Source organism: Paraburkholderia sp. 31.1 (assembly GCF_014397645.1).
GTDB lineage: Bacteria > Pseudomonadota > Gammaproteobacteria > Burkholderiales > Burkholderiaceae > Paraburkholderia > Paraburkholderia tuberum.
Genome location: NZ_VZQN01000044.1, coordinates 1 through 56,418 on the forward strand (window position 1 = coordinate 1; position 56,418 = coordinate 56,418).

Here is a 56,418-nt window from a genome sequence, read left to right on the forward strand (position 1 = left end):
GTGCCGTCCAGGTCCCTGGCCACCGTGATGGTCTTGCTGGTCGCGTCCTGCTGCACCAGGCCGACGCTGCCGCCGTCCAGTTGCTGCGTCAGGTTCGTGACCGAGCCTTCCACGTTGGTCACGCGGCTGTCGATGCTGGTGATCGCCGTCGTGTTGGCCGCAACGTTCGTCGCGTTGTCGGCGATGTTCGTCGTGTTGGCCGCAATGCTGGCCGTGTTGGCCGTCACGTTCTGGTTGGTCGCGTACAGCTGCGAACCGTTCACCGCTTCGGTGCTGGTGTCGCTCAGCGCACCGGCCTTCACGCCGCTCAGCGTGCGCGCGCCCTCAGTGCCACCGAAATCCACCGTCGTGCCGTCCAGATCCCTGGCCACCGTGATGTTCCGGGTCGCTGCGTCGTGCTGCACCAGACCGATCGTGCCGTCGTTCAGGTTGTTGGTGACGTTCGTGATGTCGCCACTCATCTTCGTGATGTCGGCTTTGTTGATCGCGATGTCCTTGCTGTTGTCGAGCGCGATGTTGTGGATCATCACTAGGCCATCGTTGAGGTTATCGATGAACCAGGCGTTGCGGCGCACGCTTTCGTCGATGTTGGCAAACGCGTCACCCACGTTGTTGACCGTCGTACCGCCCACGCTGTAGCTCGGCGCGCTGATCGTGCCATCCGACTTGATCGCCGCCCCACCGCCTAGCGCATTCACCACTCCGCCGAGCTGGCTCAGATTGACGGCATCCGTACTTTGGGTACCTGCAGCCAGGTTCACGATCTGGCGTTGGCCGGTGGACGTGCCTACCGACACCGTATTCGCCCGGTCGGCCACCGAATTCACGCCCAAAGCTACGCTATTGGTGGCGGTGACCGTGCTCCCGAAACCGAGCGCCACAGAATCTGAGGCACTCACGGTTGAAGCCGAGCCGAAAGCTGCCGAGCGATCACCGTTGACAACGGCCATTTCGCCGAGTGCAATCGTGCCACCCCCGTTCGCCTCGGCTGAATCGCCGATGGCAATGGCCGAGCTACCGTCATAATTAACGTCGCCTTTAGCGTTTGCACCAGCACCAATCGCTATCGATCCAGGAGTGCTGGCAGAAGCAGCGACGGTGGTGCTGGTCGAATTGTCAATAGCAATGTTGCCATAGACGCCAATAGGGTTCGCAACTTTAGCAGCAGCATTCCCACTGTAGCCGGCAATCACACCCAAGGCTACGCCGATGCTACCCATCACGCAGCGTGACTTGCTGCGCTTGCCGCGACGTGCAGTGTGCTCGGATGCAGCCACCCACGACCCAAGGGCTTCACTCCAGATGCTGACATAGGACTTGTTCATGACATGATTCCTTTTAAAGTTTGAAAAAGAATTGAGGTATGCGAACTAATGCCAAATCGCCGTTGCCATTTCTTGCTGTTCGATATCAGCTGCAAAAACGGGGGCGATGACGATCCAGAAAGCTCATGGCCGCAGTAAGAATCGGCCAGATTTCTGCCGAGTCAATCTAGGGCAGGCCTTTGCTAAATCTCTGTAACTGGGTTCAGTCTATATTTTTGAGATTGGATAAAAATAGGACCGGTCCGAATCGGCGCGGGCCGGTATTTGAGCGCTGCAGCGCTTGAGATGGCGGCACTGCCCGCTAACGCGGAGAGCATGGCAAGGTCAGAAATCTTGACGGGACGGCAGATAGTGGATTTTTGGGATTGGATAAAAATAGGACAGGTCCGAATCGGCGCGGGCCGGTATTTGAGCGCTGCAGCGCTTGAGATGGCGGCACTGCCTGCTAACGCGGAGAGCGTGGCAAGGTCAGAAATCTTGACGGGACGGCAGATGGTGGAAAGGGTGCCTATGTGTTTCATCAACTATCAACAGTTCAGCGATGCCCGTCGCCAATGCTTGCGCTGACGAGTGCAACCGCGCGCCGAACGGGTTTCAGTCGAGCTTCACGTAACAGGCGACGACCAGAAGTGAAGGCGGGGACAGGCGCAAACCGCAACGCCGCCCGCCACAGGCGGCTCAATCGACATCAAACACGCAACGAGTCGGAATCGCCGTATGATGCGGAAATCATTCCTTGCGTCCCTGATTCAGGTCCGCCATGCCATCACAGAGCACAGATTCCAGCAGGCATGGACGCGTGGTTCACACGCTCAACGGCGACTCACGCGTTGATGAGCCGAGCAGGCTGAACCGCTATCAGCGGACGCTCGTCATGGGCGCGGGCGTCGCGGTCTCGTTTGTCCTGGTGCTGTTGACCGGCGTTGTGCTGAAATCGACGGTCACGGACTACGTCGAGGATCGCTATACCGATTTCGCTCTCCGGCAGACTCACGCCGCAGAGACCCAACTGTGGTCAAGCGGTTAGTTGAGGACAGGAGTGCGACATGGTTTCCGCCAGCCACCGATCCCTTTAGCGAACAGCCCGCCATCCGGCTGGTCATGCCGGCCTTCGCTTGAGCGCGAAGTGCTGACGGATCGGACCGATGCTCGATAAGAAAGCCTGCGTGCGTTCAGGATCGCACCCGCTGATGCGTGGCCATTGACGTTCTTGCGTGCCGCCAGCGCGCATTCTTCGAGAAGACGAATGGAAACCCCAGGCCGTGGCCGTGGACGATCGGTCGAAGTCGATTTCTTTCGCGGAATCGTGCTGATCGTCATCGTGCTCGATCACATTCCCGGCAGCACGCTATCGCATCTGATGCTGCACGCGTACGCGTTGTGCGATTCGGCCGAGGTGTTCGTGTTTCTCGGCGGCTATGCATCGGCCGCGGCGTATACGGCGGTGCTTGCGCATCGCGGCGAACACGCGGCGCAGTTGCGCTTCCTCAAACGCTGCGGGGAGATCTATTGCGCGTATCTGTTGACGGCGATGCTGACGCTCGTGTCCGGCGCGATTCTCGCGCTGCTCGATCTGAATCGGCCGATGGTAGAAATGACCGGCTGGCCGCCGTTCGCGTTGCAGCCATGGCGTCAAGCATTCGATATCGCGCTGTTGCGCCGGCAACCGTATCTGTCCAGCGTGCTGCCGATGTACGTGCTGTTCGCGCTATGCGTGCCCGTGATGGTGCCGCTCGCGCGCCGCTCTGCATCGCTCGCGCTCGCGGTGAGCGTCGCGGTGTGGGCCGTCGCGCGGCCGCTCGCCGCGTTATTCAGCATTGACGCCGTCGCCGACTGGGCTTTTAATCCGTTTGCGTGGCAACTGATGTTCGTGCTCGGTATGCTGTGCCGCGTGCAGCCGATCAGCGAACGTTTTCATGCGAGCTATACCGCGCAGTGGCTCACGCGCGTCGCGGTGGTCGCGGTGCTTGGCTTCGCGATGGTCAAACTTTTCGTGCTGACGCAGCCTTTGCCCGGCACGCACAAGCAGAATCTTTCAGTGGAACGTGTGATCAATTTCATCGTCATCGCGTGGCTCGCAGCCCAGTTCGTGCGGATGGGCAGTATCGCGTGGCTAGCGAGGCGGCTGCCCGCCGTCGTGACGGTGGGGCGCACCGGACTCGTGTGCTTCGTGACCGGCACGCTGGTGTCGTTGATCATCGACACGGCGACACCGCACACGTTTCACGGTTTTCGCGCGGTGCTGGTCGGGCTCGGCGGCGACCTCGCGGCGATCGGCGCGCTGCTGATGATCGCGCGCGGCTGGAGCGGCTGGAAAGGGCAGCAGTCGGGCGCACAGGCGAATGGCGCGGGTTGCGAATGACACGACGCGAGCGCGTCGTGCGCATCACGACCACGATGCGCACGACGCGCAAGCTCGTTGGACTCGCAACCGTGATGAGCGTCGTCGTGCTCGCGTGGCTCGCGATGCATCGCACGGCCGCGCAGGCCAAAGAGACACCGTTCGCGATGCACTGCGCGGAGTTCGCGGGCGCGGTGCTGTCGCCCGAATTGATCGAGATCCCGACGGCCGGCGCGCTGATCGAAAGCGCGGCGATGATCGGCGCGACCGCGCCGGGCAATCAGCAAGGCGGCGAGTATTGCCGCATCACGGGGCGCATCAAGGCGCTGAATCGGACAACGCCCGACATCCGCTTCGATCTGAATCTGCCGAGTCGCTGGAATGGCCGTGCGTTGCAGATCGGCGGCGGCGGGTACAACGGCGTGGTTGTCAGCGGCACCGGCGTGATGCCGTTCTCGCCGGATCGCGCGCCGCTCGCGCAAGGCTACGCGACGTTCGGTGACGACTCGGGGCATGTCGGCGATTCGTCGCTCGCGGAGTTTGGTCTCGTCGATGAAGCGGTGACGAACTTCGGCTACGCGCATCTGAAGAAAACCCATGACGTCGCGCTCGCGTTGATCGCGCACGCGTACGGCAGGCCGCCGCAGCGCATGTATTTTGCCGGCGGCTCGACGGGGGGCCGCGAAGGCTACACGGTGATGCAGCGCTTCCCCGACGACTACGACGGCGTGATCGCCAATGCGCCCGCGCTGAATTTTTCCGGCGTGCGGCTGATCGGCGTGAAGCTCGGCCAGGCCGAGTACGGTACGCCGGGCGGCTTCGTGCCGCCGGCGCTGCTCGAACGCGTCTATCAACGCACGCTCGAGGTATGCGACCGGCTCGACGGCATGGCGGACGGCATCGTCAGCGACGTCGAAGCATGTCGCGCGCACGAAGCGCAAATTGTCGATTCGCTGCGTTGCGCGCTGCGCCCTTCATCTGACGATGCGTGTCTGACCGACGCACAACTGGCCACCATGCTGGCGATGCGCGACGGGCTGTCGCTGCCGTATCGGCTCGCGTGGGAGGTGAGCGGCTATCGCGGCTACAACGTGTTCCAGGGCACGCAACTGACCGGCGCGCTCGGGCTCGCGCATCAGCCGCGGCGTCAGCCGGTACCGACTTTCTATGCGAACGGCTATCTGTTCGCGCAAGGCGACGGCTATCTGCGCTACTTCGTCGCGCGCGACGCGGACTTCGATTCGTTGACGTTCGATCCGCAACGCCCCGGCAAATATCGCGCGCAACTGATCGCGCTGTCGGGCACGATCGGCGCGATGAACCCCGACCTGTCGCGTTACATCGCGCACGGCGGCAAGCTGATCACGCTGCAGGGTCTCGCCGACGAAGTGATCAGCCCGAACCAGACGATCGCATATCACGACGCGCTAGTCGCGCGTTTCGGCAAGGGCGAGGTGGATCGCTTCATGCGGCTGTACATGGTGCCGGGGTTTCAGCATGGCAACGGCGTGTTCATTCCATCGGTCGATCTGCTCGGCGCGCTCGACGCGTGGGTCACGCGCGGCGTCGCGCCCGAAACGCTGATGGCCACAGATCTCGCCGCGGCGACGAATGGACGCTCGCGGCCGCTGTGCCGCTATCCCGGGTTTCCGCGCTATCTCGGCCGAGGCAATGTAAATCTGGCGAGTAGTTTTGTCTGTGCGCAGCCTTGAGGTCTGAGTCGTCGCAGCGCCTGTTTGACCGGCGAGCCGCGCAACAAAGCGTGCGGACCGAGCCGGGGCCCACGCCCGACGAGCCGACAGCCCGAGCGCCACCGCCTTTTCGCGCACGTAGCGCCGCAACCGCACGATCTGTTCGTCCGCTCGCGTGCGCTGCACGCTTTCGCACTTTCCATTACATTGCGGATGCGGCGCGTTCCTTCGCGCCGTTTCCTGTCATTCAACAGCGGTGTCGGCCATCATCGAGTCCATGCAGCCAATCGTTTCGGTCACGAATCTGTCGAAAACCTATGCCAGCGGTTTTCAGGCACTGAAGAACATCAATCTGGCGATCCACCGTGGAGAAATCTTCGCGCTGCTCGGGCCGAACGGCGCGGGCAAGACCACGCTGATCAGCATCGTCTGCGGCATCGTCAACGCGAGCGAAGGCGGCGTGACGGTGGACGGCCATGACATCGGCTCCAACTATCGCGCGGCCCGCTCGCTGATCGGCCTCGTGCCGCAGGAGTTGACCACGGACGCGTTCGAAACCGTCTGGGCCACCGTGTCGTTCAGCCGCGGCCTGTTCGGCAAGCCGAAGAACCCCGCTTACATCGAGAAAGTGCTGCGCGACCTGTCGCTCTGGGAGAAGCGCGACAACAAGATCATCACGCTGTCGGGCGGCATGAAGCGGCGCGTGTTGATCGCGAAGGCGCTGTCGCACGAGCCGCGCGTGCTGTTTCTCGACGAGCCGACCGCCGGCGTCGACGTCGAGCTGCGGCGCGACATGTGGAAGCTCGTGCGCTCGCTCGCGGCGAGCGGCGTGACGATCATCCTGACCACGCATTACATCGACGAAGCCGAGGAGATGGCCGACCGCATCGGCGTGATCAACGCGGGCGAAATCATGCTGGTCGAAGAGAAGACCGAGCTGATGCGCAAGCTCGGCACGAAGCAGTTGACGCTGCAACTGGAGAGCCCCCTCGACACGGTGCCGGCTTCGCTCGCCGGCTACGGGCTCGCGGTCGCGAACGGCGGCAACGAACTGACCTACACCTATGAAGGCGAGGGCGGGCGCACCGACATCATCGCGCTGCTGAAATCGCTCGACGACGCCGGTATCCGCTTCAAGGACCTGCACACCACGCAGAGTTCGCTCGAAGACATTTTCGTCAGTCTGCTGCGGGGGAACCCATGAACATCTACGCAATGCGCGCGATCTACAAGTTCGAAATGGCGCGCACGTGGCGCACGCTGATGCAAAGCATCATCGCGCCGGTGATTTCCACGTCGCTGTACTTCGTCGTGTTCGGCTCGGCGATCGGCTCGCGTATCAAGGAAGTGGAGGGCATCAGCTACGGCGCGTTCATCGTGCCGGGTCTGATCATGTTGTCGCTGCTGTCGCAAAGCATCGCGAACGCGTCGTTCGGGATTTACTTCCCGCGTTTCACGGGCACGATCTACGAGCTGCTGTCGGCGCCCGTATCGTATCTGGAGATCGTCGTCAGCTATGTGGGCGCGGCGGCCACCAAGTCGATCCTGCTCGGGCTCATCATTCTCGCGACCGCCGCGCTGTTCGTGCCGTTGCAGATCATGCATCCATTCTGGATGGTGCTGTTTCTCGTGCTGACGGCCGTCACGTTCAGTCTGCTCGGCTTCATCATCGGCATCTGGGCGGACAGCTTCGAGAAGCTGCAACTGGTGCCGCTCCTGATCGTCACGCCGCTCACGTTTCTCGGCGGCGCCTTCTATTCGGTGGACATGCTGCCGCCGTTCTGGCACGCCGTCACGCTGTTCAATCCGATCGTTTATCTGGTCAGCGGATTTCGCTGGAGCTTCTACGAGCTGGGCGACGTCGGCGTCGGCCTGAGTCTCGGCATGACACTGCTGTTCCTCGCGGTGTTCCTCGTGATCGTCGGCTGGATCTTCAGGACCGGCTATCGCTTGAAAAGCTGATAAGACCGCGCGATTAGCAGAGGGCGCGACAGCGAAAAGCCGTCGCGCCCTCTTCATCGATACGCGCAGACGCCGACTACAACTACAACAGATACGCCTGCGCGACATTGATCAACTGCACGCGGTTGCGCACGTTGAACAGCTGCCGCAAGCGCCGCAGATGATAGTCGACGTTATGCGGCGACAGCCCGAGGAAATACGCGATTTCCTTGTCGCGCTGCCCCTGCACGACCGCCTTCAGCACCGCGTGCTGCAGCTTGCTCAGCGCGACGCGCTGCTGCTGCGCGGGCGCGATGCCGATCACGCTTTTCGCGTGCATCCAGATGAACTCATGAATCGAGTGCGCGAACATCAGCGTTTCCGCGACGATCGATTCGGTCATCCAGCGCGGGTTGCCGATCTCCGAATTGAAGCACAGGCTCGCGCTCAGCTCCGGCTCCGGCAGCGGCATCTGCGTGAGAATGCCGCTCTTGCGGCCGGTCGCCTCCAGCATGTCGATCAGCGCGCCGAGCCGCTCGCTGCGCAGCTGCGCGCGCGGCAGATCGGCGCGCAGGTCGGCGGTATTCCACAGAAACGGCATGCCGGTCGGCGACGCGAGCGCGACGCGCGGATCGAGCTCGAAATAGCGCTCGCGGAAATAGCGCGTGAGCCAAGCCTGCGACTCGTAGCTCGTCAACACGAACATCGTCTTGTGATGCGAAGACGTGCGCGTTGCGGTATAGCTGAACGAGTCGAAGCCCAATTGCCTGATGCGCCGACGCACGAACTCCATGCGGTCCTGCGCGCTGCCGAACCGTCCGAGCGGACCGATCAGCGGCGCGGCCCGCCGCGCCGCGGGCGACGGCGTGCCGATTTCTTCCTCGGTGAACAGAGTCAGAAAGCCACTGCGACCCGCACCATTCGCGGCGCGGGGAGACATCTTCACTGCTTCAGCCGCGTGGGCTGATTGCGCGGCGTGCCGCGCGCCGGCCGGGTAAGCCGGTTGGGCGGATGCCGCTCTCGGGTGTGCTGCCGACGCGTGCCCGGCTTCGCCTTGCGGCGAGCCGGTCAGCCATTGCGGCAGCGTATCGCATTCATGTTCCATGAAACGGTAGCTCCGGCGTTCTAAACGCGTGAAAGACGACAACCTCAATGATTAGCGATTTCGTGGAATGTCGGTAGCCGGTTCCTTGCTATCATTTTTGTGATCTTGCGCTGACAGTGGACCGGCAATACGGGTACGGCGGCGTTTCTCCTTCCATACGGCACCTCCTTCGAGGGGATGTGATGGCACGAATTCCGAAGCTCACGACGACGCTCGCCTACGACCGCTACATGGCCGGCCAGCGACTCGTGTCGAGCGTGGATCGCGAGTGGCGGCATCTGGTGCTGCGCTCGTATCTCGAGCCGGTGCGGCAAGACCTGCTCGAAGCGCCCGGTTTGCGCGACTTCACGCTGATGACGCTCGCGAGCGGCGCCGAGCATCTCGAACGCAACCTCGGCGGAGCTTGGGAAAGCGCCGATATGCGCGTGAACGACCTGTGGTTCGTGCCGCCCACGCCGATCTCATGGCGCTGGCATTCGATCAGCGACGAGCCGTTGTCTACGTTGCACGTGCACATCGAGCGCGATTTGATCGACAGCGTCGCGCAACAGATGGGGCTCGACGCGTCGCGTCAACTGTCGCTCGGCGATGCGATGCGCTTCAACGATCCGCTGATCGCCGCGATGCTTGCCGCGCTGCATCGCGCCGCCCGCGATCCGGCCGATTCGCGTCTGTATGTCGATACGCTGGCTCACGCGCTCGCCGCGCACCTGCTGCAGCACTATTCGAGCGGCAACGACGCGCGGCGCGGCGGCGCGACGCGGCCCGAACGCCTGGTGCCGCGCCGGATTCGCCGAGTGACCGAGTACATCCGCACCAATCTCGCCGAAGATCTGGCGATCGCCGAACTGGCCGAGCAGGCCGGCCTAAGCAGTTTTCATTTTGCCCGGGTGTTTCGCCGCGAGACCGGGGAGACGCCGCATCAGTTCGTGACGCGCTTGCGGCTCGAGGAAGCGGCGAGGCTGCTGCGCGCCACGGATCGAACCGTGCTGCAAATCGCGCTCGAAGTTGGCTTCGAGAATGCCAGTCATTTCTCCGTGCAGTTCAAGCGTGGCTATGGTGCGACGCCGCTTGCCTACCGGCTGCGCGCTTGAGGTGCACGCCGGCTGATGCTTGCCAGCGCACGCCGTAACGGCTCGCTTTTCTACAGTCGGAATCACGCACTTGCGCAGTGTGCTTTGCATTGCGCGGCTTGCAAACTACGAACTTTCGTGGCGGCGTGCGGTGCAAACTGGCATGGCACGTGGCGCAAGGCTTCGCGGTTCGGCCGGCCGCCCGCGACCAGGCGTGGTCTAACTGGACTGACCGCGGCGCCGACAACTGTATCTGTCGAAACCTTGCATCGGACGACAGAATCGAACCGCTTTTGAACCCCACATACCGGATAACGCGCCATGACCCGACTCAAGATGACCGCCTGCGGCCACGCCTTCATCGCCGAAACCCATCCCGATGCGCCGCAGACCGTGGCCGCGTTCCTGAAGCTGCTGCCGTACCGGCAGAAGCTGATCCATGTGCGCTGGAGCGGTGAGGGCTGCTGGGTGCCGCTCGGCGAATTCAAGCTCGAGAACGACGGCGTCGCGGTCGGCTTCGAGAATCACACGAGCCATCCATCGGTCGGCGACATCCTGTTCTATCCGGGCGGCTATAGCGAGACCGAGATCATCCTCGCATATGGTTCATGCTGCTTCGCGAGCAAGATGGGGCAACTCGCGGGCAATCATTTTCTGACGATCGTCGAAGGCAAGGAAAAACTGCGCGAGCTCGGCACGAAGGTGCTGTGGGAAGGCGCGCAGGAGGTAGTGTTCGAGAGGCTTTGAGCGAGCCGCATTTCCTTGCTGGGCACACGCGATGCTTGTTGGAAGAGCCGCGTGCGGTCAGGTACCGATCCGGCACCGACCACGCACGTGAGGCACTCGACACCGCTGGCCCGCCCGGCGAGGAGGAGCAAATGCGAGGCATAAATGACAAGGTCCGCGCTGTAGTTTTTGCCATGTCGATCGTGCTGCTCTCGGCTTGCGGCGGGGGCGGTAACGGCAGCGGCGGGTCGAGTAGCGGTGGCAGCACGGCGGCCGAGCCGGCTGGCGGCGTCATGCTGCAGGTCGTGACGTTCGGCGACAGCCTGTCGGACGTCGGGACTTATGCGCCGCTCGCGAGCGCGGTGGGAGGCGGGCGTTTCACGACCAACCCCGGCCAGGTGTGGGCCCAGGAGGTCGCGCAATACTACGGCGATACGCTCAGCGCCGCGTTCACGATCGATTTCACGCATAAGCTGAGTGCGCAGAGCGGCCTCGGTTACGCGGAAGGGGGCTCGACGGTGGCGACGCCGGCGAACCAGTACGACTATCTGAGCGACGTCATCGGCAACATCGAAATGCCTGTCAATCAGCAACTGTCGAGTTATCTGAGCGCTCACGGCAGCTTCAACGCCAATCAGCTCGTGCTCGTGTGGGTGGGCGCGAACGATGTGCTCCGCGCCGGCAACCTGCCCGCCGCGGCGCCGATCGTGCAGGCGGCGGCCACGACGCTCGCCCAGCTCGTCGGGCAGATCGTGCAGAACGGCGGCGCGCATGTGGTGGTGATCAATCTGCCGAACATCGGGCTGTCGCCGAAGGGGCTCGCTTCGGCCGATGGTGGCGCGAACCTCACGCAGTTGTCGCAGCTTTTCAACGCTACGTTGAACGCCGCGTTGCAAACCGATGGGCTGCAGTCGAAGGTGATCGAGGTCGATTCGTACACGTGGACGAATCAGGTCATCGGAAGCTTTCAGGCGAACGGTTTTACCGTGTCGAATACGGGGCAGGCCTGCGATCCAAAGAAAACGCCCGATGACACCGCGCTGCTATGTTCGCCGGCAACCTACGTGAGCGCCAATGCGGATCAGACTTACATGTTCGCGGATGATTTGCATCCGACGACGCATATGCATGCGTTGTTTGCGCAGTTCGTCGAGCAGCAGATCGCGCATAGTGGGTTGGGGCGGTGAGGGGAGACTACGGCGGGGCGCGCTATCGGCACCCCGCCCCTCAACCAGGCCGGGGTGCGCACCCCATCAGGTGGTCATCACTTGAACAACTTCATCGCCTGCGTCAGCGTATTGATCACCCCCCAGGCAAGCGGAATCATCACATACACCCAGAACACCGCGAGCATCACCTTGTTGGTCGGATGTACGGTTTGAACGGTCGACATACGGATCTCCTCACGCGCCCTTGGCGACTTGTGCATCGGTCATGTGGTGCTTCTCATCCACACGCTTGACCAGCAGGTTGCAGATAAAGCCGATCACGAGCAGCACGGCCATGATGTGCACGGTCATCGTGTACGCGTCCGCTTTGGCGACACCGTTCGCGACTTCATATGCGCGGATGTAATTGACGAGCACCGGACCCGCTACACCCGCCGCCGCCCACGCGGTCAGGAGCCGTCCATGAATGCCGCCGACGAACGCCGTACCGAACATGTCGGCGAGATAGGCCGGCACCGTCGCGAAGCCGCCGCCGTACATGGACAGGATGATGCAGTACGTCAGCACGAACAGCGCGATCTGTCCGTTCGCGGCAAAGCTGGGCACGAAGTAGTAGAGCACCGCGCCGAGCACGAAGAAGATGGCGTAGGTGTTCTTGCGACCGATCCAGTCCGATGCCGACGACCACACGAAACGTCCACCCATGTTGAACAGCGACAGCAATCCGACGAAGCCGGCCGCAGCCGACGCCGTCACGGTGTTCTTGAAGCTCTCCTGGATCATCACCGAGGCCTGGCCGAGAACGCCGATCCCGGCCGTCACGTTCAGGAACAGCACGAACCAGATCAGATAGAACTGCGGTGTTTTCAACGCCTGATCGATATGCACGTGGTTGCGCGAGATCAGCCGGTGCTGCGTGACTTCGGGCGGCGTCCAGCCGGCCGGCTTCCAGTCGGCGGGCGGCACGCGGATCGCGAGCGCGCCGACCGTCATCGAGATGAAGTAGACGATGCCGAGCACGACGAAGGTCTCAGCGACGCCCACGCTCGTTGCGCTATGAAAGTGGTTCATCAGCGCGACCGACAACGGCGCCGCGATCATCGCGCCGCCACCGAAGCCCATGATCGCCATGCCGGTCGCCATGCCGCGGCGGTCCGGGAACCAGCGGATCAGCGTCGACACCGGCGACACATAACCGAGCCCCAGCCCGATCCCGCCGATCACGCCGTAACCGAGATATAGCAGCACGATCTGATGCAGATAGACGCCGAGCGCGGACACCAGGAACCCGCCGCCGAAACAGCATGCTGCCGTGAACATGGTGCGGCGCGGACCGACGTGTTCGAGCCATTTGCCCGCGAATGCCGCCGACAAACCGAGGAACACGATCGCGAGCGAAAAGATCCAGCCGAGCGCGGTCAGCGACCAGTCATCGGGCGCGGACTGGGTGATGCCGATCACTTTGGTCAGCGGTCCGTTGAATACCGAGAACGCATAGGCCTGACCGATGCACAGATGCACGGCGAGCGCCGCGGGGGGCACCATCCAGCGCGAAAAGCCGGGCTGTGCGACGGTGGCCTGTTTGGAAAAAAATGGGGCTGAGCCTCGTTGGCCGCCCGGCTCGCTGATGCTACTCATAAGTGGGTCTCCTTACAGTTGTTCTGTTTATCGGCGCTTCGTGCATATACCTTGAGGCGGCGGAGTGTAACTTGCGCACGCCGTCGCGTCATCGCTATATGTCCTTTCATTTCATATGGCCTGGATCCACGTACCCAAAATCGTGCCTGGCTCGACAATAGGACGTGGACGATGGCTTCGCAATATGAAGCGCGCGGACATAAGGTGTGAACCTGGTGAACCGCGGTATTCTTCACGCGATCGTGCAAATCGTGGGACGCTCCGAGCGGGTTGCGTCGTACTTCTGACTAGAGCCACTATGCAAAGTCAGCAATAAACGAGACGCGCACGACGCGCCGCACAAAAAGAAACGGCCGGCGCGGCTTCTTCGCCGCGCCGGCTCGTCGTGTATCGACGGCGAGTTCCGCCGGTGTCAATCGATCTTGCGCCCGGTCTTCATGCGTGCTGCAACGAGTACCGAGATCAGACAGCCGATCGCCAGATACGCGGCCACCGGATGCCACGAGCCGCCCGCGAAGCTGACCAGCGCGACCGCGATGAACGGCGTGAATCCGCCGCCGACCACGCTCGCCACCTGATAGCCGACACCCGCGCCGCTATAGCGGTACTCGGTGCCGAACAGCTCGGTGAACATCGGCTGCTGGACGCTGACGACCATGTCGTGCGCGATGTTGGCAAGCATCACCGCGAACACGACGATCCATACTGTCGAACGCGCTTCGAGCGCGAGGAAGAACGGCACCGCGCTGAACACGCCGACCAGCGCGCCGATCATATAGATGCGACGGCGGCCGAAGCGATCCGCGAGCCAGGCGAAGCACGGGATCGTCACGCAGCTGAGCGCGCCGACGACGAAGCCGATCGTCAGGAAAAACTCGCGCGGCATGTGCAGGTTCGTGGTCGAGTAGCTCAGTGCGAACGCGGTCACGATGTACATCGTGAACAGCTCGGCGAGCCGCAGCGCGATGATCAGCAGGAAGGCTTTCGGATGGCGCAGCAGCGCTTCGACGATCGGCAGGCGCACACGGCGCTCGCCATGCTGGCCGACTTTCTCGACGAACTCCTGAGATTCCTCCATGCTCGAGCGGATCCAGAGCGCGATCAGCACCAGTACGACGCTGAACAGAAACGGCAGACGCCAGCCCCAGCTGAGGAACGCGGCGTTGTCCATCGAGCGGCTGATCAGCGCGACGAGTCCCGTCGACAGCACGAGCCCGACGCCGTAGCCGACCTGCACGCCGCTGCTGTAGAAGGCCTTCTTTTTCTCGGGCGCGCTTTCGACGGCCATCAACGCCGCGCCGCCCCATTCGCCGCCGACCGCAAAGCCCTGGATTGCGCGCAGCGTGACGAGCAGCACCGGCGCCAACCAGCCGATCGTCGAGAACGCCGGCAGCAGACCGATCGCGGCCGTCGACAGACCCATCATCATCACGGTGAGCACGAGCATGCGCTTGCGTCCGAGCCGGTCGCCGTAATGGCCGAACACGAAGCCGCCGAGCGGCCGGAACAGAAAGCCGACGCCGAAGGTCGCGAACGCGGCAAGCGTGCCCATCGCCGGGCCGACGTTCGGGAAGAACTCGGCGTTGAACACGAGCGCGGCGACGATGCCGTACAACAGGAAGTCGTACCAGTCGACCACGGCGCCGATAAAGCTGCCGAGCGCGGCCTTGCGAGCCTGACTGCGCGCATTGCGGTGATTGGCCACTGTGGCCTGCGGGTGGGTGGTGCTCATCGAGTCTCCTTCAATGTGATATGTGCTTTAATCGATCGCGCCGGCCGGGCAAGGCTTTCGACGCGATCGATCCGCGCAGGGAATGTCCGGAAGGTTAATGACGCGACCCGGAATTCACAATCCGTGTGATGGAGAAAATGCGCGATCATCGCTCGCGGCTGCGCGAATAGCGCGCGTTTTGCGTGTTTACACCGAGCGCCACGCAGAACCGTCGCGGGGAATGATGTGGGCGAACCCACGCAGCGCGCGGCGTGCTAACGTGAAAGTAATCTTAAAAACAACAGTCATTGATATACTACATACCGAATATTGAAAAATGCGGCGTTGCAGCATATGATTGAGGAATCAATCTTCTCAATCATCCGGAGTTACACGTGGAATTCGTGCCTCTTGCGCTGTTCGCCATGGCCGTCGTTGGGTTGGGCTGTGCCGCCACCGTTCTGCTGACCGACTGGATTCCCGAATCGGTCGCTGCACCTGCATCGCAACATGGCCGCTTCGTGGGTCTGGGCGAGCAGCGCAGCAAAACGGCGGCGCCGAATCGCGCGCGTGTTCAAGCAGAGGCGATGAATGTCGTCAGAACTTCCAACTGAAACAGTGGCCACCCCGTTGACCCTGTCGTTGCAGCCAATCGGCGCGAGTGCGAGCTTGCGCGATCAGGCCTATGCGATGCTGCGTCAGGCAATCGCCGACGCGGATATCTACCAGAATCGCGAAGAAATCCGTCTCGACGAGCGCGTGCTCAGCGAATCGCTCGGCGTGAGCCGCACGCCGGTGCGCGAAGCGATGACGTTGCTCGAGCAGGAAGGCTTCCTGCGCATGGTGCCGCGGCGTGGCATCTACATCGTGCGCAAGAGCAAACGCGAAATCGTCGAGATGATCCAGATGTGGGCCGCGCTCGAAAGCATGGCCGCGCGGCTCGCCACGCTGCATGCGACCGACGAGGAAATCGGCCGCTTGCGCCATATGTTCGACAATTTCCGCGACACGACGCCGGCCGAGCATATCGCCGAGCATATCGCCGAGTATTCGGACGCGAACATCGCGTTTCATCAGGCGATCGTCGAGCTGTCGAAGTCGCAGATCATTCTCGACACGATCAAGAACATCTTCATCCATGTGCGCGCGATCCGGCGCATGACCATCTCGCAGAGCGACCGGGCCGCGCGCTCTATCGTCGATCATCTGCGCATCATCGAGGCGCTCGAAAAGCGCGATACCGAACTCGCCGAGCGGCTCACGCGCCAGCATTCGCTCGATCTCGCGGCGTTCGTCGAAGCCAATTGCGATTTCCTCGATTGATGGCGGCGTAGACGCTGTCTGGCTGCTGATTGCGAAAAGCCCGCGTGTGCAAGCACCGCGGGCTTTTTTGCGTGCGCGCACTTCGAGCGAATGCGCAGGTCGCGCGGCGGCGAACGGCAAACAAAACGAGGTCGCCGCCGCGCTGCGGGATAAACCTTGCTTGACGCTCATGAAAATATGGTATGTGATATATCAACAATGACCGGTTAACGCACGACCTGGTGTTTTCCCTTGAAATGACTGCCGCAGAGCCTTGTAGATTCGGCGCAAAGCTGCGGCAGACAAGCTCGAACAGCACAAACTTCGCGCCGTCTATGTCTCGAAATTGGCCTTGAAGGAATGTGATATATCACATACGGTATCTTCGAAGCCGTGAGACGTCGGTGCAACCGGACGTATATCGAAGCGGACGCGTCCGTCGATAACCGTTGCACATCCGATTGATGAGGAGATGACTATGTCTGCAGTTGTTTCATCCCTGAGTCCGGCCACGGCCACCACGACCGCCGACGACACGCTCAAGCAGAAGACCCGCGACGCGGGCGTCGTGTCGGGCGGCCATCTGGTCGCAAAGGCGCTGAAAAACGAGGGGGTCGACACGATCTTCACGCTGTGCGGCGGCCACATCATCGATATCTACGACGGCTGCGTCGACGAAGGCATCCGCATCATCGACGTGCGCCACGAGCAGGTCGCCGCGCACGCGGCCGACGGCTACGCGCGCCAGACCGGCAAGCTCGGCTGCGTGGTGACGACCGCCGGCCCCGGCTGCACGAACGCGGTAACCGGCATCGCGACCGCGTTCCGCTCGGAAAGCCCGATCCTGCACATCGGCGGGCAGGGCGCGCTGACGCAGCACAAGATGGGCTCGCTGCAGGACCTGCCGCACGTCGACATCATGGCGCCGATCACGAAGTTCGCCGCGAGCGTGTCGAGCACCGAGCGCGTCGCGGACATGATCTCGATGGCCGCGCGCGAATGCTTCAACGGCGCGCCCGGTCCCGCCTACCTGGAAATTCCGCGCGACGTGCTCGACCGCGAAGTCGAGGCGTCGCGCGCGATTGTGCCGCGGCCGGGCCGCTATCGCGCGTCGACGAAATCGATCGGTGACCCGCGCGACATCGAGAAACTGGCGGACATTCTCGTCGACGCGCAACGCCCCGCGATCCTGTACGGCCAGCAGGTGTGGACCGCGCGCGGTCACGAGGAAGCGATCGCGCTGCTGCGCGGCATCGAGATTCCCGGCTATTTCAATGGCGCGAGCCGTGGGCTGCTGCCGCCGGGCGATCCGCATCATTTCGATCGCACGCGTTCGCAGGCGTTTGCGAATGCCGACGTGCTGATCGTGGTCGGCACGCCGTTCGATTTCCGCATGGGTTACGGCCGACGCATCAGCAAGGAATTGACGCTGGTGCAGATCGATATGGACTATCGAACCGTCGGCAAGAATCGCGATATTGATCTGGGTTTGGTCGGCGATCCGGGCGCGATCCTCGCCGCGGTGCTGCAGGCCGCGAGCGGTCGTATCAAGGACGACAAACGTCAGGCGCGCCGCAAATGGATGGCGCAGTTGCGCGACGCCGAAGCGAGCGCAACCGAAAAACTGATGCCGCTATTCCGCTCGAACAGCACGCCGATTCATCCGTATCGCGTCGCGTACGAACTCAACGAGTTCCTGTCCGACGACACCGTCTATATCGGCGACGGCGGCGACGTCGTGACGATCTCCGCGCAAGCGGTGCGCCCGCGCCGCCCCGGCCAGTGGATGGACCCCGGCGCGCTCGGCTCGCTCGGCGTCGGCACCGGCTTCGCGCTCGCGGCGAAGCTCGCGCACCCGCACAAGGAAGTGCTCTGCTATTACGGCGACGGCTCGTTCGGCATGACCGCGTTCGACATGGAAACCGCGAACCGCTTCGGCGCACCGTATCTCGCGGTGATCGGCAACAACTCGGCGATGAACCAGATCCGCTACGGCCAGCTTGCCAAATACGGCGAAGAACGCGGCAACGTCGGCAATCTGCTCGGCGACGTGCCGTTCAGCAAATTCGCCGAAATGCTCGGCGGCTATGGCGAGGAAGTGCGCGATCCCGCGCAGATCGCGAGCGCGCTACAGCGTGCGCGCGAAGCGATTCATCGCACCGGCCGCTCGGCGGTGGTCAACATCTGGGTCGACCCGCGCGAGTACGCACCGGGCACGAAGAACCAGACCATGTACAAATAACCCTCATCGTTCAGGAGATACGACATGGCCAAGGCACTCGACGGTGTGCGCATCCTCGATTTCACGCATGTGCAATCGGGGCCGACCTGCACGCAATTGCTCGCATGGTTCGGCGCGGACGTGATCAAGGTGGAACGGGCAGGCGCGGGCGACATCACGCGCGAGCAGCTGCGCGATATTCCCGACGTGGATAGCCTGTACTTCACGATGCTCAATCACAACAAGCGCTCGGTCACGATCGACACCAAGCATCCGGAAGGCAAGCAGGTGCTCGAAGCGCTGATCCAGAAATGCGACGTACTGGTCGAAAACTTCGCACCGGGCGCGCTCGACCGGATGGGCTTTACGTGGGAGCGGATTCAGGAATTGAATCCGCGCATGATCGTCGCCTCGGTGAAGGGCTTCGGTCCCGGTCCTTACGAGGACTGCAAAGTCTATGAGAACGTCGCGCAATGCGCGGGCGGCGCTGCGTCGACCACCGGCTTCGACGACGGCCCGCCGGTCGTGACCGGCGCGCAGATCGGCGACAGCGGCACGGGGCTGCATCTCGCGCTCGGCATCGTCACTGCGCTCTATCAACGAACGCATACCGGACGCGGCCAGCGCGTGCTCGCGGCCATGCAGGACGGCGTGCTCAATCTGTGCCGCGTCAAACTGCGAGACCAGCAGCGGCTCGACCGTACCGGCGTGATGAAGGAGTATCCGCAATATCCGAACGGCACGTTCGGCGAAGCGGTGCCGCGCGCGGGCAATGCGTCGGGCGGCGGCCAGCCGGGCTGGATTCTGAAATGCAAAGGGTGGGAGACCGACCCCAACGCCTATATCTACTTCATCACGCAGGCGCCCGTGTGGGCGAAGATCTGCAACGTGATCGGCAAGGAGGAGTGGGCCACGGACCCCGACTACGCGACGGCGCCCGCGCGCCTGCCGCGCTTGAAGGAGATCTTCGCCGAAATCGAACGCTGGACGATGACGAAGACCAAGTTCGAGGCGATGCAGATCCTGAACGAATACGACATTCCGTGCGGCCCGATCCTGTCGATGAAGGAAATTGCCGCGGAGCCGTCGCTGCGCAAAACCGGCACGATCGTCGAAGTCGATCATCCGAAGCGCGGCAAGTATCTGACAGTAGGCAATCCCATCAAGCTGTCCGACAGCCCGACCGACGTCAAACGCTCGCCGCTGCTTGGCGAACATACCGATGAAGTGATGGCCGAACTCGGTTATTCGGCCGAGCAGATCACGGCGCTGCGCACGGCGGGCGCAATCTAGGAGCGAGGCATGCAGACGTGGATGCGGTTCATGTCGGGCGACGGCGGCATCGTGTTCGGCCGTGTCGAAGGCGCCTATCTGCACGAGTACGAAAGTCTCGCGCAGCCGGTGCCGACCGGCGCCGTACTGTCGCTGCGCGCATTGACGCCGTTGGCGCCGTGCGCGCCCGGCAAGATCGTCGCGCTGTGGAATAACTATCACGCGCTCGCGGCGAAGCTCGACAAACCCGTGCCCACGCATCCGCTGTTTCTGCTGAAGCCGGCGGCGTCGGTGATCGGCGCGGGCGAGCCGATCCGCCGGCCGCGTCACTACGCGGGCAAGATCGTCTACGAAGGCGAACTCGGCATCGTGATCGGCCAGCGTTGCCGCGACGTGGATGCGCAACAGGCGGAGGCGGCGATCTTCGGCTACACGCTCGTCAACGACGTCACCGCCGCCGATCTGCTTAACGAGAATCCGCATTTTCCGCAGTGGTGTCGCGCGAAGAGCTTCGATACCTTCTGTTGCCTGGGTCCGGCCATCGTCTCCGGTTTCGACTGGCGGGCGGCGCGCCTCCTGACCACGCTCGACGGCGCCGAGCGTCAGAACTATCCGCTCGCCGATATGGTCTTTTCGCCGGCCGAGCAGGTGAGTCTGATATCGCAGGATCTGACGCTCGAACCCGGCGACGTGATTGCGTGCGGCACCTCGGTGGGCGTGGGGTCGATCAAGGACGGTGCAACGGTCTCGATCACGATCGATGGGATAGGCACGCTGACCAATACCTTGAGCGCGGCGCAGCGCGACGAGCCACGGCGATCGGGCGATACCGCGAACGTCGGTTGACGAGGGCCGGACCTCGCGGCTCTTGCCTTTTCATCGCATCACGGAGGATCACGCATGCCGCAAGCCTGTGGGAGTGCCGTGTGGATGGACCTGTTGCTGCTGCTCGCCGTGACTGTCGCCGCAGCGTTGATTGCGGTGCTGATGGTGGCGTTGGCCGCGCTCTCGCGACGACAGTTCGGCCGACGTTCGGCGCAGCGGCATTCATGCGTGCGCGAACGCGATCTGACACGCAGGCCCCGGATGCTTGCATTGCTTGGCAGCGGCATCGGTTTGGCGGTCGCGTCGACAGGCTTTACGCGCTACCTGTTGGCAGCGGCGCGCGAGAACAGCGAACGCATCGAACTGTTTGCAGCCGTGTTGATCGGCGCGCTGCTCTTTGCGATCTCGGCGATTGCGTTCTGCAAGCTGCGCGGCGCATTGCAACTCGAGGCGGTCGCGCGGCCGGGACATCACGTCGTCAATCTGTTTGCGCTGTTTTTATGCGGATGGCTCGGTTACGGCTTCGTCACTGAACAGGCACAGCCATTCGGACTCGCGGCATTGCTCGCGACGGGCGCGCTGGCGTTGGCAATGGGCGTGCATCTGATGCTGAGCCGCGAGTACTCGGCCGATCCCGCTCACGCGGCGAATCGCGTCAGTTGCGCAGCGCGCATGTATGCCTTCGCCGCGCGTAGCGATGGCCTGGCGATCGGCAAGCCGGGCCTGCTCGCGAACATCGAGTGGCATGGCGGGGAAGAGCAGACGTGGGCGCTTCGCGATGTCACGCCGGCGATGATGCGCGTGAGCGCCTCTGCAGATAGTCGGGATGGGCGTGATGGTAGACGCGGCAACGGCCGCCAGCGCGACTGTGCACGCCAATGCGCGCACGAGCGGCCGATTCATTTCACTACACGTCGCTGATCAATGATGCATGCGCCGCCAGGAGACCTGATTGCCAATAACGAAGACGGCGGGACGATGATCCCGCCGCCCGAGTCTTTTTCGATGCTTCTAGTCGCCCACGGTCGCGGCGAATTCGCTGTAGTACTGCGTCTTCCTATGCAGAATCAGCTGCGCGAGAAAGTCGGCATCGTACGCCCGATGCAGGTGGCTGTGATAGCGCTCGATATAAGCGGTGATTCGCGCCAACTCGCCATTGAACTCTTTCAGCATGTCGAGCGTCGCACGGTCCCAGCGAAACCGCAGCCCAAGCTCGCTGAACGCGGCATTGTAGGCGCTCAGGTGCGCATCGTCGGGTTGGTCTTCGTGATCCGCCGTCGCTGTGCGAGCGTTGCGTGTACTGATACGGGATTCAACCGGAGCGTGGTTCATGATCGGCCTCCTCGGCTCGCAAGTGAAAGAACTCGCTTGCAGCATAGAAGTCGCGATCGATTTGCAATAGTTAAAGTTTTATTGGCTTTCCATAGCCTACGGCTTATGCACGCTCAGTTCCTTCACGCGGGTGATCTTTTCGATCAGATTGGCGCCTTCCTCCATCAGGAAGCGTTTGAAGGCGACGGCAACCGGTGGCAGACGCTTGTTCTTCCGATGCACGACATACCAATTGAGCATGACCGGAAAGGTTTCGACGTCGAGCACGACCAGATGACCCAGTTGCAATTCGAGGCTGATCGTATGGGCGGACAGAAACGCGATGCCCATGCCGGCGATGACCGCCTGCTTGATCGTCTCGGTGCTCTTGATCTCCATCGCAATCTTCAGATTGGACAGCCGGCCGGCAAAACCTTCTTCCATCGAATTCCACGTGTCCGAGCCGCGTTCGCGCACGATGAACGCTTCGTTCGCGAGTTGACTGAAGCGGATATTGCGCTTGTGCGCAAGCGGATGAGTGGGCGCCGCGACGATCACGTACGGGTGCGGCGCGAACGGTTCATTGGTCGCGTCGGTTTCGTGCGGCGGACGCACCATGACCGCGAGGTCGGTCTGATTGGTCGCCAGTTGATGAAGCAGTTCTTCGCGGTTGTGTACCGCGAGATTGAGATCCACACCCGAATAGCGACGCGTGAATTCGGCGAGAAGGCGCGGAAAGAAATAGTCGCCCGCGCTAATCACCGCAACATTCAGTTTGCCGCCGGAGACGCCCTTCAACTGGCTCATCGCTTCGTCGACTTCATGGAACTGCTGCATGATCGCGCGGCTGTAGTGGAGCATTTCCGTGCCGGCCGGCGTCAGATAGATCTTCTTGCCGAGTTGCTCGAACAGAGGCAGCCCCGCATGTTCCTCGAGTTGCCGGACCTGGGTGGAAACGGCCGGCTGAGTCAGATGCAATTCCTCTGCGGCGCGGGAAAAACTCAGGTGGCGCGCTACCGTTTCAAAGACCTTCAGTTGCCGCAGAGTTGCATTGCGCATCGTCATGGTCGATGTATAAGGAAACGTGAATCAACATAATAACAAACTTTAATTATGAGTAATTCAGCAATGACCCTAGCATGAAACTTATAACAAGCCGAATAGCTGCTGTAATACGCGGGTTAACGCATAGATATGTGGTGTGGCGGACCCAATAGCGGGGAATAACCTGTAATGCTTACCGGCTGAAGCGTGGTTCTGGTCGGAATAAAGCAAGAATTTTATAGAAGACGAGTTCGGGGATCTGCGGAAATACAAAAGCGTCAATTGAGATTTTTCCCGGATAGCGAAGTTCTCGGGCCATAACGATAAGGCGGGACACATCCAGCGCGGCGCGTAAGCCGGCTGCACTAAATAAATAGTGGAGACAAGGCTCATGAACGATATCACCCAGCAATCGACGACCCGTATGTCCTGGCGTAACCGATGGTGGCAACTCGTCATCGGCATGGTATGCATGGCGCTGGTGGCGAATCTGCAATATGCGTGGACGTTATTCGTGGCCCCTATGCATGCGCGGCATCACTGGAGCGAGGCGTCGATCCAGCTCGCGTTCTCGATCTTCATTCTGACCGAGACGTGGCTCGTGCCGTTCGAGGGCTGGCTCGTCGATCGATTCGGGCCGCGCCCGGTGGTGGCAGCCGGCGCGGTATGCGCGGGTTTGTCGTGGATTCTCAATTCGCATGCGACCACGCTCGGCATGTTGTATTTCGCGGCGGTGATTGGCGGGATAGGGGCGGGCGGTGTGTATGGAACATGCGTCGGCAACGCGCTCAAATGGTTTCCCGACCGGCGCGGTCTCGCCGCGGGTTTGACGGCCGCGGGCTTTGGCGCAGGCGCGGCGCTGACGGTGATTCCGATTGCGAACATGATTACGCGCCGCGGCTATGAAGAGACGTTCCTGTTCTTCGGCATCGTGCAAGGCGTCAGTATTCTGTTGCTCGCGATGCTCCTGACGCGGCCGATCTTGCGTCAGCCAGGGGTACGCAAGAGCCGCTTCGCGGTGTCGAAGGTCGATTTCACCTCGCGCCAGATGATCAGAACGCCAGTGTTCTGGGTGATCTACGCGTCGTTCGTCGCGGTCGCGGCGGGCGGCTTGATGGCGACCGCGCAGATCGGCCCGATCGCGAAAGACTGGGGCATAGCGCGCATTCCGATGACGGTCTTCGGCGCGACGTTGCCGCTGCTGACTCTCACGCTGTCGATCGACAATATCTTCAACGGCTTGACGCGTCCGCTGTGCGGCTTCATCTCCGACAAGATCGGCCGTGAAAACACGATGTTCGTGATCTTCGTCGGCGAGGGGCTCGCGTTGCTCGGCATGATGCAGTTCGGCAGCAATCCGTATGCGTTCATGGTCTTTGCCGCGCTGATCTTCCTGTTCTGGGGCGAGATCTTCTCGATCTTCCCGGCGACTTGCGCCGATACGTTCGGCAGCAAGTACGCGGCCGCCAATGCCGGCACGTTGTACACCGCGAAGGGCACGGCCTCGTTGCTGGTGCCGATCGCGTCGATACTCGCGGCGACGGGCGGCTGGAGCCTTGTCTTCGTCTTTGCCGCCGTCATCACGATCGCAGCCGGCATTTCCGCGAAGTTCATCCTCAAGCCGATGCGCGCGCGTTGGATCGAATCGCACAACGAACCACCTCAGGGCGCGCTGGCCGTCGCGGGTCATGGCAATGGCAATGCGTCGCGAATGAGTCACTGGCCCGAACAGTCTGGCGAATAACGTGAGCGTCGCGCGCTTGGAACCGATGCCATGAATGTTTCGCTGCAGCAACTCAAGGTATTCGTCGCGGTCGCGCGCGAGCGCAGTTTCACGCGCGCGGCGCGCGAGTTCGATCTGACGCAGTCGGCCGTGAGCCGTTGCGTGCGTGAACTGGAAGACGCGGTCGAATTGAAGCTGTTCGATCGCACGACACGCCAGGTCGAACTGACGAATGCGGGTGCGAGTCTCGAGAGAAGAATTGGCAGGCTGCTCGACGAAATCGAGTTGACGCTGCTCGAAGAGCGCGCTGCTTATGACGGACACACGGGCGTCGTCTTATTCGCGAGTAATCCGGTGTTGTCATCGGGCTGGGTGCCGCAGGCTTTGGCGCAGTGCGCGTCGGTTTTTCCCGAGCTGGTCGTATCGGTCAAGGATCAACCTCAAAGCAGCGTACTGGCCAGTGTCGAGCAGGGCGAGGTGGATTTCGGCGCGGTCTGTGTGACTGTACCTGTCGATAGTCCTCTACTGCACGCGCAGGTACTTTTCACTACGCCACTGCATGCGGTGCTTCCATCCGCGCATCCGCTAGCGCGGCAAGACAGCATCGGATGGCACGCGTTGCGCGAATGTCCGCTGATAACGCTGAATGCCGATACTGGCGTGCGCGCCGCGCTCGCACCGGTACTCGCCGCGAACGGATCGAAGCGCCGGCCGTTGCAGGAACTCGGACACGTCGCGACGGTAGCGCGCATGGTCGAATTGGGACTGGGTGTCGGCGTATTGCCTGTCGATGCGCATTGGCCTTCGCCGGGCGCTTCGTTGGTGAGTCGTCCGCTGGTCCCCGAAACGGCATTGACGACGGTACTCGTGCACCGCAGAAATCGCTCGCTTCGTCCCAATGCGGCTGCTGCGTGGGCGCAGTTCGTTGCGTCGACGACTGATCATTCGCCGATCGCGAACGAAGCGCCTGCCGCAGCCGCGACGCAAAGCTTCAACTGGCGGTCCGTGCGGCAAAGCCTGTTGCCGGAACCTTAGACAGGGGCCGACCAACAAGCTTGCGCGACGCGCGGCATTCGATCGATGCGCCGTCAGTCAACCACATAACGTCCTACTCAAGGAGCTTCATGATGGAAATCCAGACCGATCTCAGGCACCATGATCTGCTGATCGACGGCAAGCGCATGCCGCCAGGCAGCGGGGAATATTCCGTCGACATCAACCCCGCGACCGAGGAGCCGATCGCACGGGTGGCGCAAGGCAGCGCCGCCGACGTCGATGCCGCGGTGCGCGCCGCGCGCGGCGCATTGAAAGTATGGAATTCGATTCGGGCCGCCGAACGCGGGCGCATTCTGCAACGTCTCGCGGGCCTGATGCGCGAGAACATGGAAGAACTCGCCGCGCTCGAAAGTCTCGACGGCGGCAAGCCGATTGGCGCGGTGATGCGTCAGGACGTGCCCGCCGCGATCGATACCGTCGAATACTACGCAGGCTGGTGCGACAAGATCAACGGCCAGGTGGTGCCGACGCGTCCCGATGCATTGACCTATACGTTGCGCGAACCTGTCGGCGTGGTCGCCGCAATCGTGCCGTGGAATTTTCCGCTGATGATCGGCATGTGGAAGATCGCGCCCGCGCTCGCATGCGGTTGCACGCTGATCGTCAAGCCCGCCGAGATCACGCCGCTCACCGCGTTGCGCATCGGCGAACTGGCGCTCGAAGCGGGCGTGCCGCCGGGCGTGCTCAACATCGTCACCGGCAAAGGCAGCGTGGTGGGCGACGCGATGGTCTCGCATCCCGGTATCGACAAGGTCACGTTCACCGGTTCGCCTTCGGTCGGACGAGGCATCCTGCAGGGCGCGGCGGGCAACTTCAAACGCGTGACGCTGGAACTCGGCGGCAAGTCGGCCAACGTGATTTTTGCCGACGCGAATCTCGACAATGCGGTGCGAGCCGCGGCGTCGGGTGTGTTCTTCAATACGGGGCAAGTGTGCTCCGCCGGGTCGCGGATACTCGCGCATCGCGACGTGTATGACGAAGTGGTCGAGCGTCTGGCCACGCGCGCGAAGTCGATCAAGGTCGGCGACCCGTCGCTGCGCGAAACGTCGATGGGACCGCTGATTTCGGCCGCGCAGATGAAGACCGTATTGAGCTATGTCGACACGGGACGCTCGGAAGGGGCATCGCTCGTGACGGGTGGCGCGCGCGTCGGCGATCGCGGCTTTTTCGTCGAGCCAACCGTGTTCGCGAATGTCGAGCACGAAATGCGTATTTCGCAGGAAGAAATCTTCGGGCCCGTGGCGAGCGTGATCCGTTTCAACGACGAAGCGGACGCGATCCGAATCGCCAATGGCACGTCGTACAGTCTCGCGGCAGGCGTGTGGAGCGCTGACTTGAGCCGCGTGCATCGCGTGGCGCGCGACCTGAAGGCGGGCACGGTGTGGATCAACACCTACGGCTATACGGACGTGCGTTTGCCGTGGGGCGGTGCTCGCGATTCGGGCTTCGGTCGCGAGCATGGCGATGTCGCGATCGAGAACTTCACGGAACCGAAGGCGGTGTGGGTGGCGATCGATCAATAGCGGCAAATGCGAAAAAGGATCGGATGCATGGCATCCGATCCTTCAGGTCGTGTTGCAAGACGAAAAGGAATTGACGAGTACTCGGTCAATTGCCCTGTAAAGCCATCTTCTCGCGCAATTTGATCAGTGCGAGCACGACGTCGATAGTGGGTGTCGGTTCGGCAACGAGTCGCCCCATTTCCTGCACGACGGTCAATAAGGGATCGATTTCCATCGGCCTGCGGTGCTCGAGATCGACGAGCGTTGATGTCTTGTGCGCACCGACCGCACCCGCGCCATCAATACGCCTTTCCACATCGACGCGAAAGTGCACGCCGAACTGATCCGCGATTCGCTTCGCTTCGAGCATCATCGTGCGTGAGACCGCGCGCGTGCCTGGGTCACTCGTGAGCACATCGAGCGTTGCATGCGTCAATGCGCTAATCGGGTTGAAGCACAGATTACCCCATAGCTTGAGCCAGATTTCGTCGCGAATGTTGTCGCGAATCGGCGCTTCGAAGCCGGCCGCCTGCATGATCTCGTGCAATTGCTCAATGCGCGGGGTGCGCTCGCCACTGGGTTCGCCGATGGGAAACTTCTTGCCGTACACGTGTTTGATCACCCCCGGTTCGACGATCTCCGCCGCCGGATAGAGTACGCAGCCAATCGCGCGCTCGGGTCCGAGCTTGGTCCATTGCGAACCGTCGGGGTCGACGCTCGTCAGCCGAGTGCCGGCAAAGCGCCCGCCGTGCTGATAGAAGTACCAATATGGAATGCCGTTCACGCCGGTAACGATCGCCGTGTGCTCGCCGAGTAGCGGTTGCATGGAATCGACCACGCCAGGCAGCGAATGCGCCTTCAGCGTCACGATGACGAAGTCCTGGACGCCGAGTTCGCGTGGATCGGACGTGCAGCGCACCGGCGCGCTGAACGTTTCGCCATCCATGATGAGGCGCGCGCCGTGTTCACGCATCGCGGCCAGATGCGGGCCGCGCGCAATGAAGCTGACGTCCGCGCCGGCGCGTGCCAATTGCACGCCCATTAAACCGCCAATCGCTCCCGCTCCGAAGATGCAGATCTTCATGATGTCGCTCCGTGACGATAAAAAAGCCGTTCGCCCAATGCCGCATTGCAGTCATTCGCGGCCGGTCACGGTTCGAGCATAAGGTGGCGCGACGAATGCTGATAGTTAAAGTTTCTCCGTCGATGTATTAGTTATTCGTTATGACAAGACCGCGACGTGAATGCTGCTTCGACTGTCGGCCTCGATACCTCAGCCGCGCCGAACCAGCAGAAAACTCACGCCGATTGCCGCGAGAAATCCGCCGCAGCAGCGATTGAACCAGCGGCGGATCTGCGCGCGCATCAGCCATTTGCCGAGATACATGCCGGCCCACGAATACAATGCAATCGCCACCCATTCGAGTACCAGAAAGCTCGCGCCGAGCGCGGCGAATTGCGGGAGTATCGGCTGCGCGACGTCGACGAATTGCGGCAGGAACGCGGTAAAAACCAGAATCGCCTTCGGATTGCCCGCCGCCACGAAAAACTCGTGCCGTGCGATGCGCGTGAGCGCGGCCTCCTGGGGTTGAGACGTATCGATTGCGGGTGCGTCGCTGCGCCACAACTGGATCGCGAGCCAGATCAGATAAGCGGCGCCCGCGAGTTTGATCGCCAGAAAGATCCACTCGGACGCATGCAGCACGACCGCGAGACCGGTCGCGGCGAGTGCGAGCATCATCGCGAAGGCGAGCAGCCGGCCGCTGCCGCCAACGAACGCTTTCATGAAGCCATGACGCGCGGCCACGTTGATCGCAAGCAGGTTATTGGGCCCGGGTGCGAGGTTGATGGCGAAGCAGGCGGGTAAAAAGAATAGCCAGGCGGTAAGGGACATGACGGCTTGCATTCCGAACGGGAGATCACGATGCATCGCGCGCGATGCGTTGCCGGGATTGTAGCGAAACCGCGCCGTGCCTCGGCTGGCCGCGTGCTCAGTTCACCGCCTTGATAAAGCCTGGATCGCCAATCAATGTATCGACGCTGAGCTTGACCGTGTCTTCGATCGCGATCGTGTTGTTGGTGAATTTCGGCGACTTCTGCTTCACGGTGCGCGTGGTCGTGTACATGACTTTTTGGGTCGCCGCATCGATGACCACGTAGTGCATCTTCAGCGTCCACAGCGCCGGCGAGCGCCTATCGTCCACCGTGAAGGTTTCGATGCTGCCGCTGAGCACGCGTTTGTTGTCGTCGATACGAAAACCGGCCACTCGCAGACTATTCGCGACGCCATTGCGCACCGCGAGGCTGACGTCGTCCTTCAGCACGAGCCCGGTCATCCCGGTATTTTCGATGCGGTTCGGCGAGATATGACCGTCGCGCGCGGGCAGATACGCGAAGTCGCGTGCAGGGGCGACGCTGAGCGAGCCGGTGCCGTGGGTCTTCGTGTGCGTTGCGCTGGCGCTGCTGTTCAGGCCGAACCATGACCACGAGCACGCGGACAGCAGCGTGGGCAGCAGGATGGCGCCGCAGCCCTTGAGCACGACGGATCTCAACGGCGAACGCGCAGCAGCCATGCGGGAGAAAGCGGCGGTCGAAGTCAGAGGAGTTGCCCTTTTCAGTGGAGTCATCCCGGTGAAGAACAGCATGGTAGCAGCGAACTGGACCATCGAACCTTCAAACGGATGTTTTCGGAATTGCCCGCGTCAGGCCCGGACCTGAGCCGTTCAGAAAAAGCCCGCCTTTCCTTGCGTGATATCGATCAGCGTTGCCTTGGCGTCGTCGAGTGCGTTGGCGGGCACGCGCATCGTCATCTTCACCAGCATGCCGTAGGCGCTGTCCACGAGCGCATAGCCTTCGGCGTCCATCCATCGACGGACTTTGGCTTCGTCGGCATAACTCACTTCGACGCCCAGCAACACCTGAGCAATCCTCTCGACGCGCGGCGCGTCGAGCAGCGCGGACGCGATCGCATCGGTGTACGCGCGCACCAGACCACCCGCGCCGAGCTTCACACCGCCGTAATAGCGCACGACGGCCGCAAGCACGCCATCCAGATCGTGATGCCGCAGTACTTCGAGAATCGGCCGACCGGCGGTGCCGGACGGTTCGCCGTCGTCGGACATGCCGGACTGGCCGCCCGCCAGCAGCGCCCAGCACACATGCGTCGCGGCAGGATGTTCGTCGCGCAGACGCTGCAATTCGGCCATCGCGGCATCGCGATCGGCGACCGGGATCGCATGCGCGATGAAGCGGCTCTTGCGAATCTCGAGTTCCGCGCTCAGTGGCGCGGGCAGGGTATAGGTGGGCAAGGCGGAAACGTCGGTGGATGAAAAGAAGCACACGGTAGGCGGCGCGATGTCCGTCATGGTAACGGATCGTCGGTGCCAGCGAGGCGCAAGGGCAGCTTCGCGGGTTCGTCTACAATGGTCCGCTGAGCGCGCGCCCGTCATTTAGACCCCGCGCGTCGCAAGGAGACGACATGCTTGACCTATCCACGTTGGGGACGTTCGTTGCCGTCGTGCTAGGGCTCTTTCTGATTCCAGGGCCGGCCGTGCTGCTAGTTTTGACTCGCACCATGCACGGCGGACGTAAAGCCGGCATTCTGACCGGTCTCGGTATCGCAACTGGCGATTTCGTGCATACGCTGGGCGCCGCGGTTGGCCTCTCCGCGCTGCTGATGACGTCCGCGCTGGCCTTCAATGCGGTGAAATTCGTCGGTGCAGCGTATCTCGTCTATCTGGGCATTCGCGCGTTGCGCGAAAAGCAGGCGAGTGCGCACCTGCCGGTCGTCGCGCCGGTGTCGGGTTCGAAGGCGTTCTTGCAGGCGATTCCCGCCGAAGTGCTGAACCCGAAGACCGCGCTGTTTTTCCTTGCATTTCTGCCGCAATTCGTGCGCCCCGAACATGGCTCGACGTTTCTGCAGTTCGCGACACTCGGGCTGATTTTCGTTGCCATGAGCGCGCTTTATACGACGCTGATCGTCCTGACGATGCGGCCGCTGGGCAAACTCGTGAAGCGTTTGACGTGGTTGACGCGCTGGCAGAACAAGCTCATCGGTGTGCTGTTCATTTCGCTCGGCCTGCGCGTGGCAGTGCAAACACGCTGAGTCCGGAAGCGCGAGTTCAGGACGACGCCAGCAGGATCAGCGACCCAACGACGCGACTGTTAAGCATTGCAAGGCCACGATGCCATGGCACGCGCGATTCAGGAGACAGCGATGAATGAAGACGCAACTTCGACGGCGCGCGCGATCGAGTTCTGGTTCGACTTCGGCAGCAACTACAGCTATCTGAGCATGATGCGGATCGAAGCGTTGGCGGCCGCGCGCAACGTGACGATCGTCTGGCGGCCGTTTCTGCTCGGTCCGGTATTTCACCAGCTCGGTTTCGACAACTCGCCCTTCGTACTGCAGAAAGAAAAAGGCGCGTACGTGTGGAAAGACATGGAGCGTCAATGCCGCAAATACGGCATTGCGCTCACGCGCCCCAGCACGTTTCCGCGCGCGGCGCTTCTCGCGATGCGTGTCGCGCTGCTGGGTGCGAACGAGCCGTGGATCGGTGCCTGGTGCCGCAAGATCATGCAGTTGAATTTCGTCGACGACCGCGACATCGGTTCAATCGATGTCGTCAGTCACGCGCTCGACTCGCTTGGCTTACCGGCGCAGAGCGTGATCGACGCCGCGCAAAGCGACGCGAACAAGCTCCGCTTGCGCGAGCAGACCGAACGGGCCATCAACAAGGGGATTTTCGGTGCGCCGACGTTTTTTGTCGGCGGGGAGATGTTCTGGGGCAATGACAGGCTGGAGGACGCGTTGGACCATTGCGACGCGATCGCGGCGCGTCATTGAACGTCAGCGGGAGCGCTTAATCAGCCTGCTGGCAGAAGCGCCGACCCGGCACGTGAGAGACCACGGCCTGGGCGATTTCGAGCGGAGTACTTTCGGCGGGAACGACGCGACGGCTCGGCTCGGGCGCGTGCTTCATCGTCCATTCGACGAGCCGGTATGAACGGCCCCAGGGCGGTTGCAGCGGATCGGAGACCTTGCAGGAGTGAATCTGGCGAGTCCATTCATGGCCGGGCATCGCACGCAGGTGTTCGACTACCATCTCTTCAACCATGATTTACCTCCTTCTTGTGCGCGTAACCGTTTTCGGTCGCGCTTCTGGCACCCCTCAAGAAAAAGCGCCGCCGATGTTCTGGCGGCTCAACAGGGGATGTGCCACATACTTGCAGGGAACAATTAAGCGAAACTTAAGAACCGCAATCATTACGCAAACGGATCTCATTGCGTGTAAGCGAGTGCAAGTGAATGCAAGCGAGAGCTGACAACAGTGGGCATGAACGCTGGCAGGCCGGCCGACACGTCGCGAGCCTGCCCTCAAGACCCCGGCGGATCGGCCGTTATCAGTAGAGTTGGGGCGTCGACCCCGCTTCGCCTTCAGGGCCGCCTTACTGATACCGTGACGAATCTCGCCCAAACGCCGCTTGCCGAGCGCCTTCGCTCGCTCGTCGACACCGTGCAGCACAACGAGCGCACGTTGCGCCGCTTCCAGAACGTCGAGTTGCGGTTGATCGGCGCGCAGGATTTCGCATCGTTTCTCGATACGTTGTTCAGCCATCTGCCGAGGGAGTTCTCGCTCGCGAACGTGGTGCTGTGGCTCGACGAGCGCGCGCCAATGCTGCTCGAACTGCTCGAGCCGGGCAACCTGCGCGCGCTCGATCATGCGCAGCTGAAGACGTCGCGCGAGGGCGGTCTCGTCGCGCAATCCTTGTGCGAAGACGATCGGCCGTGGCTCGGCCGCCCTGGCGAACTCGACGACGACACGCGCCGCGCGTTCTTCGGTGCCGCGCCAGCTCACGTGCCGGCCAGCGCGATCCTGCTGCCGCTCGCCGCGGGCACGAGCGTCAGCGGCTATCTATGCCTCGGCAGCGACGACCCCGCGCGCTTCGGCGCGGGCATGGCCACCGACATTCTCGAGCGCTTCGCGAGCATCGTCACCGCGAGTCTCGACAACGTCGCGCATCGGGAGCGGCTCAGGCAGCTCGGCATGACCGATTCGCTGACTGGCCTCGCGAATCGCCGCTATTTCGACGAACGGCTGCGCGAGGAGTTGATGCGCGCGGCCCGTTATCGCGTGCCGGTCGCGTGTCTTTTCATCGATATCGACGGTTTCAAGCGCATCAACGATAGCCACGGCCATCAGAGCGGCGACCGCGCGCTCGCGGCGGTGGCCGCCTGCGTGCGACAGCAGGTGCGGCTTGGCGACACCGTCGCGCGCTATGGCGGCGAGGAGTTCGCCGCGCTGCTGCAAGGCGATCGCAGCGACGCGTTGACCGTCGCGGAACGCGTGCGGCGTGCGGTCGAGAAGCTCGACGTGCGCGACGAGCACGGCGAGCTCATTGCATTGACCGTGTCGATCGGCGTGGCCGGGCGCGTGGTCGCCGGCAGCCCGGCCGAGGCGATGTCGCTCGGTCAGGCGATGATGGACGAGGCCGATCGCGCGATGTATCAGGCCAAGCGCAACGGCCGCAATCGTATCGAGGCGCAGGTCGATGCGCTCGATGAGCAGGGCTGATCGACCGTAACTAACACTAACTACGCGTCACACTCCTGCCGCATCCGGCGGCACCCCGAGCAGCTGCAACGCGCCGCCCATCACGCCGCTGAACACCGGTCCAGCGACCGTGCCGCCATAGAACGCCTTGCCAGCCGGATCGTCGATCATCACGGCGACGATCAGGCGCGGATCGCTCATCGGCGCCATGCCGACAAACAGCGCGCGGTAGCGGTTCTTCGCGTAGCCCGCGCCGATCTGCTTGCGCGCGGTGCCGGTCTTGCCGCCGATGCGATAACCCGCCACGGTCGCGGCGCGTCCGGTGCCGCCGTTGCCCGTGGCCATTTCGAGCATGTTGCGGATCGCGCGCGCGGTGCCGGGCGTCGTGACCGATTCGCCGCGGTCGGCGAACGACGCGGGGCTGTCCGCGTCGAGCGGCTCGCGCAGCAGGCTCACACGCCTCAGCGCGCCGTCGCCCGCATAGGCGGTGTAGACCTGCGCGATTTGCAGCAGCGATACCGACAGCCCGTAGCCATAAGCCATCGTGGCCTGTTCGATCGGGCGCCAGCGCTTATATGGCCGCAGCTTGCCGGCGGCCACGCCAGGGAAGGGCAGCTCGGGCTTCAGACCGAGCCCGTATTGCCGATACTTGGTCCAGATCGTCTCGGCCGGCAGATTCAGCGCGAGCTTTGCCAGCGCGATATTGCTCGACTTCTGCACCGCCTCGGCGACCGTCATCGCGCCATGATTCGACGTGTCGTGAATTATGGCCGGGCCGATCCGATACCAGCCGGGCGCGGTATCGATGATGCTCTGCGGCCGCACCTTGCCTTCGTCGATCGACAGTGCGACGACCAGCGGCTTGATCGTCGAACCCGGTTCGAACGTGTCGATCACCGCGCGGTTGCGCAACTGCCGGCCGGACAGGTGCGTGCGGTCGTTCGGATCGAAGCTCGGGTAGTTGGCGAGCGCGAGGATCTCGCCGTTGCGCGCATCGAGCACGACCACGCTGCCCGCTTCGGCGCGGTGCTTCGCGATCGCGGCTTTGAGTTGTGTGTACGCGAGTTGCTGGATGCGCCGGTCGATCGTCAACTGGATCGTGGCGCCGTTGCGCGCGGGCACGAGCGGCCGCGTCTCCGAGATCACGCGGCCGAGCCGGTCGCGGATCACCTCGCGGTGGCCGGGCACGCCTTGCAACTGCGCATTGGCGGCGAGTTCGACGCCTTCCTGGCCGTTGTCCTCGATGTCGGTGAAGCCGACCACGTGCGCGGCCGACTCGCCCTCGGGATAAAAGCGTTTGGTGTCGGCGATCTGCGTGATCCCGGCGAGCCCGAGGCGCGACAGATGCCCGGCAGTGTCGGCATCGACCTGGCGCTTGAGCAGCACGAAGCTGCGCTCGCCGTTCAGACGCCGACGCAGTTCCGCGAGCGGCAGATCGAGCAGCTTTGCCAGCGGCGCGAACGCGCTTTCGTCGACGAGCTTCGGCGTGGCCCAGATTTCGTAGGTCGCGAGACTGACCGCGAGCATCGAACCATTGCGATCGACGATCCGGCCGCGCGTCGCGTCGAGTTCGAGCAGGCGCTGATAGCGCTTCTGCCCTTGGTCGACGTAGAAGTCCTGATTCACGACCTGCACCCAGAACGCGCGGAGCGCGAGCGTCGCGAACGCGCCGAACACGAGCAGCACGACGAACTTCGAGCGCCACGCGGGTAGTCGCGCATCGAGCAGCGGGTTCTTCACGGCTAAGGCATAGGGATCGGACGACGGCGGTTTTTTCTGGCGGATCATGGCGGCGGGCAGCGGATCTCACGTACTTTCGATTGAACGAGGCCGCCAAAGCCACGAGGCCTGGCGGCAAGGACTGTCGCCGGGCCGATTGTAAATAAAACGTAATTTAAATGCGAGGAATGTGAAAGGAGGCGCGTTCGAGCTGGAGCAAAGGCGAGCCGAGCCGAAGCTTGATCACGAAAAGCCGCGCGGACTTGCAAAATCCGCCCGGCTGATTCGTTCGATTGATGCGTCGACTCCGACGCGGCGTGTTGAATAGGCGCTCTCTGCCTGTGGGGCGCCTTCTTTTTTCGCGCCCGTTGCGGGCGCGGCGGGGCAAGCTCAAGCCGGCAACGCGAAACTCGCAATCGCGTCGCGCAACACGGCGACCTGGTCCTTCAGCGAATGCGCGGCGGCCGCGGCCTGTTCGACCAGTGCCGCATTCTGCTGCGTGACCTGATCCATCTCGCCGACCGCGCGATTGACCTGTTCGATGCCCGCGCTCTGCTCGCGCGACGCGTGGCTGATTTCTTCGAGGATCTCGTTGACCCGCCGCACCGACTGCACGATCTCGCCCATCGTCGCGCCCGCGTTGGCGACCAGTGACGAGCCGGTCTCGACGGTATCGGTCGAGGTTTCGATCAGCGCCTTGATCTCCTTGGCGGCCGTCGCCGAGCGCTGCGCGAGGCTGCGCACTTCGGCCGCGACCACCGCGAAGCCACGGCCCTGTTCGCCGGCGCGAGCCGCCTCGACGGCGGCATTCAGCGCGAGGATATTGGTTTGGAACGCGATGCCGTCGATCACGCCGATGATGTCGCCGATCTGCCGCGAGCTCGCGGTGATCTCGCCCATCGTGCGCACCACGTCGTCGACCACGCGGCTGCCGCGCGTCGCGACGTTCGCTGCGTCGCTCGCGAGTTGCGCGACCTGGGTCGCGCTGTCCGCGTTCTGCTTCACGTTCACCGTCATCTGATCCATGCTCGACGCGGTTTGCACGAGCGCCGCCGCCTGCTCCTCGGTGCGCTGCGACAGGTCGGTGTTGCCCGCCGCGATTTCGGTCGCGCCGACGTTGATGTTCTCGGTGCCCTGGCGCACTCGCGAGACCGTGTCGACGAGTCCCGCCTGCATCGTGCGCAGGGCATGCAGCAGGCTGCCGCTGTCGTGCGGCTCGATCGGCACCGGCGTCGCGAGGTTGCCTTGCGCCATCAACCGTGCGTGCTCGACGGCCACTTCGAGTTCGCCGCCGAGCGAGCGGCGGATGCTGCGCAGCACGACCAGCATCACGGCCGTAGAGAGCGCGCCGAGCGTGACGGTGATCGCGAGCCAGCGCAGCAGGTTGCGGTAGAACGCGCTTTGCACGTCGTCCATGTACATGCCGGTCACGAGGTACCAGTCCCACGGCGCGAAGTGCACCGAGTAGCTGGTCTTCGCGACGGGCTGCTCGCTGCCGGGCTTGGCCCACAAATAATCGACGAAGCCGCCGCCGTCGTGATTGCCCGAGTTGACGATATCGACGAACAGATGATTGCCGGCCGGATCGGTGAACTGCGCGAGGTTCTTGCCGATCAGTTCGGGCTTGATCGGATGCATCAGCATGACCGGCTGCGAGTCGTTGATCGACAAATAGCCGTCCTTGCCGTAGCGCATCGCGCCGAGCGTCGCGAGCGCCTGCTTTTTCGCGTCGTCCTCGGACAGCGCATGCTGCTGGGAGAGCGAGTAGTAGTGGCCGACGACGTGGTTTGCCTCGTCGATCAACGAGCGCAATTGCTCGCGTCGGTCCGAGATCATCGATGCGCGGTTCTGCCACGCGCCGAACGCGCCGATCAGGATCAGGCCGACCCACAGAACGGCGATCATGGACGCCAGTTTTCGGTTCAGAGTCATAGCGATGGGAATAGGCGTTTTGGCCAGTAGGGTCCATTGAATTGCGGTCGGATGCCGCTCGCTGTGTTTACGGCGCGAAATGGCATTGATCGAGGCAGGGAAAACCCGCTGTTCGACATCCCTATTCGTCCGATTAATGGGTGGATTTATTGAATGTTTTAGCGGCGCTCATGCGCGTAATTCGAAAAAGACTTTTGTTAATTATTCAAGAATCTGAATTAACCGGCGATTTTCGGTAAATCGCGGCGATTGAAAAATGCGCGAGAAAATCGACATGAAAAAATGCCGGCGCTGGTCTGCGTAAAACCTGCTGAGCCCAATCCAGGAGGGTTCGCACCAACATCCCACAAAACGCCAATCAAATCCAAAAATCCCGTTAAATGGTCACGCATGCAAAAAACAACACATTTTTCCACTTAAGCGCAACCACGAAAGACCGCTGAGACCTTCAAAGACTCGTCATAAAAAATTCCGCTATAGTCGCCCTTTTCCGATTGCCAGCCTGGCATCGAAGAACGCCAATAAGCCCGCCACCAGGAGTCCCGAAGAGTGAATGCACGCGATCCCGCTTTCGTTTCCCAGTCCCGCAGCGCGCGCCTGCGCCAGATGCTCGTCAGCAGCGAACTCGAATTCATGATGGAGGCGCATAACGGCCTGTCCGCGCGCATCGTTCGCGAAGCTGGGTTCAAGGCGATCTGGGGCTCGGGCCTCGCGATCTCCGCGCAGTTCGGCGTGCGCGACAACAACGAGGCGAGCTGGACGCAGGTGGTCGATACCCTCGAATTCATGGCCGACGCGAGCGATCTGCCGATCCTGCTCGACGGCGACACCGGCTACGGCAACTTCAACAACGTGCGCCGCCTCGTGCGCAAGCTCGAACAGCGCGGCATCGCCGGCGTGTGCATCGAGGACAAGCAGTTTCCGAAGACCAACAGCTTCATCAACGGTGAGGCGCAGCCGCTTGCCGATATCGACGAATTCTGCGGCAAGATCAAGGCGGGCAAGGACTCGCAGAACGACGAGCATTTCTCGATCGTCGCGCGCGTCGAGGCGCTGATCGCGGGCTGGGGCATGGACGAAGCGCTGCGCCGCGCGCAAGCGTACGCCCAAGCTGGTGCCGATGCGATCCTGATTCACAGCAAGCTGTCGCGCCCCGACGAGATTCTCGAATTCGCGCGCGAATGGGCCGGGCGCGCGCCGCTCGTGATCGTGCCGACCAAGTACTACAGCACGCCGACCGAGGTGTTCCGCGAAGCGGGCATCAGCACCGTGATCTGGGCGAACCATCTGATCCGCGCGTCGACCTCGGCGATGCAGGCCGTCGCGAAGGAAATCCATTCGAGCGAGACGCTCGTCAACGTCGAGGACAGCATCGCGGCCGTCAACGAAATCTTCCGTTTGCAGGACGCCGACGAATATTCGGAAGCCGAAGACCGCTATCTGTCGGGCGGCCGCGCGGCCGGCTCGGCCGTCGTGCTCGCCGCGAGCCGCGGCAAAGGCCTTGAAGCGGTGACCGGGGACCGCCCGAAGGTGATGCTGCCGATCGCCGGCAAACCGCTGCTGCGCTGGCTCGTCGACGCGTTCAAGAAGCAGGGCGTCAACGACATCACCGTGGTCGGCGGCTATCGCGCCGACGCGATCGATACCGCGGGCATCCGCCTCGTGGTCAACCAGCAGCACGCGCAGACCGGCGAGCTTGCCTCGCTCGCGTGCGCACTCGACCACCTGACCGGCGACACGGTCATTTCGTACGGCGACCTGCTGTTTCGCAGCTACATCCTGCGCGATCTGGTGGAAAGCGAGGCCGCGTTCAGCGTGGTCGTCGATTCGTCGCTAACCGATGCGGAGAATGCGAGCGTGCGCGATTTCGCGTGGTGCTCGGCCGCCGACGACCGCGGTCTGTTCGGCAACAAGATCGTGCTGCGGCATGTCGCGAGCGGGCGGGAGCAGTCGTCGGCGGCGGGCGTCGCCCCGGTGCCGCATGGCCGCTGGGTGGGTCTGCTGAACGTGCGCGGCGCGGGTCGCGAGCGCCTGCGGGCGGTCATGCGCGAGTTGCGGACGCGCGACGATTTCGCGTCGCTCGACATGCCCGCGCTGCTGAACGCGTTGATCGAAGCGGGCGAGTCGATCGAGGTGCAATACGTGCACGGCCACTGGCGCGGCGTCAACGATCTCGACGATTTCCGCCGCGCGGGCGACTTCGCGCACGCGCAGGCGCCGTTCGCGACGGCCGTCGGCGGCGGGGCGACGGCGAACGATGCACACGGAGGCGCGCAATGATCGAAGCAGCACAGTTCGTCGAGGCGGCGCGCGAGCGCGGTTTCGACTGGTACGCGGGCGTGCCGTGCTCGTATCTGACGCCGTTCATCAACTACGTGCTGCAGGACGAGTCGCTGCACTACGTGTCGGCGGCCAACGAGGGCGACGCGGTCGCGCTGATCGCCGGCGTTACGCTCGGCGCGAAAAACGGCCGGCGCGGCATCACGATGATGCAGAACTCCGGGCTCGGCAACGCGGTCAGCCCGCTGACGTCGCTGACGTGGACCTTCCGCTTGCCGCAACTGCTGATCGTCACGTGGCGCGGCCAGCCCGGCGTTGCCGACGAGCCGCAGCACGCGCTGATGGGCCCGATCACGCCGGCGATGCTCGACACGATGGAAATTCCGTGGGAGACGTTCCCGACCGAGGCCGACGCGATCGGTCCGGCGCTCGATCGCGCGATCGCGCACATGGACGCAACCGGCCGTCCGTACGCGCTCGTGATGCAGAAGGGCAGCGTTGCGCCGTATGAACTGAAGGACGGCGGCGCGCCCAGGCGGCGCACGCCGGTCGAGCCTCGCGCGCGGTTTCGCGACAGCGCCGCGAACGAACTCGCGACGCGCCACGACGCGCTGCAAAAGGTGATCGCGCATACGCCGCTCGACTCGACGGTGGTGCTCGCGTCGACCGGCTTTTGCGGCCGCGAACTCTATGCGATCGACGATCGCGCGAACCAGCTATACATGGTCGGCTCGATGGGCTGCGTGACGCCGTTCGCGCTCGGCCTCGCGCTCGCGCGCCCCGATCTGCGCGTGGTCGCGCTCGACGGCGACGGCGCCGCACTGATGCGCATGGGCGTGTTCGCGACGCTCGGCGCGTACGGCCCGTCGAACCTCACGCACGTGCTGCTCGATAACGGCGCGCACGACTCGACCGGCGGCCAGGCGACGGTATCGTCGCAGGTGTCGTTCGCGGGCGTGGCGGCCGCGTGCGGTTACGCGTCGGCGGTGGAGAGCGACGATCCTGCGATCATCGACGAGCTGTTCGCGGCGCCGCCGCTCGACGGCCCGCGCTTCGCGCGCCTGACGATCCGCCGCGGCACGCCCGACGGCCTGCCGCGCCCGACCATTACGCCGCCCGATGTGAAGACGCGCCTGATGCGCCACATCGGCGCGATCTGAACCCAACGCCAACAGGAGCGCCCATGCTGCTGCTCAACCCCGGCCCGGTGACGCTCACCGAACGTGTCCGCAACAGCCTGTTGCAGACGGATCTGTGCCATCGCGAGAGCGAGTTTTTCGATCTCCAGGAAGAGGCGCGCACGCGTCTCGCCGACGTGTACGGGCTCGACCCGAACGAATGGCAGGCAGTACTGATGACCGGCTCCGGCACGGCCGCCGTCGAAAGCATGACGGCCGCGCTGGTGCCGCACAACGGCAAACTGCTGGTCGTCGAAAACGGTGTGTACGGCGAGCGTATCGCGCAGATCGCCGCGCAATACGGCATCGCGCACGAAGCGCTGAAGCACGACTGGATGGACGCGCCCGATCTGGCGAAGATCGCCGAACGGCTCGACGCCGACAAGTCGTTCACGCACGTCGCGGTGATTCATCATGAAACGACCACGGGCCGTCTGAACGACATCGCGGCGCTCGGCGCCTTGTGTCGCGAGCGCGGCCTGCGTCTGCTGGTGGACGGTGTCAGCAGCTTCGGCGCCGAAACGATCGATTTCGCGGACGCGAGCCTCGACGCGCTCGCGGCGACCGCCAACAAATGCCTGCATGGCGTGCCGGGCGCGTCGTTCGTGCTGGTGCGGCGCGCGGCGCTCGCGCGCGCGGCGAGCCGCACGTACTACCTCGATCTCGCGCGGCTCGCGCGTTTGCAGGATCAGCGCAACACGCCGTTTACACCGTCGGTGCACGCGTATTACGCGCTGGTCGAGGCGCTGCGTGAGCTGGCCGACGAAGGCGGCTGGCGCGCGCGTCACGCGCGCTATGCGGCGCTTGCCGAGCAGGTGCGCGCTGGGCTGGCGGCGCGCGGCATCGACAGTGTGTTGCCGGCCGGGCAGTCGTCGGTGGTGTTGCGCGCGTACCGCTTGCCCAACGGTATCGCGTATCCGCAACTGCACGACGCGCTGAAGGCGCGCGGCTTCGTGATCTATGCAGGGCAGGGCGGGCTGTCGGCGGAGCTGTTCCGCATCTCGACGATGGGCAACATTCACGCGGCCGATATCGACCGCCTGCTGCAGGGCTTCAGCGACTTGATGCGCTGACGCTGCGCCGAGTGGCGCGCCGCGACCGCGCCGCTCGCGGCTCCCTTACACCGGATCCTTGTCCGGCGGCCCGTCAGGCCGCTGCGGCTCCTCGGCATGATGCCCCGGCGACGGCGGCACGAGCGGGTCGGCTTCCGGGTCGCGGTTCGGATCGGCGTTCGGGTCGGGAATCGGGCTGGTGTGCATGTCGTAGCTCATTGCGTCACCCTTGCGGTTGAAATGCGCGGGTCCGGCCGAAGCGGCTTGATACCGCCGATGTGTGCCGCCGCGTCGGCTATCTGTCTTCAAGCGTAGGCGCTCGCCGCGCTTCCTGCTCGCTCCTTTTTGCTATTTCTTCGCGCGTTTGCGGCCGGCGCTGAGCTGCCAGTAGCGCTCGGTCGCGAACACGTCGTCGTAGTTGCCGGCGCCGAACGCCCGCAACTGGCTCGCGTACGCGTTGACCGCTTCGCGTTTCAGATGCGCGCGGCGCTGCACGTCGATGGTGTGGCCCGCGCTCGGCGTTGCAGGCGTCGCGACGATGCCGCGCTGCGCGAGATCGGCGAGCCGCGCCTGCACCGCGCCCGGCGTGAGCCGGTGAATCGCTTCCTCGTAACCGAACCAGTCCAGATGCGTGAGCCGCGGCAGGATCTCGCAGCACGCTTCGAATACCCGGGCGTGATCGTCGTGATGCAGGCCAAGCGGCATCAGCAGCGTGTTCGCGGTCGTGCGGTAAATCGTTTCCTCCAGCGCCGCGGCCATCTGGCTGATCGACGGCGAGTCGGCGTACTGGCTGTCGCGAAACGGCATGCGCAGCGGGATCGCGTCGAGCACTTCGAGCGCGCGGTTGTCTTCGATCGTGCGTTCGCGGACCGCTTCATGGGCGTTCGCGAAGCCTGCTTTTTCGTCCCACTCCGTGTGCATGTCGTGTTCGGGCGGTGCGGCGAACACGGTGCAGACGGCGGCGTCGGGATGGGCGGCGAGCAAGGCGCCGCAACTGAAGACGGCGTCGTCGAAATGGGGCGAGACGATGAAAAGGCGTGGAGTGGTTTCGCTCATGGGCTTGCGTGTGGCGATTCGAGGCGGGACGGATGAGGCATCGAGGCTGCCGGTCGTCAAGGCGCCGCGTGCGAAAAAATGGCGTCACCTCAGCTTAGGCGCAATTGGTGCGGCTTGCGCGCGAAACTTGCGGCGCGCAAAGCGCGTGCCTGAAAGATCGCGGAGGGGCCCTTGAAGCGCACGTTTTTGGTGTGAGTCGCCATCTCGACGGCTCAAGTACAACCAGAAGGTTGAGATCGAAACGCGTCAGATCCAGGGGCTTCATGCCGTATCAGTGTTCCTTGTCCGGCAAGATTCTCGATGTCGACCGGCTGCGGTCAGCCAGTCTCGGCGAGCCTGATGTTGGCGGCTAGAGCGTGCGCAAATCGTCCGGCGTGTCCACGTCGCGCAGAATGCCGGGATCGTCGACGTCGATGCGCGTCAGCGCGTGTGACCTGAGCAGCGCTTTCGCGCCGGTGTCGCCGTCCAGCGCGAGTAGCGCGTCGCGATGCTCGCTGCCGAAGCCGACCGGATGGCCGCGCTGACCGTCGTAGAACGGCGCGACGAGCGGCGCGCCGTTGTCGAGCGCGCGGGCTATCGCTTCGATCGTCGGAACCGCAATGCGCGGCATATCGGCGAGCGCGACGATCCAGCCCTCGGCGTCGTCGCTCGCTTCGATACCGGCGGCGAGGCTCGCGCCCATGCCGCGCTCGGCGCTCGCCGCAAACACGACATCACAGCCGGCATCGTTCAGCGCGCGGGCGAGCGCGTCGGAGCCCGGCCGCACGACAGCGAGCACCCGCGTCACGACCCGCAGCAGCCGATGCGCGGCTTCATGCGCAACCGGCTTGCCGTCGGGCATACGTGCGAGTAGTTTGTTGTGCAGCCCGTGCGGATCGAAGCGCGAGCCGAGACCGGCGGCGAGCAACACGCCAGTGGCGAGCGAAGCGTAGGCCATCGGCGGATACCGGTAGACAGGAATGCCCCCGATTGTGCGATGCAACGGTGCGCGAAGCAAGCGGCAAGGCACGCCCGATGCAAGCCGCCCGCCGCTTTCGCTTTCACTCCAATTCCGGCACTGCCGCCGGTTCAGGTCCGCACCACCTTGTCCAGCGTGATCGGCAGATCGCGCACCCGCACGCCGGTCGCGTTGTACACCGCGTTTGCGATCGCGGCCACCACGGCCGTGATGCCGATCTCGCCGATACCGCGCACGCCGAGCGAGTTGATATAAGGATCGGGCCGGTCGATGAAGGTGATGTCGAGCGTGCCGATATCGGCATTCACCGGCACGTGATACTCGGCGAGGTTCGCGTTCGTGAAGCGTCCGAAGCGCGCATCGAGCGTGCTTTCCTCCTGCAGCGCCGCGCCGATGCCCCATACGATGCCGCCCATCATCTGGCTGCGCGCGGTCTTCTGGTTCAGCACGCGGCCGACGTCGTACACCGCGACCACGCGGGGCACGCGGATCGTGCCGAGCTCGGCATCGACGTGGACCTCGACGAACACCGCGCCGAACGAGTGGAACGAGTACTTCTGCTTCTCGTCGCCGGGCTTCACGGTCGCGCTCGCCTCGATCGGCTTGCCGCCCGCGCGCGCGATGATCGCCGCGGCCGGATCGCGCTTGCCCGGTTGCGAGCGGCTCACGACCCAGCCGTTTGCGACGGTGACGTCATCGAGCGGCAGGCCATGCACGGGCGACGCCGCATCGGCAAGCGCCAGCGCGATCAACTGGCTGCGCGCCTGGCTCGCCGCGTCGCGCACCGCGGGCGACACGCTGGCCGCCGACTGCGAGCCGCCCGAGACCGGCGCGCGCGGCAGCGACGAATCGCCGAGCGCGAAGTGGATCTGCTCGGGCGTGAAGCCGAGCGCATCGGCGGCGACCTGGGTCATCACCGTGTAGGTGCCGGTGCCGATGTCCTGCGTGCCCGATGCGACCACCGCGGTGCCGTCCGGCAGAATCTGCGCAAGCGCCGACGCCTCGCTGCGGTTGGCCGGATAGGTCGCGGTCGCCATGCCCATGCCGATCAGCGTGTTGCCGTCGCGCCTCGAACGTGGCGCGTGCGGGCGGCGCGACCAGCCGAACTTCTCGGCGCCGATCTGATAGCACTCGCGCAGCGACTTGCCCGACCACGGCTTGTGCTCCTGCGGATCGCTGTCAGCGTAGTTCTTCAGGCGCAGCGCGAGCGGGTCCATCTTCAGCGCGACGGCGAGTTCGTCCATCGCCGATTCGAGCGCGAACGAGCCGGTGGTTTCTCCGGGTGCGCGCATGAAGGTCGGCGTGCCGACATTGAGTTGCACGAGCCGGTGCGTCGTTATCTGGTTGGGCACCGCGTACAGCATGCGCGTGACCATGCAGCAGGTCTCGGTCCAGTCTTCGATCATCGACGTGTTCGAGATGCTGTCGTGACGCATCGCGCTCAGCGTGCCGTCATGCCGCGCGGCGATCACGAAGTGCTGCTCGGTGCGCGGCCGCGCGCCGACCGGGCCGAACATCTGCGGGCGTTCGAGCGCGAGCCGCACGGGCCGCCCGGTTTGCCGCGCGGCCATCGCGCACAGCGACACGTGCGACCACGACGAGCCCTTGCAACCGAAGCCGCCGCCGATCAGCGGCGAGATCACGCGCACGTCGGACACAGGGATGGCGAACGTCTTCGCGAGCACCTGCGCGGCGCCGCTCACGCCCTGCGTCGAGTCGTAGACCGTCAACTGCGGGCCGTCCCATTGCGCCATCGTTGCGTGGGGCTCCATCGGGTTGTGGTGCTCGATCGGCGTCGTATAGGTCGCTTCGATATGCACGTCGCCGCTTTGCATGCCGTCCTCGAAGCTGCCGCGCTGCGTGTCGGTCTGGCGGCCCTGCGGCTTGTCCGGCGCATGCGCGTGCGCCTTCGCCTGCTCGAAGTCGAGCGCCGCGGCGCCCGGCTGATAGGCGATGCGCAGCTGGCGAGCGGCATCGGCCGCATGTTCGAGCGTATCCGCGACGACCACCGCGACCGGCTCGTTGCTGTAGTGCACTTCGTTATCCTGCAGAAGCGACAGATGCCGGCCGGCCGGCGGCGCGAGCGCGGGCCGGCCGCCATTCGGCAGGCGCGGCGCGTTCTGGTAGGTCATCACGAGCAGCACGCCGGGCACGGCCTCGGCGCGGCTCGCATCGATCGACGCGATCGTGCCGGCCGCGATCGTGCTCGTCACGAGCACCGCATGCGCGAGGCGCGCCCCGGGGAATTCGGCTGCATAACGCGCGTCGCCGGTCACCTTCAGCAGTCCGTCGACGCGATCGAGCGGTTGTCCGATCAGATTCATGCGATACCTCCCGCGTTGCCGGCTGCCTGATTGACCGCACGCACGATCGCGCGCTGCGCGAGCTGCACCTTGAAGGCGTTGTCGTGGCGCGGCTGCGCGCCGCTCAATGCGGCCGCGGCGGCGTTCTTCAGCGTGGCCTGGCTGAGCGGCTGGCCGCTCAGCATCTGCTCGGCCACGTTCGCGCGCCATGGTTTGTGCGCGACGCCGCCGAGCGCGATGCGCGCGCTCTGAACACGCTCGCCGTCCATCTGCAACGCCGCCGCGACCGATACGAGCGCGAACGCGTAGCTGGCGCGGTCACGCACCTTCAGATAGTGCGAATGCGCGCTGAAGAGCGGCGGCGGCAGATCGACCGCGGTGATCAACTCGCCGGGCTGCAAGGTGGTATCGACATCGGGCCGGTCGCCCGGCAGCCGATGGAAATCGGCGAACGCGATCGTGCGCTCGCCGCTGGGGCCGCTCACGCGCACCAGCGCATCGAGCGCGGCCAGCGCGACGCTCATATCCGACGGGTTGACCGCAATGCATTGCGGGCTCGCGCCGAGGATCGCATGCGCGCGGTTATGGCCGTCGAGCGCCGCGCAGCCGCTGCCGGGCAGGCGCTTGTTGCACTGCGTGAACGCGGTGTCGTAGAAGTAGCCGCAGCGGGTGCGTTGCAGCAGATTGCCGCCGACCGTCGCCATGTTGCGCAACTGCGCCGAGGCGCCCGCGAGCAGCGCTTGCGACAGCAGCGGGTACTGCTCGCGCACCAGCGCGTGATTGGCCGCGTCGCTGTTGCGCACCAGCGCGCCGATGCGGATGCCGCCGCCGGGCAGCGTCGTCACCGAGTCGAGGCCGCCGATGTGCGTGATATCGATGAGCCGCACCGGCCGCGCGACGCCGCCCTTCATCAGATCGAGCAGATTCGTGCCGCCGCCGATGAATACCGCGCCCGGCTGTTGCGCGGCGCGCACCGCGCTGGCGACGTCGCCGGCGCGTTCGTAGGAGATCGCATCCATGTCGGTCTCCGTCAGGCGTTGTCGTGCGCGGCGCGGACCGCGGCGACGATGTTCACGTACGCCCCGCAGCGGCAGAGGTTGCCGCTCATGCGTTCGCGGATTTCGTCGTCGGTGAGCGCGGCGGGACGCGCGCGCACGTCGGCGGTCACGGTGCTCGCCGTGCCGTTGCGGAATTCGCCGAGCAGGGCGGTCGCCGAGCACAACTGCCCGGGCGTACAGTAGCCGCACTGGAACGCATCGTGTTCGATGAACGCGGCCTGCACCGGACTCAACGCGCCGTTGCTCGCGAGTCCTTCGACGGTCGTGATGTTCTCGCCTTCGTGCATGACCGCGAGCGTCAGGCACGAGTTGATGCGGCGGCCGTCGACGAGCACCGTGCAGGCGCCGCATTGACCGCGGTCGCAGCCTTTCTTCGTGCCCATCAGTCCCGCGTATTCGCGCAACGCGTCGAGCAGCGTCACGCGCGGTTCGAGCTGCAGCGTGTACGCGCGGCCGTTGACGGTCAACGTGACGGGGCGCGGCGGCACCACGGGGTTGCCTGGCGGCGCGGGTGAGGCGGGCGCCGGCGCTCGCGTTTGCGCGCGCAGATGCGGCGCCGCACCGATCGTCGCGGCGGCCGCCGCAGATTGCAGGAAGCGACGTCGTGACGGTTGGGAAGGCGTGGTGGTGGGCTCGGCGGTGGACTCTGATGCGGGGGCGTCCCCGCAATGCTGACATTCTGTAGGCGTAGTCATGACGATCTGTTGACTCCACTGAAAGGTCAATGCAGGCTGACGACGCGTCGATGTCCGACGCATCGCGTTGAAGCCAAACTATTGCGCAGCAATTTGAATGCCGTTGCAGCTAACACGGTATTAAAAACTCGCTGCAAGCGCAAAGCCGATCTGCGCAATAAAGGCAGGCCAATATGCGCAATGACCGCGATGGAGCCCGGCTGGAGCCCGCGCAAACACGGGCAAAAGTTGCACGTTGCAACGGGGAAAATGCGAAATCGACCTCCGGGCTCAACGCGCCCGGCAGGCTGCGAGGATGCCTCGCAGCAAATCGATCGGCGGCGGCGGACATCCGGGGATCGTCAGACTTACGGGTAGCTTCGCCGCGGATGTCGACAGGTTTGAACTGGATGGAAAATGTCCGCTTTGCGGGTGATAAATTTGGAACTGGCCAACCGGGCCAAAATGGAATCGGTGCTATGAGCAAAACCGATCGGGGATAACACCCTGATTGCCGCGCGCGTTCGCGGGCGACCGAGTATCGCGACGTCGCGGCGCAATAGGCGATGGAGGGATGATCATGGCGAAGCTGCGCATTGCGACGTTCAACATCAACGGTATCCGCTCGCGGCAGGCGGCGCTATTGCAATGGCTCGAGCGCGAGGCGCCTGACGTGGTCTGCCTGCAGGAACTGAAGGCGGTGGATAGCGCATTTCCAGTCGACGCATTGCGCGACGCCGGTTATGGCGCCGTGTGGCAAGGCCAGAGCGCATGGAACGGTGTGGCGATTCTGGCCAAAGGCGACGCACCGCTCGAACGTCGGCGCGGTCTGCCCGGTTTCGAAGACGACACGCATAGCCGTTACATCGAGGCCGCGGTCGGCGGCGTGCTGATCGTGTGTTTGTACCTGCCGAACGGCAATCCGCAGCCCGGCCCCAAGTTCGACTACAAGCTCGCGTGGTTCGATCATCTGATCGCGCATGCGGCGCAGCTCTACCAGAGCGGCCACCCGGTCGTGATCGCTGGGGACTTCAACGTCGTGCCGACCGACGAAGACATTTACAACCCGCGCTCGTGGCTAAAGGACGCGCTGCTGCAGCCGGAGAGCCGCGAGCGTTATCGCAGGCTGCTCGCGCAAGGCTGGACCGATGCGCTGCGCACGCATTTCGGCGACGAACGCGTGTACACGTTCTGGGATTATTTCCGCCGTCATTGGGATACGAATTCGGGGCTGCGCATCGATCATCTGCTGCTGAGTGCCGACCTCGCGCCGCGCCTGCGCGATGCGGGCGTCGACCGTTGGCTGCGCGGCGAACCGCATGCCAGCGACCACGCGCCGACGTGGATCGAACTGGAAATGGGCGCCGGCCGCAAGAAGAAGAGCGACTAGTGAAGCGGCGGGCGATCCGCTTGCGGCGGATCGCCCGCTTTGGCGCGACTGCTGCGCCCTGTTGATCGGCGCCTATGATCCGGCGCCGCGCCTGCTTCAGTCGTAGTCGCGACCGCCGCGCGACCACAGCGCGCCCATCACGAACCCGGCGAGAGCAACCACGGCCAGCGTCGTGAACGGGTTTTCGGCCGTCGTATCGCGCACGAGGCTCGTCGTATTCGCGCATAACTGCTGCGCCTTGCCGCTCAATTCGCGCGCCTTGCCCGCCACCTGCGCGCTGGTGTCGCCGACGGCATCGCCGACCGCGCTTTGCACCTTGCCCGCGACTTCCTTTACCGCGCCTGCCGCTGAATTCGTATCCATATGCATCGCTCCTGTTGTCATATTTACGTGCGGGCCCGCTGCAATTGCAACGCGCTCGCACAAGGGCGCCGCGCAAGCCGTGCCAGTGCGGCGTGAGCCTGCGTCAGTGACGAAAGGGGTGCAAGAAGTGCGCCCGGCGACGGGACGCCATGCATCCGGCCAAAGGGGACGTGCGGGAACATCATCGTCGGCGCCCGAAATTGATGCCGACGAACACGGCCAGCAGCATCAGAAAACCGCCGAACAGCAGCGCGGCATTGACGAGCACCTGGCGCAGCCCGAGCGTTTCGACGTCGATGAACGGATACGGATAAAAATCCGACAGGCTGCCGCGCCAGAACGTGATGCCGAGATAGGCGAGCGGATAGACGAGCCACAGCGGAGCGTGGCGCAACCGCAGATGAAAACGCGGCACGAACAGCACCCAGTAGAGCGCGGCGAGCATCGGCAGCACGCTGTGCAGCGACTCGTTGAGCAGGCGCCGGTAGGGCGACAGCGGCCACAGTCCGCGCAACAGCAGGTTGTACGCGAGGCCGACGAACACGATGTACGCGACCACCGCGGTCACGACCGTCGGCTGCCGGAAAAAGCGCACGAGCGGCGAGCGGTGCTTCCGCAGCACGATGCAGGTGAAGCAGAGCGCACTGGCGAGCACCGTCAGATTGGTCAGGTAGCTGCTCATGCGCGCGAGCGCGTCGAACACGGTGAGCCCGCGCGCGAGCGAGCGATCGATCGTCAGGTCGGCTTGCGCGAGGATCGCCATCCACGCGATCAGCGCAATGACCGCCGCCAACGTCAGCGACGACACACTGGGCGTATGCAGCGGCAGCTCGGGCTCGCGCTGCGGAGCGAGGGTAGGGCGCATGCGCTCGATTCTACGCGCGGTGCGCGCGCGGCTGCATGGGCTTTCGCGCCCACGCGCGCCGGCGTTGGCAAAATACTACGGCGTACTACGCGAGCTACTGGCTGGCTGTAAAGCGGGTTGCAACGCGGGTTGCAAGCTCGCCGCCACGGCTGCAAGCGCCGCGCTCACAGGCGGCGATTCATTGTGTGTTTCGACCCGTTATGATCGCGGCTGCAGCCCTCGATGTTAACGACGCCGCGCGCGGCAAGCAGTCTCTGTCAGCGCCGGTTCAAGACTCGCAAAACGGAGAGAAAGCATGAAAGCCAGCACCATTGCCGAACGGGAAGCGCGCGGCCGCGCCGCGCGCGAGCATTCGAAACGCTCGAGTCACCGGGCGGTCGGCGAGTTGCACCGCGATTCGATCGAGTTGCTGAAACAGAGCAGCGCGGAGCGCGTCGAGAATCTGGTGCCGCTGCGCTATGGGCGCATGGCTGCCTCGCCGTTCTCGTTCTTTCGAGGCAGCGCGATTCTGCAGGCGCACGATCTGAGCAAGGTGCACGACACCGGCCTCACCATGCCGATCTGCGGCGACGGCCATCTGATGAATTTCGGCGGCTTCGCCACGCCCGAGCGGCAACTGGTCTTCGACCTGAGCGACTTCGATGAAGTCTCGATCGGCCCGTTCGAATGGGACCTGAAACGCCTGTGCGCGAGCCTCGTCGTGGCCGCGCGCCAGATGCGCCTGAGCCGCGGCACCGCCGAGAGTCTGGTGATGACCGCGGTCGGCTCGTATCGCGATCGCGTCGCGCAATACGCGCAGTTCGGTGCGCTCGACCTGTGGTACGACCGCATCACGTTCGACCGCATGGCCGAGATCGCACTGACGCCCGAGCGCCGGCGCGCGGTGCGGCGCGGCATGGAGAAGGCCGCGAGCCGCACGCATGAAAGCCTGCTCGAAAAAATGGCCTCGTTCGACGGCAATCGTTGGACCATCCACGATGCGCCGCCCGCGCTGTTTCACGTGCACGGTGCAAATACGTTGTTGACGGCCGAGGAAACCGAAACCTACCGGACCGGCAACGTCGACAAGATGGTCGAGCAAGTGTGGGACGAGTACCGCAAGACGATGTCGCACGATCGGCGCGAACTGCTGGATCAGTTCACGAGGCACGACGTCGTGTTCAAGGCGGTCGGCGTCGGCAGCGTCGGCACGCGTTGTCTGGTCGTGCTGCTCGTCGATCACATGGGCAAGCCGTTGTTCCTGCAATTGAAGGAGGCGCGGCCGTCGGTCATCGCGCAGTTCTACAAGTCGCCGGCGGTCACGCATCAGGGCGAGCGCGTCGTGCAAGGACAGCGGCTGCTGCAGGCCGCGAGCGACGTCTTCCTCGGCTGGGGGACCGGGCCGCTCGGGCGGCATTTCTATTTCCGCCAGTTGCGCGACATGAAGCTGTCCGCGAATATCGAGCTGTTCGACAGCGATCTGCTCGACGGCTATGCGCGGCTATGTGGCTGGATCATGGCGCGCGCGCATGCGAAGGCGAGCGGCCAGGCGATCGAGATCAGCGCGTACATCGGCCGCGGCGATCAGTTCGGCGAAGCGCTGAGCGGCTACGCGAGCGCCTACGCGGATCAGGTCGAGCGCGACTACGACGTGTTCATGAAAGCGTGCCGCGACGGCAAGCTCGAAGCGCGCACCGACGAGGACATGGCGGCGGATTTCCGTGTGTAGCGCTGCGTGCGCGTGGTGTCATTTCATGCGCACCGTCACGCATCGGCGCGCGCTTCGCGCAGCGTGACGAAACGCCGATGGCGCTCGCGTGCCGCTTCGATCACGCTCGGCAGCACCGCGAGAATCAGCGGCTGGCCTTCGATCGTCAGCGCGGCGTTGCCATCGTGCAGCAACAGGATGTCGCGCGCGGCGAGACCATCGAGCAGCCGCCGCGCAACCACGTGAGGGTCACGCTCGCGCGTATCGTAGCCGCGCCGTGTCCAGGCCGCGAGACGCAGATCGAGCTTGCGCAGCACCGGCTCCAGGAAGAGGTTGCGCAGGCCGGCGGGCGCGCGGAAAAATATCGGCCGCGCGCCGCTGACGGTTTCGAGCGTGCGTTGCGCGGCGGCGATCTCGCGCGTCAACGCGCGCGGAAACGTGACCGAAAACGTATGCACGTGCACCTGCGAGTGATTTTCGAGCCCATGCCCACGCGCGACGATCTCGCGCGCGAGTTGCGGATAACGCTCCACCTTCGCGCCGATGCAGAAGAACGTCGCGCGCACGTCGAACGCGTCGAGCAGATCGAGCACTTGCGGCGTGACGAGGGGATCGGGACCGTCGTCGATGGTCAGCGCGATTGCATCCGCGTTGCGCGGGTTCGCGGGCAGGCGGGTCCAGTTGGGCCCGAGCAGGGTGGTGCGCGGCAATAGTCCGGCGATCGTGAACAGCGCGTGATTCGCGACGATCGCGGCGAGCCACCATGGCCACGCGGCCGGTGCGACAGCCACGCCGATCAGCACGATCACGTGCCAGCCGATCGTGCCGTTCAGCAGTGCGGAGTTGCGGCTACGCGGCCAGCGGCGCGGCGGGTTCGGGCATTCATTCATCGAACGTGCTTCCAGTACGCCTTCCTCCGTCCCGGGAAGGCCGTGAATCTTGCGCGATGCGCAGCCGCGAACGATACCACTGTTGCGCTCGTCGACGAGCCGCGTTCGGCGGCCACATACGCCGGTGAAAGCGCGCTGAAAGACGTCGCGCGGTTTGCGATCGCCGATTCGCTGTTGTATGGTGCGGGGCGAAAAGAGTCGCGCGTGTCGATGGCGATCGGCGCCGATCGCCGCAACAAGCTCGCGTCGCTACCCAATACAACAGGAGATGCGTGATGTCGGAAACAGGAAACGGAAAAGTGGCGCTGGTGACGGGCGCGGGCAGCGGCATCGGCCGCGCGTGCGCACTGACGCTCGCGCAGCACGGCTATAGCGTGGTGCTCGCCGGCCGCCGCCAGGCCGCGCTCGATGCGGTCGCGCAGCAAGCGCGGGCGCTGCGCGGCGACGCGCTCGCGGTTGCGTGCGACGTGACCGACGCCGACAGCGTCGCCGCGCTTTTCGACACGATCCGCGCGCGCTTCGGCCGGCTCGACCTGCTGTTCAACAACGCGGGACGCAACGGCTCGCCCGTCGATCTCGACGAAGTGAGCATCGACGAATGGCGTTCCATCGTCGATACCAATCTGAACGGCGTGTTCCTGTGCACGCGCGCGGCGTTCGGCCTGATGAAGACGCAGAACCCGCGCGGCGGCCGCATCATCAACAACGGCTCGATCTCCGCGCATGCGCCGCGTCCGAACAGCGCCGCGTACACGGCGACCAAACACGCGATTACCGGACTCACGAAAGCGGTGTCGCTCGACGGCCGCAAATACGACATCGTGTGCGGGCAGATCGACATCGGCAACGCGGGGACCGAGATGGCCGCGCGAATGGCGCGCGGCGTGCCGCAAGCGAACGGCGAGATCGCGGTCGAGCCGCTGATGGACGTGCAGCACGTCGCCGACGCGGTGCTGCACATGGCGAGCCTGCCGCTGTCGGCGAACGTGCAGTTCATGACGATCATGGCGAGCAAGATGCCGTTCGTCGGGCGCGGCTGAGCGGCGCGCAGCACCGGCTCACAACGCCGGGGCGGGGAGCGGGGCGCGCGCGTTCAACTTATACTGGGCGCTCCGCCGTCTTTCCACGCAAAGCAAGCCGCCGTGCCCCGCGCCACACCCAGCGACGACCCGCCGCCCCAGCCGCCCGTGCGGCCCGATCTCGACGACTGCTGTCATAGCGGCTGCACGCAGTGTGTGTTCGATCTCTACGATGAAGCGCTGGAGCGCTACGAGCTCGCGCTGGCTGCGTGGCACAAGCGGCGGGCGCAGAAGGCGCGGCCAGCGCGGCGACCGGACACGCAGGGCGCGAAGTCGAAACCGCAAGCCGACGCGCGTCGCTCGACACCCACGCGCGGCAAACCGAGCCCTCGCCGCTGATTCGCGCACGAATTCGCGCACGATCGTCCACCGTCCCCGTTATGACCGACCTTCAGCTCACGCCGACCGAATCTCTCACCGATCCGCACACGCTCGACGATCTGCATCGCTTCGTGCAGCGTCATCCGCGCCTGTTCGTGCTGACCGGCGCGGGCATCAGCACTGACTCCGGCATCCCCGGCTACCGGGACGACAACGGCGCATGGAAGCGCTCGCCGCCGATCACGCTGCAGGAGTTCCTTGGCACGCCGGCGATGCGTCAGCGCTACTGGGCGCGCAGCATGGTCGGCTGGCCGCTCGTCGCGCGCGCGCAGCCGAATGCCGCGCATGTCGCGCTCGCGCGGCTCGAAGCGGCCGGTCACGTGCCGACGCTGGTCACGCAGAACGTCGACGGCTTGCATCAGCGCGCGGGCAGCCGCGACGTGATCGAGCTGCATGGCGGCATCGACGGCGTCAGTTGTCTCGACTGCGGCATGCAGCACTCGCGCGCGGCGATCCAGCAGACGCTCGAAGCCGGCAACCCCGCTCTGCTCGACGTCACGGCCGAAGCCGCCGCCGATGGCGACGCGCATCTCGAGTGGCACGATCCCGGCGGTTTTCGCGTGCCGGCATGCGCGAACTGCGGCGGGTTGCTGAAGCCGTCGGTGGTGTTCTTCGGCGAGAACGTGCCGAAGGCGCGCGTCGAAGCGGCGTCGCATGCGCTCGATGCGGCCGACGCCGTGCTCGTGGCCGGCTCGTCGCTGATGGTGTATTCCGGCTACCGCTTCTGCGTGTGGGCGCAGCGCCAGGGCAAGCCGATCGCGGCGATCAACCTCGGCCGCACGCGCGCCGATCCGCTGCTGTCGCTGAAGGTGGCCGCGCCGTGCGGCGATACCTTGTGCGCGCTCGCCGGTCTGCTGGCTGGCGATTGAGAATGAGTAGATCCCGTGGATCACCGTCAAAACCTGAGGAACACCAGAGCCGACCATGACCGACTCCCGGCAACATTCGCCATCCGCCGAACGCAATCGCGAACCGATCCTTGCCGTGCTGCGCGAGGCGCTGCCGGCGAGCGGCCGCGTGCTCGAAATCGCGAGCGGCACCGGTGAGCACGCGATCTGCTTCGCCGGCGCGCTGCCCGGTCTCGACTGGCAGCCGAGCGATGCCGATGCGCAGGCGCGCGAGTCGATTGCCGCGTGGACCGCGCACGCGGGGCTCGCGAACCTGCGCGCGCCGCTCGCGCTCGACGTGCATCAGCCGGACTGGGGCGTCGATGCGCTCGACGCCGTCGTCTGCATCAACATGATCCACATCTCGCCGTGGAGCGCGGCGCAGGCACTTTTCGACGGCGCGGGGCGGCGCCTCGTCGACGGCGGCGTGCTCTATCTATACGGTCCTTACCGGCGCGGCGGCGCGCACACGGCGCCGAGCAACGAAGCGTTCGATCAATGGTTGAAGAGCCGCGATCCCGAATGGGGCGTGCGCGATATGGAAGCGGTCGTCGCGCTCGGCGACACGGCGGGGCTCACCTGCGAACGGGTGGTCGCGATGCCCGCGAACAACTTCAGCCTGGTGTTCACGAAGCGGGCAGGGTAGCGGGGGCACCGACGGGCCGCGCATTCGTCCACGCCTTGCGCCAAACCTCGGTGCGATCCCAAACCGAACCCGCCGCGCAAACGCCGACGCGCGCACAATACCTGTCGTCACGCGCAAACATGAGCACGACAGGAGCACGAGCAACTGGCGGCTTGCCCCCTCCCAAGCGGCAAGCGCGCATTTCTTTTATCCTTTCACCCTCGACGCCGCGCCGCCGTTCTCATGGCGCGGCGCCACGACATTTTTTTGGACTCTGGAGAATTCAAATGGGCAAACAGGCAATCGGCGTGGTGGGGCTGGCGGTCATGGGCCGCAATCTGGCGCTCAACATCGAGAGCCGCGGCCACGCGGTGTCGGTCTACAACCGTAGCCGCGCGAAAACCGACGAACTCATCGCCGAATTTCCGGACCGCAAACTGGTGCCGGCTTTCACGCTGGAAGAGTTCGTCGACTCGCTCGAAAAGCCGCGCCGCATTCTGATGATGGTCAA

55 protein-coding genes and 2 pseudogenes (1 of these 57 only partly in view) are annotated in these 56,418 nt (G+C 64.1%); 31 read left to right on the top strand and 26 right to left on the bottom strand.

Annotation, left to right across the window (positions count from 1 at the left end; translation table 11 throughout):
- A partial coding sequence (locus tag F6X37_RS28310) for an ESPR-type extended signal peptide-containing protein (protein WP_262420053.1) occupies positions 1–1,325 on the bottom strand: 1,325 nt, incomplete at its 3' end.
- Positions 1,326–1,507: 182 nt separating this feature from the next.
- Positions 1,508–1,846 carry a hypothetical protein gene (locus F6X37_RS28315; RefSeq protein ID WP_187613585.1) on the bottom strand — a complete coding sequence of 113 codons (339 nt, stop codon included), beginning with the start codon at positions 1,844–1,846 and terminating at the stop codon, positions 1,508–1,510.
- Positions 1,847–2,124: 278 nt separating this feature from the next.
- Here F6X37_RS28315 and F6X37_RS28320 point away from each other — a divergent pair, with 278 nt between their 5' ends.
- The gene (locus tag F6X37_RS28320; RefSeq protein ID WP_090809251.1) at positions 2,125–2,352 is read left to right on the top strand and encodes a hypothetical protein; all 228 of its coding nucleotides are present in this window, start codon (positions 2,125–2,127) and stop codon (positions 2,350–2,352) included.
- A gap of 84 nt (positions 2,353–2,436) precedes the next feature.
- Here the strand turns inward: F6X37_RS28320 and F6X37_RS28325 are convergent.
- Positions 2,437–2,505 (bottom strand): annotated as a pseudogene (locus tag F6X37_RS28325) (transposase); the annotation flags it as partial.
- A gap of 66 nt (positions 2,506–2,571) precedes the next feature.
- Between F6X37_RS28325 and F6X37_RS28330 the strand changes: the two are divergent.
- From F6X37_RS28330 to F6X37_RS28345, 4 genes are all read left to right on the top strand, one after another.
- The gene (locus tag F6X37_RS28330) at positions 2,572–3,687 is read left to right on the top strand and encodes an OpgC domain-containing protein (protein WP_090809253.1); all 1,116 of its coding nucleotides are present in this window, start codon (positions 2,572–2,574) and stop codon (positions 3,685–3,687) included.
- Positions 3,684–5,378, top strand: coding sequence for a tannase/feruloyl esterase family alpha/beta hydrolase (locus tag F6X37_RS28335; RefSeq protein WP_187613586.1), 1,695 nt, complete (start codon positions 3,684–3,686; stop codon positions 5,376–5,378). Before F6X37_RS28330 ends, F6X37_RS28335 begins: the two co-directional genes overlap by 4 nt.
- A gap of 256 nt (positions 5,379–5,634) precedes the next feature.
- Positions 5,635–6,561, top strand: coding sequence for an ABC transporter ATP-binding protein (locus tag F6X37_RS28340; protein ID WP_090810431.1), 927 nt, complete (start codon positions 5,635–5,637; stop codon positions 6,559–6,561).
- Positions 6,558–7,319, top strand: coding sequence for an ABC transporter permease (locus F6X37_RS28345; RefSeq protein ID WP_187613587.1), 762 nt, complete (start codon positions 6,558–6,560; stop codon positions 7,317–7,319). Before F6X37_RS28340 ends, F6X37_RS28345 begins: the two co-directional genes overlap by 4 nt.
- 82 nt (positions 7,320–7,401) lie before the next feature.
- On the opposite strand, the gene F6X37_RS28350 is transcribed toward F6X37_RS28345, so the two are convergent.
- Complete coding sequence (locus F6X37_RS28350) at positions 7,402–8,403, bottom strand: helix-turn-helix transcriptional regulator (protein ID WP_187613588.1); 1,002 nt, start codon at positions 8,401–8,403, stop codon at positions 7,402–7,404.
- A gap of 182 nt (positions 8,404–8,585) precedes the next feature.
- Between F6X37_RS28350 and F6X37_RS28355 the strand changes: the two genes are divergently transcribed.
- The 3 genes from F6X37_RS28355 to F6X37_RS28365 all read left to right on the top strand — a co-directional run bounded on the left by F6X37_RS28355 (position 8,586) and on the right by F6X37_RS28365 (position 11,389).
- Positions 8,586–9,497, top strand: coding sequence for a helix-turn-helix domain-containing protein (locus tag F6X37_RS28355; protein ID WP_187613589.1), 912 nt, complete (start codon positions 8,586–8,588; stop codon positions 9,495–9,497).
- A 300-nt stretch (positions 9,498–9,797) separates the two neighbouring features.
- Entirely contained in the window at positions 9,798–10,223 is a 426-nt protein-coding gene (locus F6X37_RS28360; protein WP_018424716.1) for a DUF3830 family protein, read from the top strand.
- Between the two features lie 131 nt (positions 10,224–10,354).
- On the top strand, positions 10,355–11,389 hold the full coding sequence (locus F6X37_RS28365; RefSeq protein ID WP_187613590.1) for an SGNH/GDSL hydrolase family protein: 1,035 nt from the start codon (positions 10,355–10,357) through the stop codon (positions 11,387–11,389).
- A 77-nt stretch (positions 11,390–11,466) separates the two neighbouring features.
- Here the strand turns inward: F6X37_RS28365 and F6X37_RS28370 are convergent, their stop codons facing one another.
- The 3 genes from F6X37_RS28370 to shiA form a co-directional block, all read right to left on the bottom strand.
- A complete protein-coding gene (locus F6X37_RS28370) occupies positions 11,467–11,595 on the bottom strand; it encodes an oxalate:formate antiporter (RefSeq protein WP_090809263.1) in 129 nt (42 codons plus the stop codon).
- Positions 11,596–11,605: 10 nt separating this feature from the next.
- Complete coding sequence (locus tag F6X37_RS28375; RefSeq protein WP_187613591.1) at positions 11,606–13,009, bottom strand: OFA family MFS transporter; 1,404 nt, start codon at positions 13,007–13,009, stop codon at positions 11,606–11,608.
- A gap of 412 nt (positions 13,010–13,421) precedes the next feature.
- Entirely contained in the window at positions 13,422–14,741 is a 1,320-nt protein-coding gene (gene shiA, locus F6X37_RS28380; protein WP_187613592.1) for a shikimate transporter, read from the bottom strand.
- Between the two features lie 374 nt (positions 14,742–15,115).
- Here shiA and F6X37_RS28385 point away from each other — a divergent pair, with 374 nt between their 5' ends.
- The 6 genes from F6X37_RS28385 to F6X37_RS28410 all read left to right on the top strand — a co-directional run bounded on the left by F6X37_RS28385 (position 15,116) and on the right by F6X37_RS28410 (position 21,261).
- Positions 15,116–15,334 (top strand): hypothetical protein, encoded by a 219-nt coding sequence (locus tag F6X37_RS28385; RefSeq protein WP_187613593.1) that lies wholly within the window; start codon positions 15,116–15,118, stop codon positions 15,332–15,334.
- The gene (locus F6X37_RS28390) at positions 15,312–16,043 is read left to right on the top strand and encodes a GntR family transcriptional regulator (RefSeq protein WP_187613594.1); all 732 of its coding nucleotides are present in this window, start codon (positions 15,312–15,314) and stop codon (positions 16,041–16,043) included. The genes F6X37_RS28385 and F6X37_RS28390 overlap by 23 nt, the downstream gene beginning before the upstream one ends.
- 457 nt (positions 16,044–16,500) lie before the next feature.
- On the top strand, positions 16,501–18,264 hold the full coding sequence (locus tag F6X37_RS28395; RefSeq protein ID WP_187613595.1) for a thiamine pyrophosphate-binding protein: 1,764 nt from the start codon (positions 16,501–16,503) through the stop codon (positions 18,262–18,264).
- A gap of 24 nt (positions 18,265–18,288) precedes the next feature.
- The gene (gene frc, locus F6X37_RS28400) at positions 18,289–19,536 is read left to right on the top strand and encodes a formyl-CoA transferase (protein ID WP_187613596.1); all 1,248 of its coding nucleotides are present in this window, start codon (positions 18,289–18,291) and stop codon (positions 19,534–19,536) included.
- Between the two features lie 9 nt (positions 19,537–19,545).
- Positions 19,546–20,361: a fumarylacetoacetate hydrolase family protein gene (locus tag F6X37_RS28405; protein WP_187613597.1), complete on the top strand. Its 816-nt coding sequence runs from the start codon at positions 19,546–19,548 to the stop codon at positions 20,359–20,361.
- Between the two features lie 54 nt (positions 20,362–20,415).
- Positions 20,416–21,261, top strand: a complete 846-nt coding sequence (locus F6X37_RS28410) for an NAD(P)(+) transhydrogenase (Re/Si-specific) subunit beta (RefSeq protein WP_262420054.1) — start codon at positions 20,416–20,418, stop codon at positions 21,259–21,261.
- A gap of 90 nt (positions 21,262–21,351) precedes the next feature.
- On the opposite strand, the gene F6X37_RS28415 is transcribed toward F6X37_RS28410, so the two are convergent.
- A complete protein-coding gene (locus tag F6X37_RS28415; RefSeq protein ID WP_187613598.1) occupies positions 21,352–21,672 on the bottom strand; it encodes a hypothetical protein in 321 nt (106 codons plus the stop codon).
- 96 nt (positions 21,673–21,768) lie between these two features.
- Positions 21,769–22,716, bottom strand: coding sequence for a LysR family transcriptional regulator (locus tag F6X37_RS28420; RefSeq protein WP_018424728.1), 948 nt, complete (start codon positions 22,714–22,716; stop codon positions 21,769–21,771).
- A 370-nt stretch (positions 22,717–23,086) separates the two neighbouring features.
- Here F6X37_RS28420 and oxlT point away from each other — a divergent pair, with 370 nt between their 5' ends.
- The 3 genes from oxlT to F6X37_RS28435 all read left to right on the top strand — a co-directional run bounded on the left by oxlT (position 23,087) and on the right by F6X37_RS28435 (position 26,997).
- A complete protein-coding gene (oxlT, locus tag F6X37_RS28425; RefSeq protein ID WP_187613599.1) occupies positions 23,087–24,439 on the top strand; it encodes an oxalate/formate MFS antiporter in 1,353 nt (450 codons plus the stop codon).
- Between the two features lie 30 nt (positions 24,440–24,469).
- Positions 24,470–25,453 (top strand): LysR family transcriptional regulator, encoded by a 984-nt coding sequence (locus tag F6X37_RS28430; protein WP_187613600.1) that lies wholly within the window; start codon positions 24,470–24,472, stop codon positions 25,451–25,453.
- A gap of 92 nt (positions 25,454–25,545) precedes the next feature.
- The gene (locus F6X37_RS28435) at positions 25,546–26,997 is read left to right on the top strand and encodes an aldehyde dehydrogenase family protein (protein ID WP_187613626.1); all 1,452 of its coding nucleotides are present in this window, start codon (positions 25,546–25,548) and stop codon (positions 26,995–26,997) included.
- A gap of 85 nt (positions 26,998–27,082) precedes the next feature.
- Here F6X37_RS28435 and F6X37_RS28440 read toward each other — a convergent pair whose 3' ends face one another.
- The 4 genes from F6X37_RS28440 to F6X37_RS28455 all read right to left on the bottom strand — a co-directional run bounded on the left by F6X37_RS28440 (position 27,083) and on the right by F6X37_RS28455 (position 30,341).
- On the bottom strand, positions 27,083–28,060 hold the full coding sequence (locus F6X37_RS28440) for a 2-dehydropantoate 2-reductase (RefSeq protein WP_187613601.1): 978 nt from the start codon (positions 28,058–28,060) through the stop codon (positions 27,083–27,085).
- A gap of 189 nt (positions 28,061–28,249) precedes the next feature.
- Positions 28,250–28,870 carry a LysE family translocator gene (locus F6X37_RS28445; protein ID WP_187613602.1) on the bottom strand — a complete coding sequence of 207 codons (621 nt, stop codon included), beginning with the start codon at positions 28,868–28,870 and terminating at the stop codon, positions 28,250–28,252.
- A gap of 97 nt (positions 28,871–28,967) precedes the next feature.
- On the bottom strand, positions 28,968–29,549 hold the full coding sequence (locus F6X37_RS28450; RefSeq protein ID WP_187613603.1) for a hypothetical protein: 582 nt from the start codon (positions 29,547–29,549) through the stop codon (positions 28,968–28,970).
- A gap of 150 nt (positions 29,550–29,699) precedes the next feature.
- Complete coding sequence (locus F6X37_RS28455) at positions 29,700–30,341, bottom strand: IMPACT family protein (protein ID WP_262420055.1); 642 nt, start codon at positions 30,339–30,341, stop codon at positions 29,700–29,702.
- A 113-nt stretch (positions 30,342–30,454) separates the two neighbouring features.
- Between F6X37_RS28455 and F6X37_RS28460 the strand changes: the two genes are divergently transcribed.
- Both F6X37_RS28460 and F6X37_RS28465 read left to right on the top strand, forming a co-directional pair.
- On the top strand, positions 30,455–31,081 hold the full coding sequence (locus tag F6X37_RS28460) for a LysE family translocator (protein WP_090809317.1): 627 nt from the start codon (positions 30,455–30,457) through the stop codon (positions 31,079–31,081).
- A gap of 111 nt (positions 31,082–31,192) precedes the next feature.
- Positions 31,193–31,822, top strand: coding sequence for a 2-hydroxychromene-2-carboxylate isomerase (locus F6X37_RS28465; RefSeq protein WP_187613604.1), 630 nt, complete (start codon positions 31,193–31,195; stop codon positions 31,820–31,822).
- A 16-nt stretch (positions 31,823–31,838) separates the two neighbouring features.
- Here F6X37_RS28465 and F6X37_RS28470 read toward each other — a convergent pair whose 3' ends face one another.
- On the bottom strand, positions 31,839–32,093 hold the full coding sequence (locus tag F6X37_RS28470; protein WP_090809319.1) for a DUF2866 domain-containing protein: 255 nt from the start codon (positions 32,091–32,093) through the stop codon (positions 31,839–31,841).
- Between the two features lie 342 nt (positions 32,094–32,435).
- Here F6X37_RS28470 and F6X37_RS28475 point away from each other — a divergent pair, with 342 nt between their 5' ends.
- Positions 32,436–33,551, top strand: a complete 1,116-nt coding sequence (locus F6X37_RS28475; protein WP_187613605.1) for a sensor domain-containing diguanylate cyclase — start codon at positions 32,436–32,438, stop codon at positions 33,549–33,551.
- 27 nt (positions 33,552–33,578) lie between these two features.
- Here F6X37_RS28475 and F6X37_RS28480 read toward each other — a convergent pair whose 3' ends face one another.
- A complete protein-coding gene (locus tag F6X37_RS28480) occupies positions 33,579–35,318 on the bottom strand; it encodes a peptidoglycan D,D-transpeptidase FtsI family protein (protein WP_187613606.1) in 1,740 nt (579 codons plus the stop codon).
- A 321-nt stretch (positions 35,319–35,639) separates the two neighbouring features.
- Entirely contained in the window at positions 35,640–37,181 is a 1,542-nt protein-coding gene (locus F6X37_RS28485) for a methyl-accepting chemotaxis protein (RefSeq protein WP_187613607.1), read from the bottom strand.
- Between the two features lie 549 nt (positions 37,182–37,730).
- Between F6X37_RS28485 and aepX the strand changes: the two genes are divergently transcribed.
- From aepX to F6X37_RS28500, 3 genes are read left to right on the top strand one after another with little or no spacing between them, the layout of a single operon-like run.
- A complete protein-coding gene (gene aepX / locus F6X37_RS28490; protein WP_187613608.1) occupies positions 37,731–39,461 on the top strand; it encodes a phosphoenolpyruvate mutase in 1,731 nt (576 codons plus the stop codon).
- Positions 39,458–40,621 carry a phosphonopyruvate decarboxylase gene (aepY, locus tag F6X37_RS28495; protein ID WP_184060519.1) on the top strand — a complete coding sequence of 388 codons (1,164 nt, stop codon included), beginning with the start codon at positions 39,458–39,460 and terminating at the stop codon, positions 40,619–40,621. The genes aepX and aepY overlap by 4 nt, the downstream gene beginning before the upstream one ends.
- 23 nt (positions 40,622–40,644) lie before the next feature.
- A complete protein-coding gene (locus F6X37_RS28500; protein ID WP_187613609.1) occupies positions 40,645–41,712 on the top strand; it encodes a 2-aminoethylphosphonate aminotransferase in 1,068 nt (355 codons plus the stop codon).
- Between the two features lie 45 nt (positions 41,713–41,757).
- On the opposite strand, the gene F6X37_RS28505 is transcribed toward F6X37_RS28500, so the two are convergent.
- The 7 genes and pseudogenes from F6X37_RS28505 to F6X37_RS37200 all read right to left on the bottom strand — a co-directional run.
- Positions 41,758–41,910 (bottom strand): hypothetical protein, encoded by a 153-nt coding sequence (locus tag F6X37_RS28505; protein WP_166618176.1) that lies wholly within the window; start codon positions 41,908–41,910, stop codon positions 41,758–41,760.
- 129 nt (positions 41,911–42,039) lie between these two features.
- Positions 42,040–42,747 (bottom strand): PIG-L deacetylase family protein, encoded by a 708-nt coding sequence (locus F6X37_RS28510; protein WP_090809333.1) that lies wholly within the window; start codon positions 42,745–42,747, stop codon positions 42,040–42,042.
- A gap of 349 nt (positions 42,748–43,096) precedes the next feature.
- Positions 43,097–43,684 carry an NTP transferase domain-containing protein gene (locus F6X37_RS28515; RefSeq protein ID WP_184060523.1) on the bottom strand — a complete coding sequence of 196 codons (588 nt, stop codon included), beginning with the start codon at positions 43,682–43,684 and terminating at the stop codon, positions 43,097–43,099.
- Positions 43,685–43,815: 131 nt separating this feature from the next.
- Entirely contained in the window at positions 43,816–46,029 is a 2,214-nt protein-coding gene (locus F6X37_RS28520; RefSeq protein WP_187613610.1) for a xanthine dehydrogenase family protein molybdopterin-binding subunit, read from the bottom strand.
- Positions 46,026–47,027 (bottom strand): FAD binding domain-containing protein, encoded by a 1,002-nt coding sequence (locus tag F6X37_RS28525; RefSeq protein WP_187613611.1) that lies wholly within the window; start codon positions 47,025–47,027, stop codon positions 46,026–46,028. The genes F6X37_RS28520 and F6X37_RS28525 overlap by 4 nt, the downstream gene beginning before the upstream one ends.
- A gap of 11 nt (positions 47,028–47,038) precedes the next feature.
- Complete coding sequence (locus F6X37_RS28530; RefSeq protein ID WP_187613612.1) at positions 47,039–47,761, bottom strand: (2Fe-2S)-binding protein; 723 nt, start codon at positions 47,759–47,761, stop codon at positions 47,039–47,041.
- Positions 47,762–48,031: 270 nt separating this feature from the next.
- A pseudogene (locus tag F6X37_RS37200) lies at positions 48,032–48,118 on the bottom strand (formate hydrogenlyase); the annotation flags it as partial.
- Positions 48,119–48,320: 202 nt separating this feature from the next.
- Between F6X37_RS37200 and xth the strand changes: the two are divergent.
- The gene (gene xth, locus F6X37_RS28535; protein WP_187613613.1) at positions 48,321–49,130 is read left to right on the top strand and encodes an exodeoxyribonuclease III; all 810 of its coding nucleotides are present in this window, start codon (positions 48,321–48,323) and stop codon (positions 49,128–49,130) included.
- Positions 49,131–49,226: 96 nt separating this feature from the next.
- Here the strand turns inward: xth and F6X37_RS28540 are convergent, their stop codons facing one another.
- Entirely contained in the window at positions 49,227–49,493 is a 267-nt protein-coding gene (locus F6X37_RS28540; RefSeq protein ID WP_013091250.1) for a CsbD family protein, read from the bottom strand.
- A gap of 181 nt (positions 49,494–49,674) precedes the next feature.
- On the bottom strand, positions 49,675–50,358 hold the full coding sequence (locus F6X37_RS28545) for a Pr6Pr family membrane protein (protein ID WP_090809359.1): 684 nt from the start codon (positions 50,356–50,358) through the stop codon (positions 49,675–49,677).
- Positions 50,359–50,653: 295 nt separating this feature from the next.
- Here F6X37_RS28545 and F6X37_RS28550 point away from each other — a divergent pair, with 295 nt between their 5' ends.
- Entirely contained in the window at positions 50,654–52,066 is a 1,413-nt protein-coding gene (locus F6X37_RS28550; RefSeq protein WP_187613614.1) for a DUF2252 domain-containing protein, read from the top strand.
- A 35-nt stretch (positions 52,067–52,101) separates the two neighbouring features.
- Here the strand turns inward: F6X37_RS28550 and F6X37_RS28555 are convergent, their stop codons facing one another.
- Complete coding sequence (locus F6X37_RS28555; protein WP_187613615.1) at positions 52,102–52,935, bottom strand: polysaccharide deacetylase family protein; 834 nt, start codon at positions 52,933–52,935, stop codon at positions 52,102–52,104.
- A 42-nt stretch (positions 52,936–52,977) separates the two neighbouring features.
- On the opposite strand from F6X37_RS28555, the gene F6X37_RS28560 reads away from it, so the two are divergent.
- The 6 genes from F6X37_RS28560 to gndA all read left to right on the top strand — a co-directional run.
- The gene (locus tag F6X37_RS28560; protein WP_187613616.1) at positions 52,978–53,211 is read left to right on the top strand and encodes a hypothetical protein; all 234 of its coding nucleotides are present in this window, start codon (positions 52,978–52,980) and stop codon (positions 53,209–53,211) included.
- Positions 53,211–53,975, top strand: a complete 765-nt coding sequence (locus F6X37_RS28565; protein ID WP_090809366.1) for an SDR family oxidoreductase — start codon at positions 53,211–53,213, stop codon at positions 53,973–53,975. The genes F6X37_RS28560 and F6X37_RS28565 overlap by 1 nt, the downstream gene beginning before the upstream one ends.
- 102 nt (positions 53,976–54,077) lie before the next feature.
- Positions 54,078–54,353 carry an oxidoreductase-like domain-containing protein gene (locus F6X37_RS28570; protein ID WP_187613617.1) on the top strand — a complete coding sequence of 92 codons (276 nt, stop codon included), beginning with the start codon at positions 54,078–54,080 and terminating at the stop codon, positions 54,351–54,353.
- Positions 54,354–54,394: 41 nt separating this feature from the next.
- Positions 54,395–55,264, top strand: a complete 870-nt coding sequence (locus F6X37_RS28575; protein ID WP_187613618.1) for an NAD-dependent protein deacetylase — start codon at positions 54,395–54,397, stop codon at positions 55,262–55,264.
- A 55-nt stretch (positions 55,265–55,319) separates the two neighbouring features.
- Positions 55,320–55,928: a DUF938 domain-containing protein gene (locus F6X37_RS28580; RefSeq protein WP_184060537.1), complete on the top strand. Its 609-nt coding sequence runs from the start codon at positions 55,320–55,322 to the stop codon at positions 55,926–55,928.
- A gap of 266 nt (positions 55,929–56,194) precedes the next feature.
- Positions 56,195–56,418, top strand: partial view of an NADP-dependent phosphogluconate dehydrogenase gene (gene gndA, locus F6X37_RS28585; RefSeq protein WP_187613619.1) — the beginning only. 1,186 nt of this gene lie beyond the right edge of the window; 224 of the gene's 1,410 nt are visible here — the first part of the coding sequence; the start codon lies at positions 56,195–56,197; the stop codon falls past the right edge of the window.

Bases quoted from the DNA above. Each gene is read 5' to 3' on its own strand.
- F6X37_RS28550 (WP_187613614.1), top strand. From the start codon at position 50,654: ATGAAAGCCAGCACCATTGCCGAACGGGAAGCGCGCGGCCGCGCCGCG.
- F6X37_RS28315 (WP_187613585.1), bottom strand. From the start codon at position 1,846: ATGAAACACATAGGCACCCTTTCCACCATCTGCCGTCCCGTCAAGATT.
- shiA (WP_187613592.1), bottom strand. From the start codon at position 14,741: ATGAGCACCACCCACCCGCAGGCCACAGTGGCCAATCACCGCAATGCG.
- F6X37_RS28420 (WP_018424728.1), bottom strand. From the start codon at position 22,716: ATGACGATGCGCAATGCAACTCTGCGGCAACTGAAGGTCTTTGAAACG.
- F6X37_RS28480 (WP_187613606.1), bottom strand. From the start codon at position 35,318: ATGATCCGCCAGAAAAAACCGCCGTCGTCCGATCCCTATGCCTTAGCC.
- F6X37_RS28485 (WP_187613607.1), bottom strand. From the start codon at position 37,181: ATGACTCTGAACCGAAAACTGGCGTCCATGATCGCCGTTCTGTGGGTC.
- F6X37_RS28530 (WP_187613612.1), bottom strand. From the start codon at position 47,761: ATGACTACGCCTACAGAATGTCAGCATTGCGGGGACGCCCCCGCATCA.
- F6X37_RS28415 (WP_187613598.1), bottom strand. From the start codon at position 21,672: ATGAACCACGCTCCGGTTGAATCCCGTATCAGTACACGCAACGCTCGC.
- F6X37_RS28330 (WP_090809253.1), top strand. From the start codon at position 2,572: ATGGAAACCCCAGGCCGTGGCCGTGGACGATCGGTCGAAGTCGATTTC.
- F6X37_RS28450 (WP_187613603.1), bottom strand. From the start codon at position 29,549: ATGGCTGCTGCGCGTTCGCCGTTGAGATCCGTCGTGCTCAAGGGCTGC.
- F6X37_RS28540 (WP_013091250.1), bottom strand. From the start codon at position 49,493: ATGGATACGAATTCAGCGGCAGGCGCGGTAAAGGAAGTCGCGGGCAAG.
- oxlT (WP_187613599.1), top strand. From the start codon at position 23,087: ATGAACGATATCACCCAGCAATCGACGACCCGTATGTCCTGGCGTAAC.
- frc (WP_187613596.1), top strand. From the start codon at position 18,289: ATGGCCAAGGCACTCGACGGTGTGCGCATCCTCGATTTCACGCATGTG.
- F6X37_RS28440 (WP_187613601.1), bottom strand. From the start codon at position 28,060: ATGAAGATCTGCATCTTCGGAGCGGGAGCGATTGGCGGTTTAATGGGC.
- F6X37_RS28510 (WP_090809333.1), bottom strand. From the start codon at position 42,747: ATGAGCGAAACCACTCCACGCCTTTTCATCGTCTCGCCCCATTTCGAC.
- F6X37_RS28445 (WP_187613602.1), bottom strand. From the start codon at position 28,870: ATGTCCCTTACCGCCTGGCTATTCTTTTTACCCGCCTGCTTCGCCATC.
- F6X37_RS28405 (WP_187613597.1), top strand. From the start codon at position 19,546: ATGCAGACGTGGATGCGGTTCATGTCGGGCGACGGCGGCATCGTGTTC.
- F6X37_RS28565 (WP_090809366.1), top strand. From the start codon at position 53,211: ATGTCGGAAACAGGAAACGGAAAAGTGGCGCTGGTGACGGGCGCGGGC.
- F6X37_RS28430 (WP_187613600.1), top strand. From the start codon at position 24,470: ATGAATGTTTCGCTGCAGCAACTCAAGGTATTCGTCGCGGTCGCGCGC.
- F6X37_RS28410 (WP_262420054.1), top strand. From the start codon at position 20,416: ATGCCGCAAGCCTGTGGGAGTGCCGTGTGGATGGACCTGTTGCTGCTG.
- F6X37_RS28555 (WP_187613615.1), bottom strand. From the start codon at position 52,935: ATGAATGAATGCCCGAACCCGCCGCGCCGCTGGCCGCGTAGCCGCAAC.
- F6X37_RS28360 (WP_018424716.1), top strand. From the start codon at position 9,798: ATGACCCGACTCAAGATGACCGCCTGCGGCCACGCCTTCATCGCCGAA.
- F6X37_RS28355 (WP_187613589.1), top strand. From the start codon at position 8,586: ATGGCACGAATTCCGAAGCTCACGACGACGCTCGCCTACGACCGCTAC.
- F6X37_RS28390 (WP_187613594.1), top strand. From the start codon at position 15,312: ATGTCGTCAGAACTTCCAACTGAAACAGTGGCCACCCCGTTGACCCTG.
- F6X37_RS28375 (WP_187613591.1), bottom strand. From the start codon at position 13,009: ATGAGTAGCATCAGCGAGCCGGGCGGCCAACGAGGCTCAGCCCCATTT.
- F6X37_RS28470 (WP_090809319.1), bottom strand. From the start codon at position 32,093: ATGGTTGAAGAGATGGTAGTCGAACACCTGCGTGCGATGCCCGGCCAT.
- F6X37_RS28545 (WP_090809359.1), bottom strand. From the start codon at position 50,358: ATGCGCCCTACCCTCGCTCCGCAGCGCGAGCCCGAGCTGCCGCTGCAT.
- F6X37_RS28395 (WP_187613595.1), top strand. From the start codon at position 16,501: ATGTCTGCAGTTGTTTCATCCCTGAGTCCGGCCACGGCCACCACGACC.
- F6X37_RS28580 (WP_184060537.1), top strand. From the start codon at position 55,320: ATGACCGACTCCCGGCAACATTCGCCATCCGCCGAACGCAATCGCGAA.
- F6X37_RS28465 (WP_187613604.1), top strand. From the start codon at position 31,193: ATGAATGAAGACGCAACTTCGACGGCGCGCGCGATCGAGTTCTGGTTC.
- F6X37_RS28350 (WP_187613588.1), bottom strand. From the start codon at position 8,403: ATGGAACATGAATGCGATACGCTGCCGCAATGGCTGACCGGCTCGCCG.
- F6X37_RS28500 (WP_187613609.1), top strand. From the start codon at position 40,645: ATGCTGCTGCTCAACCCCGGCCCGGTGACGCTCACCGAACGTGTCCGC.
- F6X37_RS28520 (WP_187613610.1), bottom strand. From the start codon at position 46,029: ATGAATCTGATCGGACAACCGCTCGATCGCGTCGACGGACTGCTGAAG.
- F6X37_RS28370 (WP_090809263.1), bottom strand. From the start codon at position 11,595: ATGTCGACCGTTCAAACCGTACATCCGACCAACAAGGTGATGCTCGCG.
- F6X37_RS28335 (WP_187613586.1), top strand. From the start codon at position 3,684: ATGACACGACGCGAGCGCGTCGTGCGCATCACGACCACGATGCGCACG.
- F6X37_RS28515 (WP_184060523.1), bottom strand. From the start codon at position 43,684: ATGGCCTACGCTTCGCTCGCCACTGGCGTGTTGCTCGCCGCCGGTCTC.
- xth (WP_187613613.1), top strand. From the start codon at position 48,321: ATGGCGAAGCTGCGCATTGCGACGTTCAACATCAACGGTATCCGCTCG.
- F6X37_RS28460 (WP_090809317.1), top strand. From the start codon at position 30,455: ATGCTTGACCTATCCACGTTGGGGACGTTCGTTGCCGTCGTGCTAGGG.
- aepY (WP_184060519.1), top strand. From the start codon at position 39,458: ATGATCGAAGCAGCACAGTTCGTCGAGGCGGCGCGCGAGCGCGGTTTC.
- F6X37_RS28525 (WP_187613611.1), bottom strand. From the start codon at position 47,027: ATGGATGCGATCTCCTACGAACGCGCCGGCGACGTCGCCAGCGCGGTG.
- F6X37_RS28345 (WP_187613587.1), top strand. From the start codon at position 6,558: ATGAACATCTACGCAATGCGCGCGATCTACAAGTTCGAAATGGCGCGC.
- F6X37_RS28575 (WP_187613618.1), top strand. From the start codon at position 54,395: ATGACCGACCTTCAGCTCACGCCGACCGAATCTCTCACCGATCCGCAC.
- F6X37_RS28455 (WP_262420055.1), bottom strand. From the start codon at position 30,341: ATGACGGACATCGCGCCGCCTACCGTGTGCTTCTTTTCATCCACCGAC.
- F6X37_RS28365 (WP_187613590.1), top strand. From the start codon at position 10,355: ATGCGAGGCATAAATGACAAGGTCCGCGCTGTAGTTTTTGCCATGTCG.
- F6X37_RS28435 (WP_187613626.1), top strand. From the start codon at position 25,546: ATGGAAATCCAGACCGATCTCAGGCACCATGATCTGCTGATCGACGGC.
- F6X37_RS28505 (WP_166618176.1), bottom strand. From the start codon at position 41,910: ATGAGCTACGACATGCACACCAGCCCGATTCCCGACCCGAACGCCGAT.
- F6X37_RS28340 (WP_090810431.1), top strand. From the start codon at position 5,635: ATGCAGCCAATCGTTTCGGTCACGAATCTGTCGAAAACCTATGCCAGC.